The sequence below is a fragment of the Lentzea sp. NPDC036949 genome (genome assembly GCF_055608075.1).
Window position 1 is genome coordinate 57,672 of the sequence record NZ_JBVJRA010000019.1, and the last position, 45,076, is coordinate 102,747.

Consider the following 45,076-nt stretch of genomic DNA (forward strand, 5'->3'; position numbering starts at 1 on the left):
GCCACCAGCGGTTTGTCCTCACGTCGGAGGAACCCGAACGAACGGTGCGCGTCGTCGGATGACAACGTTGCCAGCCGGTACCTCTTGCCCTCCTCCGCCATCACCACCAGGAACGGGAAGCTGATCGTGTCGTCGACGAAGTCGCCCTTGATCCGCTCGGTCAGCTCGTGCCGCACCTGCGACACCCGCTCGGAGAGGTTCTGGTTCACCCGGCTGCAGGACACACCGGCCCCGATCTTCACCCCGACCAGGCCGGCGAGCTCCTCACCGGCGTTCACCCCCAGCTCGAACCCGGCCTCGTGGGTGCCCGCCGCGACCACCGAGTGCCGGTGACCCGCCGCCACGGTGCGTCCCAGCGACCGCGCGGCCGTCTGCGCCAGACCGGTTGCGGACGACTGCCCCTCCAGCGCTTTCCCCTGGCGCACCACGATCTTCACGGGCTTGTGCCCCGGGAAGCCGAACGTCTCCTCGACCTGCTCGCCGGTGACGAGGCGCTTGCCCTGCTTCGGCCCGAGGTCGTCGAGCCACCTCTCCAGCCGGGTGATCTCCTGGTGCGACCCCGACAGCCGCAGCGCGGACTTGACCGCGCTGAAGACCGTGTCGATGCCGACGAACCGGACGTGTTCGAGCGCGTCGCGCGCACGTTCGAAATCAGCGTGGCTGCGCGCCCTCGCGAGGGCGTCGGGGGTGGCGGCGAGGTCCGGGTAGCTCAGCGCGGGGCTCGCCGTCAGCGGGCTCTCCGGCGGCGGGTCGCCCTGCTCGCTCGGGGCGGAACCGAGCTGCGGCCACGACAACGTCATCGTGACCGACTGCTTCCACTCCACCGGCTCCGGCCGCTCGCGGTGGAGGTGCCGCTTCGGTGGCTGGATCCGCAGGCGGTGGTGCACGTCGTGCGACGTCCGGGTCACCCTGGCGCCCGCCTGGGTGATCTCGACGGTCTCCCGTGTCGTCGCGGTCGTCGAGGTGCGCCGCTCCGACGCGGTGCCGAGCACGCCCTGCGCCGAGAACGACATGGTCACCGGCCCGGCCGGCACCGACCCCTGCACCGGGTTCACCGGCGTCGAGACCACCTCGGCCGACGTGACGTCCTCCACCTGCCGGACCGTCTCGGACCTCGTCAGGTCTGCGGTCGTGCTGACGGCGTGGTGGTGGGGTGCTCCGATGCCGAGCGCGTGCACCTCGACCTCGAAGTCCTCCCACACCTCGCGGATGCCCTCGAGCGAGCGGTCCAGCTGCTTGAGCTTCGCGTCGGAGAACGTCACGTCGATCCACCGGCCCAGCTCAGCGGAGTCCTCGCCGAGCTCCCGCAGCTGGTCCCGCAGCGCGCTGCGCAGGTGAGCGAAGTCCGGTTCCCCGTCGACCTGCGGCTGGTCGACCTGCGCCCGCCAGGCGCGCGCCTCCTCCGCGGCCGTCACCCAGGAACCGGTCGTCGACAGGCTCGCGCCACGCCGGTGCCGCACCGACCTCCGCCTGCCCGGTCCCGCCGGACTGCCAGGACCACCGGGTGCCCGGTGCACCTCCGCGGGGCTGAGGAGGCTCGTTCCCCGCCGCGGCCTCGACGCTCCGCCTCTCAGCGCGGGCTTCAGCCCGGCCTCGCGCGCCAGCTGTTCGGCGAGTGCACGGACCGGTTGTCCCGGGGGCAGGCCCTCCTCCAGTTGGTACAGCCGGTACGCGACCAGCTCCACCACTTCGTCGTAGGCCAGCTGGAACCGCGACCCCGGCACCGCGAACTGGTTCACCGTCAGCGCCGCCAGGGTCCGCAGTGACGCGACCCGTTCCGGTGGCAGCTGCCGCCACTGCTGCGGCAAGCGGTCCACCTCGGCGACGCTCGACAGCACCGACGACGACGGGACGAGCGGGTGCGGTGCCGCGGTGTGGCCGCCCTGCTCGGGCAGGGCGCTGCGAAGTTCCGCGCCGGCATCTTCCCCTTCGGACTCCGGCCGCGGCGCCGCCGGGACGACGGTGTGCCGCGGCAGGCCGGCGACGGGGCGGTCGGGGAACACCGTGGCGAAGTCGTCCAGCGGCACGTCACCGATGAACAGGTCCAGCACGTCGGTGAACCGCCGCGGCATGCGCAGACCGCCTGCGGGCACCGCGTCCGGGCTCCACCGGCCCATCAGCGTTCCGCTGACGTCGAGCCCGCCACCCTGGTTCGTGGTTTCGTCGACGAGCCCCAGCATGTGGCCGAACTCGTGCGCGCTGTGCTCCTGCGACTGACCGGGGTGCCAGTTCGTCTGGTCGACCAGGCGGCCGGGGTCCATCGTCACCACGTGGTGGACCGCGGACGTCCCGTCGGCGGGCAGGAGGCGGAACCACAGCGGCTCACCGTCCGGTCTGCGCAGCGGCCCCCCGTCGCGTCCGCTGTTGAAGTAGCGGTCCACACCGGCCTGAGCGCTGCGCAGCAACGCCTCCCGCGTCGCCTCGTCGTGGCGCCCCTCGGGGTCGAGCGCGACGCGGACGGTGACCTCGGTGACCGGCCCGTCCCCGGTCGCGAACCGGCGCACCTCGAACGCCGACCTCTCGACCGCGTCGTGGCCGGGCAGTGCGCGGATGCGGCCCCGCTGCACCACGCCCGTGCGCTCCGGCTGCGCTCCGGCGTCGAGTGCCCCGCCGGGCGTCACCGCATCTTCGATGGCGTCGGCGTGGCCGGGCAGGAGGTGGAGCAGTCGCCGCAGCGGCTCGGGTTCCCGGTCGAACAGACCGCTCACGCCGACGGGTTCGCGTTCCGCGAGAGCGGACAGGGCGTCGTGGACCAGGTCGATGGACACGCCGGCACCGGAGGCTGTCTCCAGGTCGACGCGTGCGGCGATGTCGGCGAGCGCGCGGTCCACCCGTCGTTCGGCGGCAAGGGCGTAGAACTCGCGCATCTCGACGATGGCGGCCCGCGACTCGGCGTCGGCGTGTGCCCACGAGGTGTCGTACGGGCCCACCAGGTCGGGGAAGCCGTACACGTGCGAGTCGGTGAGCACCAGCACCGGCACGTCGACGGGATAGCCGTCGTCCCACCTCGCCGGGAAGTTCCGCTGGTCGTCCATCAGCTGCTGCTGCACCGCCTCGGCGGTGCCCTGGTACCGCCGAACCCTGTCGGCGCCCGCGGCACGAGCCCAGTCGTCGATGCTCAACGGCCGTTCGGCGTTCACGGACGGGTCGAACACGACCCACTCGCGACTGTTCGGCGTCACCACGGCGACCGCGACGGCGATGTGGAAGTCCCACTCGACCTCGGCCGTGCCCAGCCCCGGTCCCCCGATGACGACCTTGCGCGGGTCGGCTCCCCGCTGCTGGAGCGCGACGGCCATCCGGTGGGCCCGGTAGGTGCAGCCGTCGTCCGCGTAGTCGTGGGGCAGGCGCCGCTCGCCGAAGAGGTGATCGTCGAAGGTCAGCTCGCGCAGCTGCGCGAACCACGCGTCCGCCTGCTCCCGCGACACGGGGTCCGTGATCACGTCGCCCAGCAGGTGGTCGACGTAGGCGGACTCGTCCGGCCGCAGTCGGCGCAGCTCGGTGCCGAGGTCCTCGCGGAACTCGTCCCAGTAGGCGTCCTCGACGACCCTGACCGTCTGGGGGTCCCTGCCCAGACCGTCCAGCAAGGTCACCGCACCCTCGAAGTCCTGGCGCTGGACACGGGCGTCGACCTCCCGCACCAGCTCCCGCACCGACGGCAGCTCGGCCGGGTCGGCATCCGGGCCCACCGCGATCGAACCGAGGGGCATCTCGGCGGCGGGGTCGGCGAAGAACGTGGTCACCCGCCCCATGACCTGCAACGCGCGCTCGTAGTCGGCGCCGGACAGCCGCCCGTCCTCGTGCGCGGCGGACAGCGCCTGCGCCAGCTGGTACGACCTGTCCTGCGCGCCCGGAACCTCCATGAGCCGGTGCAGCTCGACCAGCAACCGCCTGCCGTTGACGGCGGGCTGCTCCAGCGTGGAGACGACGGACCGGTGTGCGATGTCCGTGGCCTGCTCCGGTGCCACGGGCGTCTGGGCGCGCACGACTTGGCTGACGACGTCCGGGGCCTGGCTGACGGCGTCCGGGGCCTGGCTCACGACGTCCGAGGCCTGGCTCACGACGTCCGAGGCCTGGCTCACGACGTCCGAGGCCTGGCCCGGTGCCTGTGGCACCTCCGTGCTCGGAGGCAGTGCGGCGGTGACCCGGCCGCCGGAACCCGTGGCCGTTCCCCCGGCCTCGACAGGCGGTGTCCCGTTCGCGGAGACCTGCCCCGCGGCGACGTCGCGTCCGCCGGCCCGGTCGTCGCTGGTCTGCTGAGCTGACGGCGCGGACTGCGGGTCGTTCACGGCCGCTGGGTGGGTGGTGGAGGAGTCCGCAGCCGACTGCCCGGACGGCGGGGAGGCCGTGAGCCCGTGTTCGGCACGCGGCTGCGCTCCCGGCGGAGCGTCCTGACCGCCGGTGCTAGGTGCCGTCCGCACCTCGTCCCTCAAGGCGGGCGACGTCTGCGGGGTGAACGGCACGTCCGCGGCGGAGGACTCGGCTGCCAGAGGCACGACCGCTGGAGAGGAACCCGCCGCCGGAACCACCGCCGGAGAAGACCCGGTTGCCGGAGCCACCACCCCCGCAGAGGGCCCGGCCATCAGAGGCACCACCGCCGGAGACGAACCCGCCGCCGGACGCACCACCGCCGCAGAAGAACCGGCCATCGGAGCCATCACCGCCGAAGGCGACCCGGTTGCCGGAGCCACCACCGCCGAAGACGACTCGGCCGAAGAAGACCCGCTGGCAGGTCCGGTCTGCGGCCCGTCCCCGGTCCCCGACACAGCGGGAGGCCCACCGGCGGGAACATCCCGCGGAACCTCGACCGCAGCGGGAACACCGCCTCGCCCAGGCGCCACCCGCCCACCGACCGGCGCGTCGACGCCACCGTTCCGCGCCGGCCCGGACCCCGGGCCCGTCACGGCACCCGGCCGACCGCCTCCGGACGCTCGCGCGCCTCCGTCCGCGTGAACGCCTCCCCCGGCAGACGTCCCGCCCTCCCGCCCCGGCGGAACCGCACCACGAGCCGTGCCGACACCCGCCCACGTCCCGGCCCCACCGGTCGCCGACGAATTTCTCTCCACTGCCACAGAACCAGGCGCGCCCCCATCGGCAACGGGCCCGTTCGCCGACGCACCTCCGGCACCACCGATCGCCCCCGGCACGGGCACCTTCACCGCGTCCCCGTTGACCAGCCGGTCGATCGCGTCCCCGGCGTCGTGCGCCTTCTTCGCGGCGGCACCGCTGAAAGCACCGCCCACCGCACCGGCCCACAGGTCGTTCAGGCTGCCGCCGAGGACCCCCGCGGCACCGGCGCCCACCACGACGTCGGCGACCGCCTCCGCCGCGCCGTGGAACGCTGCCGTGTCCTCGACGCGCGGCTTCCACCGGCCCGCGCCCAGGTGCATGGCGCCGGCAAGGCCCTCCGCCGCGCCACCGGCCACGAAGCTGATCAGCGAGCTGGTGCCGTCCCAGCGGTGGCGGTTGCCCTCGGCGACCTGGGAGAGCTGTGCGATGGCGTCCTGCACGACCTCCTCGACGCCGCCCTCCACGGCCTCGCCGATCAACCGGATGGCCCAGTGCAGGCGCATCGAGATCTGCTGCACGGCGATGCGCGCCGAGGTGATGAACGACGGGATGAGCGGCGCGGTGAAAGGGCTCGACAGCGCCCACAGGATCGACGCGGCGAAGAAGGCGATCTCCACCATCATCGCGTAGACGGAGTGCTCGACGTTCAGCGCGAGGTCGAGCAGGCTGCTCGACTGCGCCCCGGCGATCAGCGCGATGCCGGGGACCTGGCCGAGCACGCGGGTGACCTGCTCGCGGAACGCGCGCCCTGCGCGGCCACCGATGGCGTGCTCGACCGAGCTCACCAGCTGCGCGACGCCGTCCGCCAGTTCCTGCAGCGTCCGGCCGCTGTCCAGCCAGTGCTGCGCGAGCGCACGCGTGGCCGCCACGTCGACCTTCGGCGCCTGCTGCCCTGCCACGAGGACCCAGAGCCAGTCGAACGACGGATCGAAGTGCAGGCTCACCGTTCCTCAGCAGACGTCCGTCGAAATCCTCGCAGCAGCAGCAGCGGTGTCAGCGGCGGCCGTCACCGTCCGGCTTCTGGCCGGGCGCGTTCCCGGGGCCCATCGCATCCTTGAGTTTCAGCGAGATGTCCGTGGCGTTCTCCTCCGTGCCCACGCAGAAGGCTCTGAACTGCTTCACGCTGCCGGCGATGACGCCGATGGCCTTCGCCAGGCTGGCGAGGCCGTTCAGGTACTCCTCCGAGCGCTTGTAGTACTTGGGGGCGAACGCGTTCCAGCTCTCGTCGCCCTGACCGGACGGCAACGGCGCGTAGGAGGCGAGCTCCCTGTTGCTGTTCGCGTAGTGGCGGAACCGGTCGGCAGCCGACTCGAAGCCCGCCGCACCCCGGTTCAGCTGGTCGGTGTCGACGGAGATCCGCCCCGACCCGTCTCCGAGGTTGAACGGGGCCGGCCTGCTGCTGCCGCCTCCGCTCTGCTCGTCACCGGAAGCGTCCTCGCCGGGGTTCTCCGACTTGATCATCGCACTCAGTCCCTGATGTTCATGACGTCACGGGTGGTGGGGCGCAGCTCGGGCGTGGGAGGCAGCAGCGACTGCAGGTCCACGTCACCGGAGAAGAGCTTGCGCGCGTCGACCCCGGGAGGGAGCGTCGGCGCGATCACGTCCGCGGCCTCGTCCGCCACCTGCTGCTGCGCGTCCGTGATGGTTTTCAGGACCGCGGACTCCAGTTCTGCCGGTGTCATGCGCTTGTAGGCGCCGCTCGGGAACTTCACGTCCTTCACCACGCCGCCGTGACCGACGGTCACCGCCACGACCCGGCGGGGAGCGGTGACGGTGCACGACAGCTCGCTGAGCCGTCGCTGCGTCTCGCGCAGTTCGGCGAACTGCCGCTCGTACTGGCTCTTCAGCTGCTCGACCTGTTCGGACTGGGGATAGGACACCGCACGCCTCCCTCGGCCTGCTCGCCGTGACCGGACATCAGCAGTAAACGGGCACAAGCAGAGCGTCCGCCCCCGAACGGACCGGTTCCGAACCTGAAAGGAACCGCATGATGCCCAAACGCACCCGATGCGGCGGTACCGATTGAGACGCGGCCCTCAAGAAGGCAGAGTTCGAGTCGAGAGATCGATTACTTCCCGGTGATATGGCTGCAAACAGCCGTGTCCCCACCCGGTGGACCAGGGGTAAGTTCGAGCTTCCCGGCTGCCGCGTCCTGGCACCGGCAGGCACCGGCGGTCGACAGGCAGCTTTGTCGTTTCGCAAACCTGCCCCCCGTTCTCGCTGGCCTTCCGCGTGGCTCGCACGGTCTCCTGTGAACATGACTTCGCAGACCGCCTGGCCGGACGGCCGGCGCCCCCTGGCACCAGGGCACGCAAGCCGCACGGCCATCCGGGTCTTGGTCCACGCCTCGGACCCGCTGATCGCATCGGGCCTGCTCGCGATGCTGCGGCCGACGCCCGGCATCGAGATCGTCACGGACCCGCAGAACGCCGACGTCACCGTGGCCGTCGCGGACGACTGCCTGCAGGAGGCGTTCCAGCCCGGCACGTCCCGCCTCGTCCTCATCGCGGACGAGCTCCGCCAGGCGGAGCTGTGGACGGCCATCGAGCACGGACTCGTCGTGCTGGTGCCGCGCGCGGAAGCCACGGCCAGGACGAGGCTGCTGCGCGCCATCACCGACGCCCGCGAGGGACGGGGCGACCTGCCCGCCGAGCAGTTGGGCAACGTCCTGCGAGGGCTCAAGCAGCTGCAGGAGACGACCCTCGGGCCGCGCGACCTCACCCTCGCCGGCCTGTCGCTGCGCGAGACCGAGGTGATCAGGCTCCTCGCGGACGGCCTCGACACCGCCGAGATCGCGGAGCGGCTCATCTACTCCGAGCGCACCGTGAAGAACGTCCTGCACAACCTGCTCAGCAGGCTCAACCTGCGCAACCGCGCCCACGCGGTCGCCTACGCGTTGCGCCACGGCCTCATCTGAGACCGGCCGCGGACGGCCTCCCGCCGTCCGCGGTCACAACGCCGTGACGCCGACCAGCAGTGGCCCCAGCAACGACTCGAGCCACGCCTGAGCGCTCGTGGGCCCGTCCTCGCAGCAGTCGCCGCACGGGTTGAGGGCGGCGAGCACGTCGCCGATCAGCCGGCACCAGGCGTCGACGTCCTGTGCGGTCTCGAGCAGCACCACGCCGCCGGACTCCGGCAGCGTGCGCAGGACGCGCCGTGCCGCCTCCGCGGTCTCCGCCAGGTGCACCGGCGCCCACCACGAGATCTCCCAGTCGGCAGCACCCGCGGGCACGTGCTCGCGCACGATCGCGGTGATGCGCTCGTCGTACACCGGTTCGTCGGCGACCAGGCGACCCGAGCCGCGGGTGCTGCCGTCCACCCACCGGCACCGGGCCAGCCACCGCTCCGCCACCAGGACGAGCCCGTCCGCGTGGGACCGCAGCAGTTCGACCTCACCCCCGGACAGCACACCGATCATGCCTTCGTCGCCACATCGGTCCCAACGGTTCACCGCTTCGTCTCCTCGCAGCGCGTGCTCTCACCTCTTCCGTCCGCCGCACGAGCTGACCGGGGTCTGCCGGGCGCGGAAAGATCAAGCTAACGGGCGGCGAAGGACCAAACGAGACCCGAAGTCGTGATCGGCCCCTCCAGCCTCCGAAAGCTGCACCGAAGGCCGCGCCGCGGGGCGCGTGAGGAGAGGCTCGTCAGTGGACGGAGACACCGTGTCGCCCAGCGGAATCGACCCCCGGTTGCTCCGGCGCTGCGCCGCGGAGCAGCAGAAAGGCCCGCGAGCCGCACCCGTGGGCGAGCCGACGGCGGAACCGGACGGGGCGGAGGTCGCCGAGCAGCCACCCGCCCGGCCGGGCACGCAGTCACCTCCTCGCGACCACGCGGAGCCGGCGAGCGGGAACCGGTCCTCCCGCACCCCGGTCACGACCGTCGCGCCTCCGGAGCGGCCGGTGCCTCCGCCTCCGTGCTGAACCGCGGTGCGGCGGAGTCCTGCGCGGCCGGCGTCTCGTCCTGTCCCGGCCCCCAGGGAACGACGCGCATGCCCGACTCCTGCCGGAACCGCTCGTGGACGGCGGACACCTCGTCGTCGCTCATCATGAACGTCTCGCGCATGAAGTCGCCGGTGAGCCGGACGGAGGCCGGGCCGCCGGGGTTGAACAGCACGTCCACGCCGTCGGCCAGCAGCATCACGAGCTCGTCGAGGTCGATGCGCCGCCACTGCGGTGAGCTGACCCTCCTGCGGTGCGGCTCGGCGGTGGCCACGACGACGCAGGCGATGTCGTCCGGCGACTGCACGACCAGCGGCTTGCCGTCCCCGTTCAGCGCGATGTCGAACAGGCAGTCGCGCAGCATCAGCTGGATGTGCTCCACCTCCGCGCCGCCGTGCAGGACCAGCCTCAGCACGGCGTCCAGCGGGTCCGTCGGCGAGTGCTCGTCGGCGGGTACGTAGTCCGGGTTGGCCCGGAACCGGCCGACGCGGCCGTCGCCCTCCACCGGCCACAGCCCGACGACGGCCTGCGCCGGCGGCAGTTCGTCCTCTTCGGACGGAGCCCACGCCGGGTCCATGAGCAGGAACCAGTTCTCGAGCGGCCCGCTGTCCCTGGTGTCCTCGGTGCTCTCGGTCATGTTCTCCATCCTCGTCCCTCACGTCTTCGCCGGCAGTGCCGACGCCCTGTTCCCGGGAGCGCTCGTGCTCACTGGTCCTGCGGTTCTTGCTTGATCTTGGGGAACTCGTACTCGTCGGAGTAGTCGGCCAGCAGGATTCCGAAGGGGTTCGCGGCGGGGTCGACGGCGTTGTCGAACGCGACCTGGACGCCGCCACCGACCTGGAGGAGGCCCTCGGGGTGGTTCGGGTCCGGGAACACGGCTTCGATGCCGAGGAACACGACGTTGACGCGATCGTGGTCGATCTTGCCGTCAGGGGTGAGGACGGAGTTCGCGAAGGCGGTCGAGTTGCCTGCTCCTTCGGCGCTGATGAGGTTCTGCTTCGTCCTAGAACCTCCGTGGAACAGGTATCCCGGGTAGTGCGGGTGCAGTCCCCTCCACTGCGCTTCCTCCTCCAGCTGCCCGTCGTGGTCCTTGCGGAAGTCGAACATGCCACCGAGGTAGAACTCCAGGAACTTCGCCTGGCTGAGCAGCGGCTGCTGGTCGACCGGGACGCTGCCGGGTGGGTTGGCGAGCAGGAGCTGGTACTGGCCGACCAGGACCTCCTCCCGGGGCTGGACGTGCCGCTGCTTCACACGGCCGACGTAGATGAGGTCGGTCGGGTGCTGGGGCCGCGGGGGTGCGATGGTGATGCTCTCCGGAGTCGGGTTGACCGCGGTGGCCACGATGTGGCGCAGGCGCTCGGTCATGTTGTACTCGAGCTCCTTCCACAGCGCGCGGAACTGTTCCGGGGTCATCGGGGGCAGGCGGTGGTCGTCGGGGTCGGCGGCGATGCGCTCGACCAGCTTCTTGCCCCTGGCGACCCGGACGGTGATCTGGTCGACCTCGGCGCGGATCACGGGGTGGATGTCGCCGTCGGGCCCGGCGAGCATCGGCGTGACCGCGTAGAGCGGGTTGGCCGGGTCGCGCCAGGGGAACTGCTGGTCCATCCCCATGATCGGCTGCAGGCTGTGGGTGATCGCGTGCGAGACGTACAGGTCCTGGGACAGCGCGGCCTCCTCGGCCGCGAAGGTCTGCTTTCGCCGTCCCTGGTCCAACCACGTCATGCCCTCGACGTCGGGCGGGGTGTCGTCGGCGGTGTTGTAGAGGTGCGCGACCTGGTGCGTGGCGATCAGGCCGCCGGACAGCTCCGAGACCTGCGAGGGCGTGAACTTGGACGGGTGCTCCAGCATGGCCAGCACCCACTGCCCCACCACCCCGCGGGTGACGGGGTCGACCGGGACCCCACCGGAGTCCCTCGTCAGGTCCAGGGCGGGGTGCACGTTGGCTTGGACGTGCTCCAACGCCTCCAGCAGCGTGGCCAGGCCGTGTGCGGGTGGCACCAGGGTGACGATCCGGTCGCGCACCTCGTCCGGCAGATCAGCACGCACCGGTGCGGCGGGTGCGGCGACGACGTCGGACGGGGTCTCGTGCGGGAAGGTGTGGACGTGCTCGGCCAGTGCTTCGGTGACCAGGCCGCCGGAGAGTTCCGCGACCTGCGCGGGCGTGAACCCGGACCGGTGCTTCAGCATGGTCGACGCCCATTGGCCGACCAGTTCCCTGGTGGTGGGGTTGGTGGGGATGCCGCTGGAGTCCCTCGTCAGGTCCAGGGCGGGGTGCGCGTTGGCTTTGACGTCCTTCAGCGCGTCGAGCAACGTCCCCAACCCGTACGCGGGCGGCACGAAAGCGATCACCCGCTCACGCACCACGGCCGGCATGTCCGTGCCCATCGGCACAGCGGACTCCACAGGGCCGGCCGTGACATCGGCCGGGGTGTCGTCAGGGACGTCGTGCACGCGTTCGTCCTGCCGCACAACGATCAGGCCGCCGGACAGTTCCGCGATCTGCGCGGGCGTGAACCCGGACCGGTGCTTCAGCATGGTCGACGCCCACCGGTCCACCAGCTCACGGGTGGCGGGATCGGTCAGGACACCGCTGGGGTCCTTCTCCAACCCCAGGGCGGGGAACACCTTGGCTTTGACGTCCTTCAGCGCATCGAGCAACGTGCCCAACCCGTACGCGGGCGGCACGAACCCGATCAGCTGTTCACGCACCGCGGCCGGCATCTCCACGAGCTCGGTCGCTCGATAGTTGTCGTCACCGTCGAAAACGACGTAATGGGTGGGAACGTCTTCGCCAAAAGCGCTGTGGGTCGACAGCCGGCCGTCCTCGCGGATCGCCCTGAGGTTGCGGCCCAGCACCTCCATCACCAGCTGCGGAGCCAAGAAGGCGCTCTGCCTGTTCGAACGTCCCGGCGTGCGCAGACCGGTCTCGACCTCATCCGCCGGGAGCCCGAGCTCGTCCCGGCTCCGCCCGCCCCGCTCGGGCAGCTTCATGCGGCGGTAGGTGTCCGCCGTGGCGTTGCGCAGACCCGTCACGGACGGTTCCTGGCCGAGGCGCCCGAGCCGATCCGACAGCACGGCCCCGGGCACGGACCTGAGCACGGCTTCGTAGAAGGAGTCCGGACCGGTTGTGACGTCGACGATGCGCAGCCCGAGCCCCGCGGCGGCGACGGACTGCTCGGCGTTCTCGACCCGGGCTTCACCGGGGGCTTGCTGACGCGGGGCTTGCTGACGTGAGGGCTGGGTTTCCGGCGCCGGCCGGTTCCCGTCGTGCGAGCCGCTCTCCACCGCAGGGGGTGGTTCCGCGTGCGATGGGGCGGGGCCGGACGGTTCCGGCGGAGTGTGAACGGCGGAGATCCCATCATCGATCACGGTCACACGCGGCAGGTCCGGTGCGTGGACCGAGCCACCACCCTGGACGACGGCGAGCGGGGCGGTCGCGCGGTAGTGATCGGCACCGACGTGAACGACGTAATAGGTGGGGAGGATGCGACCGAGGGCGAGGGTGGTCGCCAACCGACCGTTCTTGCGGATCGTCTTGACGTCGACGCCCAGCACTTCGGCGATCAACCGCGGGACCAGGTCGTGACCCGGAACGGGCGAACGCTCCAGGACGAGCAGTCCTTCCTCCACCTCGCCCGCCGGGAGCCAGATGCGGCGGTAGGCGTCCGCCATGGCGTGGCGCAGACCCAGCGCTGTCGCTTCTCTGCCGAGTTGCGTGAGCCGGCGCGACCACACGTCCTCGGGCACGGACCTGAGCACGGCTTCGTAGAAGGAGTCCGGGCCGGGAGCGACCTCGACAACGCCCAAGCCGAACCCAGCGGCAGCGACGGACTGCTGGACCCTGTGGATCAGATCCGCCAACCGCGCTTTCCTGGTGGCCACACCCGACACGCGAAGAGCCAGGACGATCACCTTGTCGGTGTCGTCGGGGTACTCGGCGAGGTGCACGCGGATCAACTCCCCGATCCGCTCATCATCGAGGTTCTTGACGGGTACCGACGCTGTGACGACCTCGTAGACCAGGGCACGCACCCGATCGGGGTCGACCTCGGAAACCTGACCGCTGACAGCGTTCACGATTTCCCGGACCGCGCTACCAGGATGGCCGCCGTGGTACTCCTTGATCAGATCCTTGATCTGGTCGTCGGTCCGCACGCCGTGATCCCGGCTTCCCGCGTTCTCCTGAGCGGGTGCCGGGGCGTCCGGCGCCGACCAGCTCCCGCTGCCCGTCGCCTCGTCGTTCCGCGGGGCGGCTTCGAGCCGGATGGTGGCTCGGTAGTGGCCGCTACCGTCGCGAACGACGTAGAAGGTCGGGAGCTCGTCGTTGATCAGGATGTTCTCGGCCGCCAGCCGGCCACGTTTGAGAGTCATCGTCTTGACGTTGACGCCCAGCACCGCGGGCATCAACGTCGAGACCCAATGGCTGTTCCGCACGTCCCGAGGCCCCGGGTTGCGCACGCCTTGCTCCACCTCGTCCGCCGGGAGCCCCAGCTCGTTCAGGCTTCGTGACTCCAGGTGGGGCAACGGCATGTTCCGGTAGGCGTCCGCCGTGGCCTGGCGCAAACCCAGCGCCGTCGCTTCCCTGCCGAGTTGCCCGAGCCGGCGCGACCACACGTCCTCGGGTACGGACCTGAGCACCGCTTCGTAGAAGGCGTGCGGGCCGGTGGTGACCTCGACGACGTCCAGCCCGAGCTCAGCGGCGGCGATGGACTGCTGGACCAGGCGGAGCAGGTTGAGCATCTCCTCGTTGTCGAGGGAGACGCCTTGCTTGCGAACGGCTGCGGCAGTCGAGACCTGGTCGGCACCGGGATGCTGCTCGAGGTGCTTGCGGATCAAACCCAGGACGTGGGTTCGAGTGAACTTGTTGCGATGCCGGACCGGGGTTCCCATGACGTCGCGGAGCAGGGCGGCCACTCGCGCGCGGGAAGCTGCGACACCCTGAGCGAGGACAGCGTCCACGGTGTTCGTGATGCTGATCTTGGGGTGGGCCTCGTGGTAGTCCTTGAGCACGTCCTTGATCTGGCTCGGACTCCACGCGCTGTCGTCCTGCTCACCGGTGAGCTGGAAGAGCAGGAGTCGCAACTTCCCTTCTGTGCCGGTGGCGTGCGGACCGACAGCCTTGAAGATCGCCGCGAAGTCGTCTCCGGGATGCTCGGCGAGATGCCTGCGGATCAGGTCCCCGTCCCGCGCGTCATCCGCGTTCTCCTGAGCGGGAGCCCGGGTTTCCGACATCGGCCGGTTCTCGTCGTGCGAGCTGCCCTGGACACCGGCGGACGATCCCGCAGCGGTCACGAGCGGTCCCGGTGCGCCGACCGGCGCCTGGGCCGAGGCATCCGGGACGGTCGCCTGGTAGCTGACGCCACTGTCGTGAACGATGTAGTGGGTGTCCCGGTTGTCGGAGAAGGCGTCGCTGGTCGACAGTTTGCCTTCTCTGTCGATCGTCTTGAGGTTGATGTTCAGCACGTCGACCATCAACTGTGGAGCCAGGTCGTGGATGCGCGCGTCCCAGCGCCCTGGAGTGCGCAGGTCGGTCTCGAGTTGATCCACCTCCAGCGCATCCGGGTGCTGCTCGCCCAGCACGCGCAACCTCAGGCGGCGGTAGGCATCCGCCGTGGCGTGACGCAAACCCCGCACGGACGCTTCCCGGCGGACTTGCCAGAACCGGGTCCACCACACGTCCTCGGGCACGGACGCGAGAACGGCTTCGAAGAAGGCGTCGTTGCCGGGCGCGACGCGGACGATGCGCAGCCCGAGCGCAGCGGCAAGGGCAGACCGCCTGACCTCCCAGATCAGATCCGAAAACCGCGATGTCTGAACGGCAACACCGTGCGCACGAGCAGCAAGATTGATCATCTTGTTGGTGTCTTCGAAGTACTCGTCAACGTGCTTGCGGATGAAGTCCTTGATCTGGTCGTCACGGAACTGCCGGCGCCGGACCGAACTCGCCATGACCTCGTAGATCAAAGCGCGCAGGTAGTTGTCGTTGGGCACACGGCCACGTCGGGCAACGGCATGCGCGATGGCCTTGACACCGCTGCCGGGATCACCGTCGCGATACTCCTTGATCCAATCCTTGATCTGGTCGTCACTCGGCGGTTCCACAGCCACCTGTGCAGCGGATGGGGCCGGCACGGCGGGTGTCACAGGCGCGGCGGGTGTCACAGGCGCGGTGCCGCCGGAAGCACGGTGGATGCGCTCGACCACGTCCGCCGTGACCAAGCCGCCGGAAAGTTCCGCTACCTCCGCGAGTGTGAACGCACGCCGACTCCCCAACATGGCCTCCACCCACTGGCCGACCAGTTGCTGGGTGGCGGGGTCGACTGGGACACCGCCGGCGTTCCTCGTCAGGTCGAGAGCGGGGTGCTCGTGGGTTTGGACGTACTCCAAGGCATCGCGCAGCGTGTTCCAGCCGCGGTCAGGCGGCACAAAGGCGATCACGCGTTCACGCACGGCGGTCGGCAGGTCCTTGTGCTCGGTCGCCTGGTACCAGTCGTCATCGCGATGAACGACGTAATGGGTGGGAAGCTCGTCATCGAAACCGACATGGGTCGACGCCCAGCCGCTCTTGCGGATCGTCTTGAGGTTGACGCCCAGCACGCCGGCCACCAACTGCGGAGCCCAGTGGCCGCTGTGCGCGTTCTGATGCTCCGAAGTGCGCAGTCCCTCCTCGACCTGGTCCGCCTCCAGCTCATCCGGGCGTTGCTCGCCGGGCTCGCGCGACCTCTGGCGCCGGTAGGCATCGGCCGTGGCCTGACGCAACGCCGCCACAGGTCCTTCCTGCCCGAACCGGTCGAGCTTGGCGGACCACACGCCCCTGGGCACGGACCTGAGCACGGCTTCGTAGAAGGAGTCCCGGCCGGCCGCGACGTCGACGATCCGCAGCCCGAGCCCGTCGGCGGCAATGGACAGCCTGGTGTCGTCGATCAGCCTCGTCAACCACGTGCTTCCGAGGAGGACCCCCTGCTCACGAACAGCCCGAGCAGTCGACTCGGTGTCGTCGAGGGGGTTCTCGACGAGGTGCTGGTGGATCACACGCTCAGCGGCGCGCTGCTCCTCGACCGTTCCCGGCTCATCCGACCCGTGCCTGACGAAGTGCGTCAGACGCTGCAACCGTTCGTTCCTGACCTCGCCGACCAGCCGGTGCAGGTGGTCGTCGGAACCGGTGGCGCCCCATCCGCGAACCGTGGCGACAACCGCAGCGTCGCCGTCGTCGGGATGACGGGCGACGTGCTCGCGGATCAGGTCCACGTCCCGCTCGTCAGCCGACTTCTCCTGAGCGGGTGCCCGGGTTGCCGGTGCCGGCCGGGTCTCGTCGTGCGAGCGGTCCTCGGTACCGGCTGTCGCAAGGGGTTCCGCGCGCGACGGCCCCGGTTCACCGACCGGTGCGTGGATCGAGGCGTCCTGGGCGGCGTCGAGCGGCGCGGTCGCCCGGTAGTGGTTGATGCCGTCGTGAACGACGTAATAGGTGCGGAGGCCGGGGTCGACGTCGACGCCGTTGGTCGACAGCCCGCCGTCGTTCGTGATCGTCTTGAGGTTGATCTTCAGCACTCCGGGCACCAACTGCGGGGCGAAGTCACCGCTTTCGCTTGCCCAGTGCCCCTGGGTGCGCAGCCCGATCTCGATCGCGTCCGCCGGCAGGCCCAGGTCGTCCGGGCTCTGCCAACCCAGCTCCAGCCTCCTCAGGCCGCGGTAGGCGTCCGCCGTGGCCTGACGCAAACCCAGCACCGTCGCTTGCCTGCCGAGTTGCTTGAGCCGGTCCGACCACACGTCCTGGGGCACGGACCTGAGCACCGCTTCGTAGAAGCAGTCCCCGTCGCGTTCGACGTCGACGACTCGCAGCCCCAGCCGAGCAGCGGCCGCAGCGGACTGCGCGGAAGGGCCGTGCTCCTCCGCTGACGGAGCTCCCAGCCCCTCCTCCACCGCACCCGCCGCGATGCCGTGCTCCCCGGTCGCCCTCGGCGTGGCCCGCTCGTCCCGAACAGCTTTGATCAGCTTCATCATCTTGTTGGTGCCGCCGGCGCCGCCATGCTGACGAACAGCCTTGACGATCGCCTTGACGTTGTCGCGGGGATGGTCGGCGATGTGCTCGCGGATCAAGTCCTTGACCTGATCCTCCTCCGACTCGTCCTGGATTCCCGTGACCTGGTGAACCAGGAGCTGCAACCTCTCCTCGGTGCCGATGGCGCCCCGCGCGGTGACAGCATCGACGATCGCCTTGAAGTCGTCTTCGGGATGCTCGGCAACGTGCTCACGGATCAACCCGGTGTTCCGCTCATCAACGACCTGGCGAACCAGGTCCCCCAACCGCTTGTCGCCGCCACTGGCGCCCCGCGAACGAACAGCCTTGACAGTCGTCCAGACACCCGCATCAGGCGTCTCGGCGAAATACTCGCGGATCAACTCGATGACCTGACTGTCACTCGACTTGTTACGGGCCTCGGCCTGGGTTCCCCTGGCGTCGTGAACCAACGATGACAAATACAGGTCGGCGCCAGTGGCGCCTTGCCTGCGAACAGCCTTGATGATGTCTTTGACGCGCTCGCCAGGATTTTCGTCAAGACGCTTCCGGATCAAATCACTGATTTGATCTTCACTCAACCCACCATAGGCCTGGACCTGGGTTCCCCTGACCAGGTGAACCAGGTTCCGCAACTTCCCGTCGCCGCCGATGGCACCTCGCAAACGAATGGCGTCCCTGACCGCCACGACGCCGGCATCGGGATTCTCGGCAAGGTGCTCCCGGATCAAACCTTCGATTTCCTCGTCACTCGAGACACCAGAAGACTGGGCCTCGGTTCCCCTCGCCTTGTGAACCAGGTGCCGCAGCAGCTCCTCGCCGCCGGTGGCGCCCCGCTGACGTACGGCCTCGACGAGCAGCATGATGCCGGCATCAGGATTCTCGGCAAGGTACTCCCGAGCCGCAGCGATGACCTGATCGTCGCTCAACCCCCTGCGGGGACGGGACGGTGTTCCCGGTACCGGCGGGTTCTCGCCGTGCGAGCCGTCCTCGGCGCCCGGCAGCACCGGCGGTGGTTCCGTGGGCGACGAGACGGGGCCGGATCGCACCGGCAGCTCCCGATCGGCGAGCTCGTTCGCACGTGGCCGGTCCGGGTCGCCGACCGGTGCGTGGATCAAGGCGTCCTGGGCGGCAGAGAACCCGGCGGTCGCCCGGCGGTGCCCGGTATCCGGGATCATGTCCTTGAGCCGGTCGTCACTCGGCAGGTCCGCATCCCCCGGCACCGCAGGCGCAGCGGGTGCGGCAGGCGTGGTGTCGCGAGCGGCACGGTGGATGCGCTCGACCGCCTCCGCGGTGACCAGACCGCCGGAGAGCCGCGCGATCTCCACGGGCGTCAACGCAGGCCGGTTCTCCCGCATGGCCGACACCCACTCGCCGACCAGCTCCGCGGTGACGGGACTGACCGGGACGCCACTGGGCCCCCTCGTCAAGTTCAGAGCGGGGTACTGGCGGGCTTGGACGTGCTTCAACGCATCGAGCAGCGTGTCCCTGCTGTGAGCGGCCGGCACGAAAGCGACGACCCGCTCGCGCACCTCGTCCGGCAGAGTCGCGCGCTCGGTCGCCTGGTAGTCGTTCCCATCACGGTGGACGACGTGATAGGCGGGAAGTCCGTCGTCGAAGCCGGGATGGGTCGAGACCCAGCCGTTCTCGTGGATCGTCTTGAGGTTGACGCCCAGCACGTCGACCACCAGATGCGGAGCCCATTGACCGCTTTGCGCGTTCTGGTGCCTCGACGTGCGCAGACCGTTCTCGACCTCGTCCGGCGCCAGTTCGTCCGGGTGCCGCACGCCGAACTCGCGCGCCTTGAGCTGACGATAGGCATCCGCCGTGGCGTGGCGCAACGCGGTCACGGACCCTTCCTGACCGAGCTTGGCGGACAACACATCGCCGGGCACGGACTTGAGCACGGCTTCGTAGAAGGAGTCCTTGCCGGGTGCGACGTCGACGACGCGCAGCCCGAGGTCGCTTGCGACGGTGGCGAGCCTGATGTCGTTGATCAGTTTCACCAGTCCCGAGCTCCCGAGGACGACACCCCGGTCACGAAGGGCCTGAACGATCGACTCGTTGTCGGCGAGAGGATCCTCGACGAGGTGTTCGTGGATCGAACGCGTGATGGCGCCGTGGCCCTTGACCGCCCTCGGCTCGTCCGCCCGTTGCCTGACAGCGCGCATCAGACGCTGCAAGCGTTCTTTCCGCACCTCGCCGATCAGCTCGTGCAGCCGGTGGTCGGAACTCGTGGCGCCCCGTGCGCGAACCATCGCGAGGATCGTGCTGTCGTCGTCATCGGGATGACCGGCAACGCGCTCACGAACGAGTTCGAGGTCCCGCTCGTCGTCCGACGGCTCGTGAGCAGGGACGTTCGAGGCGTCGTCGAGCGAGGTGGTTGCCTGATAGTGGTCCACATCGTCGTGGACCACGTAATACGTGTCGAGGCTGTCGTCGATGACGACGCCGTTGGTCGACAGCCGACCGTCGTGGGCGATCGTCTTGAGGTTGATCTTCAACACTCCGGGCACCAACCGCGGAGCGACGTCAACGCTCTCGCCGTCCCACTGTCCTGAAGTGCGCAGACCTTCCTCGACCGCATCCGCCGGGAGCCTCATGCCCTCCAGGCTCCGTCCGCCCAGCTCGGGCAGCTTCACGCGGCGGTAGGCATCCGCCGTGGCCTGGCGCAACCCCGCCACGGACACGTCCACGCCGAGCTCGGCGAGCCGGGCCGACCACACCCGCTCAGGCACGGAAGCGAGCACGGCGGCGTAGAAGTGGTCGCCGTCGGGTGCGATGTCGACGACACGCAACCCAAGCGCAGCAGCAGTGGCAGTGGGGCTGTTCTCCTCCAGGGACAGGGCCACCAGCTCGTTCGCCACCGCGCCGGCGACCGATGGCCTGCTTCGCTTGTGCTGTGAGGTCACCACACCTTCGACGGAGGAAACCGGACGTTTCGCCGCGGAGCCGGACGCGCCCGGCTCGTGCCGCCTCTCCCCGCTGCGGTCCTGGTTCACCCTTTCTTCCGCCTGGCGGTACAGGGCCTGCCACTTCTCGTGGGTGGCCGCCATGCCGATCAGGCCAGCCGCCTCGATGGCGGTCTCGAAAGTCCCACCCGCGAGGATCTGCCTCTGCAAGAACTCGGCTTTCTCCTCGTCGGACCCGAACAGGTACGGCCGGGATTCGGTTCCCGTAACCCTGTGGTACGCGTTCAGGAACCGCTCGTTCCTGACCCGGACGCCCTCCGCGCGAAGTGCTTCACGAACCTCCTCGGCGGTGCTGTGACCGAAGAGGTGTTTCCGGATGAGATCCTCGATCTGCTTGTCGGTCCAGGTTTGCTTCTTCCTGGGGACGACACCCGTGGCCTTGTAGTAGAGCTTCAGGAGCCGCGTGTCGCTGCCCGTGACACCCTGCAGACGCAGAGCGTTGAGGGTGTCCTTCTGCGTTTCGCGAGGATGCTCGGCATGCCGCCTCCGGATCTTGTCCTCGATCTCCTCGTCGCTGAACCTGCTGCCCACGTAGGCCTCGCCCCCCGTGGGTAGCGGTTGCGCGCTCGACGAGGAGGCATCGGGTCGTACCGGGAGGTCCTGATCGCCGGGCGCTCCACCACGGGGCCCGCGCGGGCTCGTCAGTCCCAGGTCCTTCGCCAGTGTGCGCACCAAATCGTCCGGGCTCAGGGCCGGAACCGCCGACACCCCCTGGTCCGTGGTGTAGAGGTGGTGGGCGACCACCTCCACGGCGAGCTCGTGCTTGTTCCGCTGCTCCACCTGCTGCGCACTGGGCTCTCCCAGGGACATGGGCGGCACCGAGTGGCGTTCCACGATCTTGCGCGCCTGGTCGTGGAACGCGCTCAACGCGTGGGCGGGCATCTTCTGCCACCACACCGGAGCCGGCTGCCGCGGATCCGTCCACTCCGGCCGCTGCTCAGGCCCGGCCGGAACGGTCCGCGGTGAACCGCTGCGGGCAGCGTCCAGGTCGTCAAGGCCCGCGAAGGACGTGGTGCCCGACTCCGTCCTGATCGGTTCGCCCGAGACCTCGACGACCGCCTCCTCCGGCGGAGCCGCTGAGTCGGCACGCGTGGACACACCGTCGCGGACGGTGGCCGTCGAGTCGACCTCCGGCTTCGACTCCGGGTCCACAGTGGAGGGTGTATCGCCGACCGGGTCGGTGTCCGCGGCGGGTGCGGCGAGCGGCCGGGGTGGCGGAGTGGAGCCGTCCTCGTGCGAGACGGGTGGTGCGTCGTCCGGGACCGGTGGTGCGTCGTCCGGCGTCGGCGGCACGTCCTCCGCAACCGGCACCTCAGCCAGAACCGGTGGGGTGTCGTCCGACATCGGCGACACATCACCTGACACCGGTGTTGCGTCGTCCGACAATGGCGACACGTCACCCGACACCAGCGGCAAATCCTCCGACAACGGCGACACATCACCCGACACCAGCGGCAAATCCTCCGACAACGGCGACACATCACCCGACACCAGCGACAGATCCTCCGATGACAACGACGACACGTCGTCCGGCACCGGCAGCACGTCGTCCGACAACGACGACACGTCGTCCGAGAAGGGCGGCAACTCCACCGACAACGGCGGCAGCTCCACCGAAGCCGGCCGCACCTCCTCCGGACTCGGCGGCACATCACCACGGACGGGCGGTGCGTCGTCCGCAGCGAGCACGGCCCGCAACTCCACCCGGACGTCCCCGGCCTCCGCGACGTGCCTCATCTCCACCTGGACGGGCGGGCGCGGCGCCGATCCCGCACCACGCCGGGCGGAGCGCGTGATCTCCGCCATCACCGCCGACACCGCGGCGGCCGGTGCCGGACCGGTGAGGTCGCCGTGGGCGACGATCTCCAGACCGGTGGCGGAGAGCTCGCCCGCCCGTCCGAGGACCCGGCCGACGCGGACCCGGTCTGCGGGGGTCAGCCGGGGCGCTGCCGGGGACAGGCGGATCTCCGCGCTGGGGTTCGGGCCGGGACGCGGTGCGGGCACCCGTGCACCGGACTCGTCCACGGCAACGGGCGTCTCCGTCGTGTCGTCGAGGAGGTCCCGCAGCTCGGCCGGTGTGTCGCGGGGGCCGAGGTCGAGCGGCGGCAACAGGTGCTCGTCAGCGGGTTCGGTGAGCGTGCCGACCTGAGCCTCGTGCGCGTGCAGGGCGTCCCACCAGGCGTCGAGCGCGTCGGCGTGGGCGTTCTCCGCCCGCGCCAACGCTTCCGCCGAACCCTCGACGTCGCGTTGAGCGGCGTCGAGGGCTCCCGCGAGGGCGGACGCTGTGGCCACGAGCGTCGCGTCGGCCGCCGCGAGGGTGCGGGCGGTGTCGGCGAGCTCGGCGGGGATGCGGTCCTGGTGGTCGTCGTCGACGAGCACGACCGCGTCGCGGACCTCGAAGTCCACCACGGCGGCGCGGTCGCGGTGCCCCCTGCGGCCCTTGGTCCTGGCGACGAAGCGCACCTCGATGTCGTTGAGCCACAGCCCCGCCAGGCCCGTCGAGCTCGACGCGGGAACGGACTCGCCGTCGTGGTGGTGCTCGGCCTCGGCCTCACCTTCGGAGCCGGTGCCGCCCACCACCCGCAGCGGCACCGCGAACGCCGCGCCGCCGCCGAGGGTCTTCTGCTCGCCGAACTTCTCGTGGCCCGGCGGCTGTGTGCCGCCCGGACCGAGCAGGGGGCCGGCGGCCATGCCGAACTCGGCGGCCGACTCCTCCGCCACGGTCTCGGTGCCGGAGCTGTTGCCCTGCGTCGAGACGGTGGTGCGCGCCGAGACGCCGGTCAGCGTCGGGGTGCCGGTCCTGCGCGCGTGCAGTTCGAGTGACCGGCCGCCGCCGAGCGGGATCTCCAGGGGCGTCCCGGTGGTGGCGTGCAACGGGAGCAACGCCTTGAAGCGCGGCCCGGTGAGGGTGGTGCGCAGGGCGCTGCGGACGTCCGCGGGGACCTCGCGGAGTCCCGTTCCCTCGCGGTGGGCGAGCTCGGCCGCGGCGACCAGGTCGCCGACGTCGAACCTGAGGTGCCCGGTCCAGCCGCGGCCCAGGCCGGTGTCGCCGCGCCAGCGCGTGAGCGCGTCCGGTTCCGCTTCCTCCTCCGGCTGCACGACGGGGGCCACGGACGCGGCGGGCCGTGCGGGAACCGTGTCCTCCGGCAGGTGCAGGATCGAGACGTCGTGCGCGGCACCGGCCTCCGCCACCCGCCGGCCGTGCCGTTCGATCGCGACGGTGAACTCGACGGGCGCGTGGAACCTGGCGAACGTGCCGGACGTCTCGGCGCTGCTCTCACGCACGACCTTGTGCGTCTTCTTCGTCGTCTTCTTCTTGCGCCCCAGCAGGACGTCGCCGATGACGCCGCCACCCATCATCGCGTACGGGTTGCTGCGCGAGACGTTCTCGTCCGGCGCCGGGCCGCCGGCCTGGAGTGCGGGCAGCACCACCGGCTCCAGCCGCAGCAACGTCCTGGTGAAGGTGCGGACCCGGGAACCGAGCGTCGTCGTGCCCCTGGTCTGCTTGACGTCGCCGTGTTCGAGGCCGGCGAACACCGGCCGGTCCAGCAGCTCGTTGGTCATGACGACGTCGTAGGTCTCACCGGTGGTCCGGTCCTCCAGGCGCAACGGCTGGGGAACGCCGCCGCGCGCGGAGTCCTCCAGCGTGGTCTGCGCGTCGGAGAGCCACGAGCTGATGGCCGCGTAGTTGTCGTGGCCCGTGCTCAACGGTGAGAGCGGGATGAGGCGGCGGGCGCGCTTGGGGCCGAGCGAGCGTTCGAGGTCGCGGCGCAGCTCGGGCAGCACGGACCGCAGGTCCACCACGCCGTCCACCACGCCCAGGCCCACCGACAGCGGTTCGCCGGGACGCAGGAACGCGGGAGGTGCGACGACCCGGTCCCCTGCCGTCTCCCCGGTCTCGTCGTCCACTGCGGCGGCCGGGTCGTCCGCGAACGCGTCGGCGACGGCGGAGGGAGCGGCCGGTGCCGTGCCGGCCAGCGTGGTGACCGCGAGCGCCGCGAGCGCGGACGTGGCGGGATCGCTCCTCGTGGCCAGGTCGCGGACGCGGGCGTCCTCTTCGGCCTGCTTCGTGCGGATGGCGTCCAGCTGTGCGGTGGTCACCCAGGCCGTGACGGCACGCGGAAGGTCGAACTGCTCGTTGGCCGTCGCCGGAGCCGCGGGCCGCAGCACGCCCCAGGCGTTGCGCCAGCGGCGCGACCGCACCTCCGCGACGACCGTGGTCCGCACACCGAACCGCACGAGGTGCAGGCGCTCGGGCTGACGGACGGTGGAGGTGCCGGTCGCGACGTCCGTGGCGACGTCCTCGGTGCTGGACTTCTCCAGCACCATCGGGTCGCCCTCGATCACCAGCAGCGCACCGGGTTTGACGGTCGCGCCCTCCTTGCCGTCGGTCGTGACGTCCTTGTAGAAGGCGAACGCCGTCAGGTCGGCCGCGGCGGTCACCGCCGCGGTGAACTCCTTGCCGGCACCGACACCCGTCTCGACCGCGGCGGACGTCACCGCCTGCCGCCAGCCCTCGCCCAGCACCTCGACGTCGCGGGGCTGGAAGGAGACCTCGGCCGCCGCGAACCGCTTGACCCGGCGCCGCGCCCACTGCAGCCCGCGGACACCGGTGGTGCGGCTGAAGACGCGCTGGTCGGCCATGACCGAGTCGGGCGACAGAACGGTGTCGACCAGCACGCTGTTGTCCGACTCCGCGAACGAGAAGGCCGGGTCCCCCGAGGCGCGGGTGAGGGCGTCCTTCACGGCGGCGCGCACGTGCGCCAACCCCTCGAAGCTCAGCACCCTGATGCCGTCGAGGTCACGGGAGAGACCGCGGCGCAACGGGTCGGCGGACACCGGGGCGTCCGGTTCCGGTCGCAACCGGACGTGCGGCTGGTCCTGGCGCCCGGCGGTGCGCTCCACGACGACCGGGTCGGGCCGCATGCGCGACACGTGCGCCTCGGGAACCCACACGTCGGCTTCGACGCGGAACGTCGTCTCCTCCGAGGTGGCGCCCGATTCCGGGTCGACCAGGGTGACCGGCTCCGTCCGCGGCACGTGCAGGCCGGGCCGGCCGATGCTCAGGCCGCGCACCATCGCGTTGTGGCGCTTGTAGGTCTGGCCGCTGAGCGTCCAGTCGACCGTGGCGGTGAAGCGGTGCTTCGGCTCGGCGACGACGGCACCGGTGTCGTCGAGCGCGCCGCCCTCGCGCCGTTCCTCGCCCCGCTTCGCGGTGACGCCGGAGAGCCCGGACCTGGTCCAGGCGAAGGCGCTGTAGAGCGACGCCACGACGACGACGGCGCGTTCGGTGATCGTGGCGGTGACGCGGCCCGCCGCGCCGATGCCGGTCGACTTGGTGCGGGACTTGGTGTGCTGGGTCGCCTGCGTGTCGGAGGTGGTGACCACGGCGGGGTCGGCGGCGGTGCGCACCTCCCCGGTGTCGCGCAGGTCCGACATCGACGCCTTGAGCGTGAACGACACGTGGTAGTCGTGGCCCCAGCCGTGCTTGGGCTGCACCGGGATGCGCAGACCGTCCGCGGACAGCGCCCGGTCCGCGAGCAGACCGAGCTCGCGGTCGGTGAGCAGGCGCCGCAGGGCGTCCCTGCGGCCCAGCGCCTCCTGGAGCTTGCGGCCGATCGTCCTGCCCGCGGAGGGGTCGTCGAACTGGGACAGGAACCGGTCGCTGCTGAGGTACCACCGCTTGTGGCCGGGAACGGTGCGAATGGAGTTCTCGATCAGGCCGAGGACCTGGGACGCGACCTGCGACACCTCCAGCGACGCTCCCGCGAGGGCCCGGCCGGACTCCAGCGCCTCGGGCCCGTAGAGGCGGCGCGGCGGCACGGCGTCCGTCTCCGGTGCGACTTCGGCCGTGACCTCACGCCACTCCACCGCGCGCACGTCGCCGGCGAAGGTCATCGCGGGCTTGCCCGGCACCCGCACCTGGAGGTCGAAGACGCGTTCGACCTGCTGCGCGCGCCCACGCCGGGTGCTCGTGTGCTTGACCTCGCCGGAATGGCTGATGGACTGCTTGTGCGCGCTTTCCACCCCGCCCATGACCACCGGACCGGCGACCAGGCCTGCGACGCCGAGGTCGAACCCGGGGCCGGCCATCATCTTCGAGTTGGCGCCGTGGCTGGCGGTGCCCGAGTCGGAGACCTCCGCACCGATCGACTCGACGTCGGTGAACGTGACGTCGTCGAGCGTGCGGAGCACCACCGGTTCCTCGCGCTCGACCAGGCGCATCTCGACGGCGCTCGGCGTGTGCAGCCACGCGACGAACGGGTGCTTGCCGGTGAACAGCATCTCGGACCGGACCCAGCCGTGCCCGCGTTCGGCCTGCTCGGCGGTCACGGCCATGTCCTGGTAGCGCTTCTTGAACGTGCTGTCGTCGAGGAACTCCCTCAGGTTGCTGCGTCCGGGACGGCCCGGCTTCACCAGCGAGCCCGGCAGCGCGGAGACGACCTTGTCGAACAGCCGGTGCTCGCCGTCCGCGTCCGGCGGCAGCGGCCTGCCCCGGTAGCTGCCCGGCGCGTTCCGTCCGATGTGGACCGACTCGACGAAGGCCGGGCCGTCCGCGAGAACGCCTCCCGGCTCCCCGCCCGGCACGTCGGGCACCGAGAGGTCGGCGACGACGTCACCGACCTCGACGGGGTCGCCGACGACCCGGCCGCGGGCGTCGCGCAGGGTCAGCTCGATCCACACCGGCACCGACACGTCCCGCGTCGGGAACGCCACGGCCACCTGCCGGCCGCCGCTCGCCGTCGCACTGGCACCCACCGCGACCGAGTTGCTGGCGTCGGTGGAGGCCCCGACGGTGCCGACCGCGGTGAACCCCGGGGTGGCGGGGATGAGGACCAGCGCCAGCGCGGAGTTGGCCTGGGCCGCGCTCGACGCCGCCGAGAGCGTCGCGCTGCCGGTGGGACCGTCGAGCCCGACCGACCGCGACGCCGTTCCGCTCTCCGTCGCGCCGTCCCAGAGGTAGCGCGTCCTGGCGTGCAGCTCGTAGTGCTTGCCGCCGATCTCGACGTCCTCCGACCGCCCGTCGCCGAGGAACCCGCCGACACCGGTCTTCAACGCCGTCACGAAGTGCTCGACACCCTTGCGCTCGCCTTCGGGCAGCAGCGCGTCGATCGCGGCGTCCACCGCCGCGCCGCCCGCGATCTCACCGCGCTGGGTGACGAGCCCCGAGGACCGGTCGCCGGGGAGGTCGAGGCCTCCGGCGGTTGAGGACTCCTCCGCGGAGGGTGCGCCGTCCTCGACCGCAGCACCGTCCACTTCGGACCTCACCAGGGTGACGAGCGGGATGTCCTCGACCGCGGGATCCGGCAGGAGAGAGGCCGCGTCCTCCCGCGTGCCGCTCAGGTCCGGCTCTGCCTCGCGACCGTGCACCGCGTCGGCCACCACGTCGCCGGTGAAGGGCTTCGGTGGCATCGGCACGAAGGACGTCGCGGGCAGGGCCTCGTCGTTCACGGAGCCCCCGGCAACGCGCAACGCGGCCTCCAGGCGGTCCGTGCCGGTGCCCGAAGGCTCGTTCGCGAGGGTGAACTCGACCCACTCGACGGGACCGTTCTCCCCCACCGCCACCAGGTCACCGGCCGAGTCGAACCGCACGTCCCCCGTGGTGGCGAGCACCGGCGCGCCGATCCGGTTCGCCAGGTGCTGCGCGAGCTCGGTGCCTCCTGAGGTCAGCAGGACGACGCGACCGGCGGGCGTCCCACCCTGCCAGTCGACGCTCTGCCGCTCACCGATCCCGCGTTCCTCGGCAGCGGCCGCGAAGTCCGCGACCGACCGGGTCTGACCGTTCCACAGCCGCACGTGCCGGCCGTCCGGTGTCAGGCTCACGGACAGCAGCAGGTCGTCGCGTCGGCGGGGCAACCGGTCCAGCAGGGCGAGCACCTGGCGCAGCTCGGTTTCGGGTGCGGGGAAGACGATCGCGTCCTTCCTGCCGACCTCCTGCGAACGCAGCGTGGCGTCGACCTCGGGGCTGAAGTGCCAGGGGCCGCTCATCGCCGCGCGCTTGACCAGCTCCTGCTGCGCCACCGGGCTCAACGGCAGGAGCTCCGCGAAGGACAGCAGGCGGTCCAACCAGAACTCGCGGTTCTCCACCCGGCCGCCCGGCGCGAGCAGGAGCGGTTCGCGCATCATCGCGGCGATCCGGTCGTGCGTGCTCGCGTCCGTCGCCGCCCGGTACATCGCAGCGCTGATCTCCGACTGGACCTGCCACGTCGCCGGGTCGAGGCTGCCCGTCCAGAACCGGAACTCGACGCGGCGCAGCGCCTCGTCGGGCTCCCCGAGGTGTTCGAAGTTGACGGCCTCGTTCCTGTTCGCGTTCAGCGACCACACGACGAGCTGGTCGTGGGTTTCCGCGCGCGCACCGTCCGCGTACTCGTCGACGGAGTGCGGTGGCACCGGGTTCGGCCCCAGCAGGTCGATCCTGCGGTCCTGGCCGTCCGCCTCGACGCGGTTCCCCAGCCAGAACAGGACCTCCTCGTTGGCCTTGGCCAGCTGGGCAAGGCGCACCGCCTGCTCCGCGGTGAGACCGCCGGGGAGGCTGACGTTGACGTGGCCGCCCATCGCGCTCGCGTCGGGCGTGTCACCGTCCGCGTCGGTCTGCCGCCGCACGGTGCTGAGCACGGTGCGAAGGCCCTCCCACGCTTCCCTGCCACCGTGCAACACCGGTGACACGAGCTCGGCACCGTCATCGTCCGAGTGCTCCGCCACCAACCGGTAAAGCCCATCGGACGCGGAAGGGGCCTCGTCGTAGAAGCGGACGCCGTCGTCCCACCTCAGGAAGCCCTGCTCCTCCAGGCGGCGACCGATCTTCTCCGGCACACCGGTCTCGAACTCGACCTCCAGCCCGAACCTGGCCTCCGGAGACGCGGTCAGGCCGCCCGGGATGCCGGCGGGGTGGAAGCCGAGCGGGTTGCCGCCCCGCTCGACGACGGCTCGCGCGCGGTCGTAGATGCCGGTGATGTGCCGCAGCCGCACGGCTCGGGCACGGGTGAGCAGGGCGTCGAGGGCGTCCAGCCGGTCCTGCAACGCTTCGGCCGCCGTCGGGGGGAACGTCTCCGCCGGCCGGTCCACGACCTGCCGCCAGTGCGCGGCCCGGTCACGCAGCTCGGTGCCGAACGCGCCGGGCAACGCGGTCAGGTGCCGGTCCAGCTGAGCGAGTCCGTCGGAGATCGACCGGAGCAGCTCGGGCACCGACCTGTCCCCGGGCAGCGGAACGTCCGCGGTCCGCACGACCTCGTCCGGGTCCACCAGCGGCGAGGTCCGGTCGGGCCGCACGGGGTTCCAGCCCTCGACGGGCCCGAGCTGGCTGACCATCGTCCGCTCGATCATCCAGGCGTGCCGCGGCTTGAGCACCGGCAGTCCATCGTGGACAGCCGGTCCCATCGGGCCGTCGTCTGCCACGACGCGGCTGCGCGAGTCGTCGGCGAGGAACACCCGGCGCGGGTCGACGTGCTCGTCCACCAGCCCGACGAAGTGCAGGACCTCGTGGGCGAGCGCCTCGCGGTCGTCGGAACGCCACCGCGTCTGGCGGCTGGCGTCGTCGTCACCACGGGGCCGGATGTCGACGTCGGAGTGCGCGAGCTCGTGCGGCCCCGCGAACTCGACCCGCACGTGCAGCTGGTCGCCGCCGGGAAGCCGGTACCCCGCGTTCGCGATGGTGTCGAGGCCGCGCTGGACGTCGGCCTCCACTTCCAGCCGGAGGTCCGGGGCGATGTCGCCGACCGGCCGCAACCGGACGGTGAGCTCGCGGACGTGCCGGTCCCCCACCTCGATCCGGCGCACGTCGTACCGCACGCGCTGGACGTACCCCGCCGGTCCGCTGCGGGAGAGCCAGCCGCGGGCAGGGTCGAACAGCTCCGTGTCGACGGTGCGGACCTCGGCACCCGCACGCAGGTGCTCCCAGTCCGACGGCCGCAGTGGCGCGTCCTGGGGGTCGAACCACGGCGCCCGCTCGGCACGGGAATGCCGCCAGCGCTCGTCCTCGACCACCGGACGCGGGCGGGCGGGTTCGACCTGATGCGCGAGGTCGACCGGTGACGCGGTCTGTTCCGATCGCGTCGCCACCTCGTGGTGGGACGGGTTCTCGTCCACCGCCGGACCGCGCCGGACGGGCTGCGCCTGAGCACCGGAGCCGAGTCCGACCGGCTGCGGGGACTGCACGGTCGCCGAACCACGGCGAGCGAGCGGCGCGAACGCCTCGTTCATGTCGTGGATCGCCTGCGGGAAGCCGGGTCTCGCCTCCACGGCTGCCAGCTGCCGCGCGCCGAGGATTTCAGGTGGGAGTGTCACGATGACGCGGGCGGGCGGCTCCGAGCCGGGTGTCGCGACGTCGACGGTCACGCTGACCCCGATGACCCAGGGGTCCACGCCCAAGCCGAGCCGGTCGAGCTGCGCGCTCTCCGCGGCCACCGCCGCGCGGAACATCCGCTCGATGCCCTCGGCACGCGCTTCCGCCAGCGCGCGGTCCACGCCGTCGAGAGGCATCTCGTGCACGATGATCTCCACCGCGGGGAGACCGGCCTGCTTGAGAGCCCGCCACGCTGCCGCGCGCGTCACCAGGCGCGCCGTCTCCCGGACGTCCGCGGCCTGCAGGTACGACAGGTAGGTCTGGCCGGGGTCGAACTGCACGGTGGTGTCGTCGATCCGGTACGCCACGAGATCGGACAGCGGTACCTCGGGGATCGGCGCCAGCGGGTCGGCCGCGGTGAAGCTCCCCTCGTTCTTGACTGCCCTGACCGCGTTGTTCGTGTGCACGCTGACGACGTTCGTGGCGGCGAAGACCTGGGACCCGTGGTTCCGGTCCAACTCCCGCTGGAACAGCTCCGCGGCGGTGGGGGTCGTGGGCGAGATCGAGGAGTTGAGCCAGCACTGCACCAACGCGACCGGCGTGTCGGAATCCGGAGCCGCCGCGGCGAAGAGCGTCGTCCCCGCCACCACCGCAGCGCTGTCGACACCGTTCAACGTCTGCGTGTCGCCGAAGACGAAAGGACGATCGGTCTGAAGACCGAACATGAGCCCACGAGGGGCACCGTGCCCGTCGACGAGCCACGGGACACGACTGGAGCCCGCCCACGGTGCGACGTAGGCCTTCATCACGGCGGTGCCGCCCGGTCCGGTCATGACCTCGCGGAGGTAGTACTGCAGCTCCACCTCGTCGCTGTGCCGCGCGGCGGCGGACATGTGGTGGTCATCGACCAGGGTGAGCGGGAAGTACTGGCCGTGCTCGCCCAGCCGGTCGCTCACCAGGGGACGGGTGATCACGTCGGCGGAGGACGCCTTCGACGGCGGAGAGGAGAGGAACTCCCCGCTCTGCAGGGAGATCGTCCCGTCCTGGTGCAACGTGGCGACACCGCTGGGCGAGTACGTCCACCTGGAGTACCCACCAGCCGCGAAGACGCTGGAGAACGCGTCGAAGTCACCGGCCACGCCGTTCAGCGCGAGCAGCACGACACCTCGGCCGTTCTGCTCGCCGGTCTCGGTGTTCAGCGCGGCGCGCAGCTCGTCGTCCGCGCGCATGACCTTGGCCAGAGCCGCGGGGGTCAGGTCCACAGCTGCCTGGTCACGGCGCACCGCCTGGACCCCGCGCCTGCCGGAGCTCGCGATCAGGAAGACCGGGAGCCGGTCCAGCCACGGTGACTGCTCGCTGCCCTGGGCCACGCGGAACGACTGCACGGTGTCCGCGGTGACGTTCTCCGCCCACTGGCTCGCCCGTTCGAACTCGGTCTCGTCTCCGGGAGCCCTGAGGTAGACGGCCACGGCGACCTCGTCGCGGTTGCGCAGCACCACCGACTGGAGATCACCGGCGCGCAGGGGGGACACGAGGGGGAACTCGGTGGCGGGGTCGTGGGTGACCGAGTCGTCCCTGATTTCGACCGCACCGTCGGGGGCGTAGACGTCGGTGAAGAAACCCGCCTCGTGCAACGCTCCGGCGAAGTCGAACCCCAGCTGGCCGAAGTTCGCCTCGGTGCCGGCGAAGTTCGCGAGCAGCACCACGGGACGGCTCGGATCGGCCTCCAGCGCGGCCCGGGAACCGCTGTCGGACAGCCACAACCGGCCCAGGTCCCCGCCTCCGAGCTCCAGCACCGCTCCGGCCTTGGACCGCACGCGCACGAACGTGCCGTCGGGAGAGTCCACCACGACGACCAGGGGCGAGCCGGGTGCCCACGGACCCGTCGGCCCTTCCGTGCGGCCCGTCCGCAGGGCGTCCGCGAAGTCCTGGATCGTCGCGGCTTCCAGGCCCGCCACGGGGAACCCGGTCACCGGGCCGCCTGCGACACTCACCACGTCGCTGGCGGTCGGCGTCCCGCTCTCCTCGACCCGTGCGTCATGGGGGATCACCAGCGCGCCCTCGTCGGAGAACTTGAGCCTGCCCCCGAAGTCGTGGCCCTGCACGGGTCCGGTGAGGTCGCGGAGGGTGGCCAGCAGCTTCGCGTTCGCTCCGCTCACCGAGCCGGTCGGCAGTGACTCGTCATGGGTGAACAGCAGCAACTGCGGGCGCACCGGACCGGCCGTCGCCTGGCGGAACAACGCCGATCCCGCCAGCATGTGCGCCGCCACCTCGGCGTCCACGGGCAGGGTGGAACCGTCCACCAGGGGCAGGGTGTACCCGTTCTGGCCGTGTTCGCCCACCAGCGTCACCGGGCGGGTCCGGGCGCCCGTCGTCGCGGGAGCCCACTTCCCGGCGCGGTAGTGGTGCACCACGTGACCGTCCGCGTCCTTGAGCTCCTCGGCCACCAGTCGCTGGGACTGGTCGGTGGACAGGGCCATCGACCGCAGCACGTCCCCGTCGAGGACGCCGGGGGTGGCGAACCCGATGCCCACCAGGCCGCCGTCGTTCCTCCTGAACGAAACCCAGCCGACATCACTCGGCCGGACCTGGGAGACGGGCTCGTAGTAGCCGTCGTTGATCACCACGGTGCTGTTGGACGGGCCGAGCCCGAGCGGATCGGTGGCCGCGCTCACGAGGTGGCGCGATCCGGCGTGCCACAACGCTTCCGCGAACTCCTGCGCCGCGCGCCGGGACGCCTCGGGACGGTCGGGGTCGGCACCGACGAGCCGGATCGGCGTGGCGGGGGTGACCCAGCGCCGGTAGGCGGGCGAGTTCCGGACGCGGAACGCGAGGGTCGCCGGCGTGACCGGCACGCCCCGGACGAGGAACCGGTCCCCCACGAGCGTCGCGTAGACGTAGAACGACTTGCGCGCTCGCGGGTTGACCGGCTGCCGCGCGTGCAGGAACACCCAGGGCGGCTCGTCCGGCAAGCCGGAGCCGAAGCTCAGGCCTCCCGCCGCGGCCGTGGTCGGTGCGTGCTCGTGGCCCTGGGGCCAGTCCGGCAGGTCCACGACGACGCTCACCGCGGTCGACGGAACCGCCAGCTGCAGCACGTCCGGCGCCGGCTGGGAGGGGTCCACCGCCTGGCCGTCCCGCAGCAGGGCCGCGACGACGGTCGTCTGCTCGGGCCTGCCGGAGATCAGGACGACCGGCATCGCCGAGCCGGAGTCCTGCTGGAGCGTCACGGCGGTGGCGAGCCTGGACCTGAGCACCGCCAGGTCCGCCTGTTCGGCGGGGTCGGAGAGCTGGTTCGACACCGGGTCGACGTGGAAGAGGCTCGCCTGCGCCAGCTGCTCTTTGACGACGTCGCGCAGTGCGGGCGTGACCGGTGGCTGCACCAGTTCGAACCCGGCCGGGATGGAGCCCGCGTCGCTCGCGGTGTCCGAACCGGAGTCGTCGCTCTCCGCGCCGGGGACCGGCGTGGCGGGCCGGGGCAGGAGGGCGACCGGCGGTGCGGTGTCACCTCCACGCGTCGTGCGGACACCGTCCGAACGGTCCACCGTCCTCGACGGACCGTCGAACGCCGCGCGCGAGACCGCGACGGTGGCCCGCCCGCTGCCGGAGTTGCTCATCGCGGGGAAGGCCGCGCCGATCGCGGTACCCCGCCGGTCGCGGAACAGCTCCCGGATGCTCTCATGGTTCCCGGTGCTGACGACGTCCGAGTCGGCTCGTGCCTCCAGCGCCACCTCGATCCTGACCTCGTGCGGCCCGACGCCGTGGTCGCCCTGCGGCCCCCTGGTCGTGATCCGGACGTGGTCGACGTCCACGGGCATACCGCGGTCGGCCATGTCCTGCGCCTCGTCGGCCAGCGCCGCGCGGAACCGGCGCTCGACCTCGACCACCCGCGCGGACGAGAGCAGCCCACCGGTCTGCGGGTGCACCGGACCGCGGCTCGTCCCGCCGCCCACGATGGTCACCGCCGGCATCGCCGTGACCCAGTGCTCCTGCGCAAGCCTCAGCTGCCGCCACGCGGCGGCCCGCACCACGGCACGAGCAGTCGTCTCGATCTCGGCGTCCGAACCGGCGAGGACGTCCGTTCCGGCCGGGTCGAACGCGGCGGTGACCGCGGGAACGTCGTTGGCCGCCAGTTCCCGCAGTTCGACGGGCGGGCGTGCGCGGCCGCCGGGAGGGACGACCTCCACGATGTCGCCGCCGTCCTCGACCACGTAGTTGTCGCCCTTGCCGGGCAAGAGTTCCCGGGTGGCCGCGAACATCCTCGGGACCGCCCGCTGCGGCGCGACCGACCGCCACGCCCGCAGGATCGCGCTGGCCATGCTCTCGCCGCTGTCACCGGGTTCGACACCACCCACGAAGCACATCTCGAGCATCAGGGCCGGGGTGGTGTTCGGATGCGCCTGTGCGAACAGGTGGTGGCCGCTGAGAACGGCAGCCGCCGCTCGCGGGTCCAGCGGGACCGCGTCACCCAGCAGGTAGGGCCGATTTCCCGGCAGCGCCGCGTACACGGCCGACCGGTTCCCGTGCGCCCCGGCGTACCAGGTCTCAAGCCCGAAGAAGGGACTGAGCTTCGGCACCAGGGTGTTCGCTCCGGTGCCGGACGAGTCCTGGAGCACGCGGCTGGAGAAGTAGAAGTCGCGGTAGCCGGCGCTTGCTCTGCCCGCGTCGTTCACGTCGTCGACCAGATCGAAGTCTGCTGACGGGAAGATCACACCGTGAAGACCGTGGAGGTCGTTCTTCTTGGGGTAGGAGACGAGGCTGGAGATCTCGACGGGTGGCGTGGCCGCACTGTCGAACCGGGGCACCTCCACGACGACTGAACCGTCGGACGAGAACCCCATCCGTCCACCGGACCAGTGGATCCTGCGCGAGTAGCCGCCTCCGGCGAGGCCCGTCGCCAACTCGTCCGGCCCCACCACGGGACCGTCGATCGCGGCGAACACGACCGACGGTTCCACCAGGCCCGTACCGTCGGCCTCCGTCGGTCCGCTGCCGAGGAGGAACCGCAGCCTCAGGTCGTTCCGCAGCACCGTCATCATGACCTGCGGGGTGACGTCGAGATCGCGCAGTCCTCGCAAGGAGGCGCGATAGCCGACCGGACCGGTCCGCACGAGGACGAACCCCGGCGTGCTGTCCTCGTTCGACCAGCTCGCCGTGACCGGAGTGCCGTCCGGAAGCCTCGGGAACCACAGCGAGTCGTCCTCCGCTGCGGCGGCCCACGCCTGGACCTGGGCGAAGAAGTCGTCGTCGCCCAGGGTGCGCACGACCAGGGCCCTGGGGTCGCCCTCCCGGTCCAGCACCAGCGTCACGTCGAGGTCACCGGCTCGCAGCCCCGACACGTCGGTGTAGCCGGTTCCCGGATCAGCGATCGTCGTGAGGTCGCCGCCGCCCCGCAACGCGTACACCGTCGGGAACAAGCCGGACTCGTGCAGCCGTGTGACGAGGTCGAAGGCGAAGGTGCCGAAGTCCTGCTCACCGGACAGGTGCGGTTTGACGATCACCACGGGACGGGTGGGATCGGCCGTCAGCGCCGAGAAGAAGCCCTGGTCGGACAACAGGGCCGTTCCGCCCCAGGCACCATCCACGTCGACCTGCGCGCCGTCGCCGAGAGTCGCGCGGGCGGCACCCGCGGCATCACCGGGGGCGGCGACGAAGAACGGCCGTGCGGCGCCCCACGGCCCAGGAACCACGAAACGGCCGCTTTCCACGGCGTCGGAGAACGCTTGCAACGTGTCACGTGACCACGGGCCCGTCTGCTCCGCGCCGGGAAGACCGAACACCGAACCGGAGCGGAACACCGACGTCGCGTCGACCGGCAGCGGGTGGTGGCCGAAGAGAACGCCGGTCGCCACTATCGTGACGCCGTCCGTCCTCATCCCGATCTCGCCGGCGGCGGTGTGGGTTTCGAACGTCTTCCCGGTGGCTCTGGAGAGTTCGGCAGCCAGTTCAGCGGTGAGGCCGAGCGCCTGTTGCGGGTCCCCCCAGACGTTCCGGTTCAGCAGCACCAGGGCCGGTTGCTCGGGTCCCGTGACCGCGGTGAGGAACTCCGGCCTGTTCACCAGGAACTCGGCGGTCTCCCGCGGGGTCGACAGCAGCATCCTGCCGTCTTGACCGACCGCGAGGTCGAAGTGCCCTGGTTCCGGGGTCGACGACAGTGCCACCACCAGGGGGCGCACCCGCCCCGGTTCGGTGAGCACCGCCCACGGAAGCGGCAGTTCACGTCCCTCCGCCCTGGGCCGGCCCGGAGGAACCACCGCCGAGACCCGTTCCGCGTGCACTGTCGGGACGGTTCCCGGTAGAGGGGTGAACCAGCGTGCTCTGGAGACGTCGAACCCGATCAGAGCGCCGGTCGAGTTCGTGATGGGACCGGAGACGACGTTTTCGGAGGTGGTCAGGTATTCCCGGTCGAACAGCAGGTCGGCCGGCTCCAGCAGGGTGCGGAGATCGTCCGGTTGGTCCTGATCGACCCTGGTCCACACCGGTCGGTTCGGCGCGTCCGCCAGAACCACCTCGGCGAACCGGTGGACGAAGTCCTCGGCGGCACGCACCTCGCCAGCCGGATCTTTGGTCAACGCGTCGGGCGAGCTGAACAGGAGGATGACGCGAAGGGGCAGCTCCCGGTCGAGCGAGCGGAAGGTGTCCGAGTCGCGCACCACCTGGCCGGCGGTGTCCGCGTCGAGCAGGTGGTCACCGGCGACAGCGTGACCGTCCTCGAACTCCAGCAGGACGAACGCCGATGAGGTCGCCGTCCAGTCGCCCTCCCCGAGCCACTCGTGCACCCGCTGCGGCCACCCGTCCGATTCCGACTCGTCGGACACCAGGGCGATCGCTTCGCGTGCGTTTTTCGTCGGTGGGTAGGTGACAACGGCGTACGGGGATGTCGAGGGGCTTCCGGCGGTACCGGCCGGACCGGCGGGAGAAGCGCCGCCGGGCAGTCCCTCGCGCTCGCGCTCGACCACCTGGGTCCCGGTCTCGGCGGCCAGGTGCGCCGCCAGGTCCTCCGGCCTGTCCCCGTCGCCGACCAGACCGCGGAGCTCCTGGTACCTGCGGTAGGCCACCAGCGTGACGATGGCGTCGTGGTCGAGGTTCTCCTGCGCGGGGACCTCGATGAACAACGGAGGCCTGCGCACGTGCCGGTCGACGATCCGGCGCGCCTCCTGCCGCAGCGCGTCCACCTCGCGTTGCGGCGCCTTGCCCCAGCGGCGGTCCACCTCTCCCACCTGGTCCAGGCGCGAGAGCAGGTCCGGGGCCGCGGTGCGGGGAGCCTCCTGCTCCTCGACCTCCGGTGCCGGATCGGGGGTGACCTCCTCCTCGGCGACCTCTTCGGCGACCTCCTCTTCGGCGACCTCCTCGTCAGAGACCTCCTCGGCGATCTCCTCGTCGGCTTCCCGGCGTTGCTCGGCGGCGATCTCGCGGTCGTGCTCGGCCTTGGCGGCCCACCACTCCTGCTTCGCCTTCTCCTCCTCGCGCACGGCCGCGCGTTCCGCCTCGACGGTGGCGGCGTGGGCGGCGGTGACCGCACCGGACTGCGCGATGACGCGGGCGAGTCGCGTTTCCTGGTCCACGAGCCTGCGCAGAGCCGCGTCGGCGGCCGCCCACTCACCGCGCCGCCGCTTCACCTCCTCGCGGTGGTGCTCCCTGGACTCGGCGGGTGCGTTCTTCCACTCCTCGCGCGCCCGCGTGAACTCGTCGCGACGCTCACGTGCCAGCTCCCGCTGGGCCTGGACGAGGGGCCGGATCTCCTGCCGGTCCACGATCGCGGTGGAGCGCCGCTGGTCGGCGGCCTCCAGCGGCCGGGCGGCGACCTCCACCCGGTCGGACGCGGCGATCCGGGCCCGCTCGGCCTTCAGCCAGGCCTCGGCCTTCTCCGCGAGCACCGTCGTGGAGTCCACCAGCTGGTCGGGCAGCTCCCTGCCCGTCAGTTGCGTGGCGTTCGTGTCGTACATTCGCACGGCGAACGCGTCGTGCACGCGGCGGTCCTTGTAGGCGACCGCTTCCGTCTTGCCGTGCTGCGTGCGGGGACGGGCGACGACACGGGTGTCCACGCTGGCGACCAGTGCCCGGGTGAGCTTCTCGTCCGTCCTGGTCTCGGAGCTCATCGGCTCGGCGCTCCTGGACTCGTCCGTCCGGGAGAGCTCGCTCTCCTCCAGCTCGGGACCGAGCGCGGTGTGCGTGGTCCTCGTCGTGGAGGCGCCCTTCGCGTCGAACGGGCTGCGGAACGGCTTCGTCCCGGACTCGGTGCCCTTGCCGGAGCCGGTCGAGGTCGCCTGGCCCAGCGCGCCGAACGGGGCCGTGTTGAGCAGCTCCGCCTCGTTGCCGCTGGTGAAGCCGACCTCGGTCTCCTCGGACCGCACCCGCTGGGCGTCGATCCGCACACCCGCGCTCGTGCTGGCGAACCTCGGCGTGCGCGACGGCCGGAAGTGGATCTCCACGTCGTGGTCGAGGCCGTCGTGCAGGGAGAGCACGAACCGGCCGTCCAGCGCGGCCTGGAACGCGGCGCGCACGCTCGTGGGGGTGATCGCGGTCCGGAGCACGCGCAGCACCTTCGGAGTGATGTCGACGCCCGCGGCGCGCAGCACGTCCACCGCGTCGCGGCGCAGGACGTCGATGTCTCCGAAGTAGTGCTCCGCCCAGTGGGCGCCGAGGTCCTTCATCGGCGGAACGGGCGTGCCGTCGGGCAGCGTCGTCCGCCACGCCGCCATGTCCTCGTCGCTCAGCGGGCCGGTGCGGACACCGCTGTCCGCCTCGGCCGAGCCGAACCGGCCTCCCCGCACCGGCGGGGGGAACGCCTCCTCCGCGAGCTTGGTGACCTCGGCCTCCTCGGTCACCTCGACCGAGCCGTAGTCACGTCCATGGCGCTGGACCCGCAGCGTGACGTCCAGGCGTCCGGTGTGGACGGCGACAGGGCCCTCGACGGTGGCCGACTGGCTGTACTTGGTCCGTTCCTCCGTGGACTTCTTCAGCTCCCTGCGGCCGAAGATCCCTTCGAGACCGGGCCCCGCGCCCGCCTGTCCCTCGGTCCGCTTGGGCTTGGCGTTCTCGTCCTGCCCACTGCCCGGGTCGGTCGTGCCGGGGTTGCGCACGACGACGGCCGCGCGGGACGACGCGATGGCGGTGAACAGGGTCCGCACCCGGCTCGTGACGCCCTTCGCGCCGAGCTCCGCGCTCACCCCGGCCTTGAGCTTCGCGACGTTCCGCACCGCGCCCTGGGAGGGTTCCTCGGTGAACGACGCGTCGATCACGAGCTCGTAGGTCTCGCCGTGGAAGCGGTCCTCCAGCCTGTTCGGGGCCACCTGTCCGCCGTTGATCAGGCTGTTGACCATGCGGTTGGCGTCCGACAGGAAGTTCTTGACGCTCGCGATGTTGACGTTGTTCGGGTCGAGGGTGGAGTCCGGCAGCAGCCTGCCGGCCTTGTCCGCGCCGATGGCGGGGTGGCGTGCCAGCTCGTCGCGCAGGGCGTCGACGTGCTGCCGGAGGTCGATCGGCCGGCTGATGCCGCCGAGGCCGACCGACTGGCCCTCGGTCCGTCCTGGGCTCAGCCCCGGCGGCACGGCGAGCGTTCCGTCGGGGCGGGGCGCGGCAGGAGGGGTGCCGGTCGCGAGCTCCGCGAGCTGGTCCGCCGTCACCCAGGCGAGCACGGACTCCGGCAGGTGGACCACCTCACCGGCCCTGGTGAGCGGCTTCGGGGCGGTCAGGCCGAAGGTGAGGTTGTTCTTGTGGACGGCCTCCGCGACGACGGTCGCGTCGACGTCCAGGCGGACCAGGAACATCTTCTGCGGCAGCTCGCTGATCGAGAGCTTCTCCGCGGTCTCGACGTAGCCGGAGTCCGACCTGCTGTCGCTGCCGCTGTACGGCGATCCGAGGAGGACCAGGATGCCGCGGGGCATCGCGTGCGTGCCCTGCTCGCCGGCCGTCAGGCTCCTGTCGGTCAGCACGGGGACCCCGACGACGTACCCGCCGAAGGTGTCCGTGGGGCCGCTGACACCGGTGACCTTCGACGTGCCCTGGACCTCGCGCACGACCTGCTGGTACTCGTGCGCGGTCACGGGTGTCGCCGACAGGCGCGGTGCGAAGGTGACGCCCCAGCTGCCGAACAGGTCGTGCACCCGGCGGCCGTGCAGCTTCTTGGCGGAGTCGATCACCAAGGTGTCGCTGAACAGGCGCAGGTCCTGCGTCAGCTTCTCGGAGGCGAGCTCCTCGCTGACCGTCTGCGCGATGACGCCGGTGCGGCTGCGCACCACGGGGTCGTGACCGGAGGCGGCGCTCATCACCTCCAGCGCGGCCTGCTGGAGCTTCTCCGCGCCGTGGAACGACACGATCTCGACGTCGTCGAAGCGGTGCGACATCGGCGGGCGCAACGCGTGCGGTGCGGGCGGGTCGGGCAGCGTGCGCGTGGGCGTGGGCGTGGGCACGACCGGTGCGTCGGGCTCGGCGTCGAACGGGTTCCCCGGTGCCAGCAAGACTTCGGGGACCAGCGTGCGCATCTCGACCGAGATCTCGCCGGGCACGCGGGGCATCTCCGCGTGCGTGGGCAGCTGACGACCGCTGCGGCCGGGGATGATCCTGCGCACGGCCTCGGCGTGGCGGCGCTCCGAGTCGACCCTGAAGTCGATCGTCAGCGTGGACTTGAACTGGCGGACCGCCCGGTCGCCGATCTTGCCTTCCTCGGTGAGCGAGTCGCCCTTGCGCCGTTCGACCCTGCGCTTCGCCTTCGAGCCGAAGGTCGTCTCCTTCGACCAGTTCCGCGCTCCGCGCACGCCGAACAGCAGGACGCCGAACGCGGTGGTCGAGGGCCCCGAGCCGGGAAGGAGGCCCATGAACCGCAGCTGGGGTCCGCCGCCGACCTCGGCCGACCTGGAACCACCGCTCTCGATGCCGTCGGTGGCCTTGCCGACGTAGACCTCTTCGAGCTCGTCGGCGGTGAGCGGGTCGCCCTCCTCGATGTCGCTGACGCGTGCCGTCACGGTCACCGTCGTGCGGTAGTCGTGGAACCAGCCCTTGCGCCGCACCGGGATCAGCAGCCCGCCGTCGCTCAGGCGCCGGGTGAGGCGGGCGATCTCGTTCTCGTCCAGCGCTTCCGCGAGCGATCGGCCCCGCTGGATCGCTTCGACCGCCTTCGCGGTGAGCCGCCCGTCCTCGACGTCGCCGTCGGTGAACTGCCGGACGAACATCGAACTGCTGACGTACCACCGCCTTTGCAGCGGGACGTCGTGCAGCAGCGGCACCAGCGCCTGTTCGAGCAGCCGGCCGCTGTCGACCTCCTCCACCACACCGAGGATCGCCTTGCCCCGCTCGAACTCCGGCGGCCCCTGCACGGTCCGGTCGGCACCACCGCGGAACCCGCCGTCCTCCGGGTCGGGCCCGGCGAGCCCGACCCGTGCCGCGTTGCGCCGCGAGGTCCAGTGCAGTGCGGTGACGTTGCCGTCCAGCTTCCAGGGCCGCTGCCCCTCCTTGCCGACCTGGCGGACCTCGATGTCGTAGACCATCTCGTAGCGGACGGCGTCGCCCGTGATCTTCAGCGCCTGCTTGCCCGCGGTCGAGCCGGAGACCTTCCCCGACGCGTTCCGCTCGACGCTCGCGCTGCCCGTGAGGCCACCCGCCGCCATGACACCGGGGATCGGCTCGCCGCCACCACCGATGAAGCCGGACAACGCGAACTTCCGCTTCACGGCGTACTTGCCGGAGTGCTCGAAGTGCGCGTGCGTCCGCTCGGTGATCTTGACCTTGTCCCTGACCTGGTCGACGCGCACCCACCGCGCGACGGCGCGCATCTCCAGCTGCGTGCTGCGCGGACGCCACTCGAACCCGCGCCCACGCCCCTTGAAGATCGGCGGTGAGGCGACCCACCCCTTCTCCGGGTCGGCTTCGCCGTCGTAGACGGCCATCTTCGGCAGGTTCTCCGCGATCGTGCTCTCGCTGAAGAACTCCTCCACGACCTCGCGGCCGTCCGAACCGAGCGCGGTCGTCTTCGCGAAACGCGGCTGCAGGCGGGACAGGACCTGCTCGGCGAAGGTGGCCGTACCGGGGTTGTTGACCACGGCCGACTCGGTGGCGACGCCGCGCGGCAGGCCGGTCAGCTCCGGCAGGCGGGTGGTCTCGTCCCCCTGCTTCTCCCGCCACACCGGGTCGTCGGCGACGAGCCGCTCGCGGTCAGCCCTGGTGACCGGGGCGATGTCCGCTCCGACGACGTCGCCGATCCGCGGCCCGATCTCCTCGTGGAGCACCGCGCGGCCCGCGTCGTCCTTCGTCGGGAGGTCGGTCGGCACCGTGAGGGTCACCCGGCCGCTGACCTCGACCTCCTGCTCCCCCTCCGGTGACATGACCCTGCGGCCGTCCTCGTCGAAGAGCCGGAACGACAGGGTGACCGGGACGTCGGCCTTCACCGCCGGGGTGTGCTCGACCTTCGTCGACCTGCCCAGCTCCTTCTTCTGCTCGCTGCTCACCTGCTCGACGGGCGCGGCGGGGATCGTGGGCATGACCTGGACCACGACGCCGGGCAGACCGGTGAACTGCAGGGGCGGCGAGAGGTTGTTCTGCCGCGTGCCGTCCTCCTCGACCGAGGACGACGTCTTGGTCTTCGACGAGGCGACCTGCTTGTTCTCGGCCTCGCCGAGGACCACCACGCGGTCCCAGTGCGCCGTGGCCTTGACCTCCAGGCTGTGGAACCGGTCGTCACCCTTGACGGTGGGACGGCTGCCGTGCTCCTGGAACGCGCCGGCGACCGCGTGCTCAAGCCCCTCGGACAGCTCGGCGGCACCGTCCCACTTCTGCACGCCGGGTGCGAGGCGCCTCAGCGCCTGCTCGACCTCGACGCGCGTTCCGTCGTCCCCGCGGAGCACGTCGATCTGCTCGGCGGCACCGAGCCCGCGGCTGTCCCGGAGGTACTGCGGGAGGCTGTCGCGCAGCCGTTGTTCCGCCGACTCGGGTGTCTGCTCCTCCGGTGTTGTGCCGCTTTCCTGTTCCTCGTCGGGTTTCTTGACGGGTTCCTTGTCCGGCAGGGCGAACCGCACCCGGCGCCCGCCGGCCCCCTTCTCCTCCGTGCCCCGGTACAGCCGCGGCTCCACCGCGCCCGTGGGCAGATCGGCCGTGACCCGTCCGCGGGGGACGTCGGCGAGCAGTTCGACCGGCCCGATCACCCGCGACAGCACGGACAGGTACCGCGAGGGCACCTCGACCTTCGTGACCGCCCGCGGCACCCCGTCCGGCCCGGTCCGCTGGTGGCGCCCCATCAGCGTGCCCTCGACCGTCGGCCGGTTCGCGCCACCGGTCTCGTCCACGAGCCCGAACATGTGCCCGACCTCGTGCGCGGAGGCCAACGGCCCCTGCCCCGGCGTCCAGTGCGTCTGGTCCACGTCGTGCTCGGGGTCCAGGTGCACAACGTGGTGCACCACAGGCGAGCTCCCGTCGTGCGGAACAACCCGGAACCGCAGCAGGTCCCCGTTGTCCGTGCGCAGGTCCGGCCCGTTGAGGTACTGGTCCACCCCGTCCTGGGCGTCCCGCAACACCTCCCGCCGCACGTCCTCGCCGAAGCGGCCTTCGGGGTCGATGTCGACGACGACGGTCAGCTCCGTCGTCCACACACCGTCCTGCACCGCCCTGCGCACCTCGAACGCCGACCGTTGCACCTCCGGTTGGCCGGGCAGGCCGCGGAGGGTTCCCCGCTGGTGGGCGGGGGCTTGTTCCAGTGCGTCACGGCGGTACTGCTGTGCGGGGGTGGCTGGGGTGGGCTGCGCTTCCAGGTCTGGCTCCGACTCCACGTCGGAGTCGTCGGTCAGCGTGTCGTCGAAGACGGATTCGGTGTCGGTTTCGCGGTCGGAGTCGTGGTCGGTTTCGCGACTGGTCGCGCGGTCGGTCTCGCGACCAGCCTCACGGTCCGTCTCGCGGTCGGAGGCGCGATCGGTCTCGCGGTGGGAGTCGCGGTCGGGATCGCGGTCGGTCGCGCGATCGGAGTCGCGGTCGGTCGCGCGGTCAGAGTCGTGGTCGGAGACCGTGTCCACCTCGGCCGCGTGTGGCGTCGGGGTGTGGGAGACCTCCGGATTCTGGATCTCCGTTGTCCCGCGGTCCACTCCGAGCTCGCTCGGCGCCTCGACCACCGGGAGCACGTCCGGCCTCACCGGCACGTGCTGGGGTGCGGGTGTTTCGACCGACGAAGGCAGGGGCGGTGCCACGACATCGTCCCGGCCAGGTCGGCCCGTGGGCTGCCCGGTCTGCGGCTGTCCTTGCTGGGGCTGCCCCGTCTGCGGCTGCCCCGTCTGCGGCTGCCCCGTCTGCGGCTGCCCCGTCTGCGGCTGCCCCGTCTGCGGCTGCCCCGTCTGCGGCTGACCTTGCTGGCTCTGGGGCGTCTGGGACTGACCCGGCTGAGGCTGATCCGGCTGAGCCTGGTCCGGCGGAGGCTGTGGCGTCTGGGACTGCGGTGTGTGGGACTGCGGTGTCTGAGGCTGCGACGCCTGAGGCTGCGGTGCGCTGGACTCACGCCGTTCCTCACCCACGGCATCGACATCGGTGCGCGCTTCACCCCCGACGGTCGGCGGCAGCTGCGAGTGCACGGCCCCTGGCGGGGGAACCTCCGACCGAACCCCGCCCGGATCCTGCGGACTCAACGCCGGCGAGTCCAGACGCGGAGCGTCCACAACCGAAACGTCCCCACCCTGCGGCGAAGGCGAGAACACACCCGGCTGCACCCCACTAGGCTGCGAGCCCGGCGTCTGCGAGCCCGGCGTCTGCGAGCCCGGCGTCTGCGAGCCCGGCGTCTGCGAGCCCGGCGTCTGCGAGCCCGGCGTCTGCGAGCCCGGCGTCTGCG

General features: G+C 71.2%; 7 protein-coding genes (1 of these 7 running past the window's edge). 1 reads left to right on the top strand and 6 read right to left on the bottom strand.

What is annotated here, in order from left to right; all coding sequences use genetic code 11:
- The 3 genes in view from ACZ7CD_RS35785 to ACZ7CD_RS35795 are tightly spaced (at most 49 nt apart) and all read right to left on the bottom strand, a layout consistent with a single transcriptional unit that may run on beyond the window.
- Nucleotides 1-6,014: the 5' portion of a protein-glutamine glutaminase family protein gene (locus tag ACZ7CD_RS35785; protein ID WP_470380635.1), read on the bottom strand. Its footprint begins 5,182 nt before the window's first position; the window shows 6,014 of its 11,196 coding nt (coding positions 1-6,014); it begins with the start codon at nt 6,012-6,014; its stop codon lies beyond the left edge, outside the window.
- Nucleotides 6,015-6,063: 49 nt separating this feature from the next.
- Complete coding sequence (locus ACZ7CD_RS35790) at nt 6,064-6,531, bottom strand: hypothetical protein (RefSeq protein WP_360388220.1); 468 nt, start codon at nt 6,529-6,531, stop codon at nt 6,064-6,066.
- A gap of 5 nt (nt 6,532-6,536) precedes the next feature.
- On the bottom strand, nt 6,537-6,950 hold the full coding sequence (locus tag ACZ7CD_RS35795; RefSeq protein ID WP_360388218.1) for a YbaB/EbfC family nucleoid-associated protein: 414 nt from the start codon (nt 6,948-6,950) through the stop codon (nt 6,537-6,539).
- Between the two features lie 377 nt (nt 6,951-7,327).
- On the opposite strand from ACZ7CD_RS35795, the gene ACZ7CD_RS35800 reads away from it, so the two are divergent.
- On the top strand, nt 7,328-7,987 hold the full coding sequence (locus ACZ7CD_RS35800; RefSeq protein WP_089919718.1) for a helix-turn-helix transcriptional regulator: 660 nt from the start codon (nt 7,328-7,330) through the stop codon (nt 7,985-7,987).
- Nucleotides 7,988-8,020: 33 nt separating this feature from the next.
- On the opposite strand, the gene ACZ7CD_RS35805 is transcribed toward ACZ7CD_RS35800, so the two are convergent.
- The 3 genes from ACZ7CD_RS35805 to ACZ7CD_RS35815 form a co-directional block, all read right to left on the bottom strand.
- The gene (locus ACZ7CD_RS35805; RefSeq protein ID WP_458433026.1) at nt 8,021-8,521 is read right to left on the bottom strand and encodes a hypothetical protein; all 501 of its coding nucleotides are present in this window, start codon (nt 8,519-8,521) and stop codon (nt 8,021-8,023) included.
- Nucleotides 8,522-8,940: 419 nt separating this feature from the next.
- Entirely contained in the window at nt 8,941-9,645 is a 705-nt protein-coding gene (locus ACZ7CD_RS35810; protein ID WP_470376088.1) for a type VII secretion system-associated protein, read from the bottom strand.
- Between the two features lie 68 nt (nt 9,646-9,713).
- Entirely contained in the window at nt 9,714-44,390 is a 34,677-nt protein-coding gene (locus ACZ7CD_RS35815) for a hypothetical protein (protein ID WP_470380636.1), read from the bottom strand.
- Nucleotides 44,391-45,076: the final 686 nt, after the last annotated feature.

Bases quoted from the DNA above. Each gene is read 5' to 3' on its own strand.
- ACZ7CD_RS35810 (WP_470376088.1), bottom strand. From the start codon at position 9,645: ATGACCGAGAGCACCGAGGACACCAGGGACAGCGGGCCGCTCGAGAAC.
- ACZ7CD_RS35790 (WP_360388220.1), bottom strand. From the start codon at position 6,531: ATGATCAAGTCGGAGAACCCCGGCGAGGACGCTTCCGGTGACGAGCAG.
- ACZ7CD_RS35800 (WP_089919718.1), top strand. From the start codon at position 7,328: ATGACTTCGCAGACCGCCTGGCCGGACGGCCGGCGCCCCCTGGCACCA.